The organism is Fluviibacterium sp. S390 (genome assembly GCF_049800695.1).
Taxonomy (GTDB): Bacteria; Pseudomonadota; Alphaproteobacteria; order Rhodobacterales; family Rhodobacteraceae; genus Meridianimarinicoccus.
Window position 1 is genome coordinate 1 of the sequence record NZ_JBNAFN010000028.1, and the last position, 46,996, is coordinate 46,996.

General features: G+C 62.5%; 41 protein-coding genes and 1 tRNA gene. 21 read left to right on the top strand and 21 right to left on the bottom strand.

The annotated features are described in order from the left end of the window. On the top strand, positions 1–429 hold a 429-nt coding region (locus ACP15K_RS17810; RefSeq protein WP_424990092.1), incomplete at its 5' end, for an IS5 family transposase. A gap of 540 nt (positions 430–969) precedes the next feature. On the opposite strand, the gene ACP15K_RS17815 is transcribed toward ACP15K_RS17810, so the two are convergent. The 3 genes from ACP15K_RS17815 to ACP15K_RS17825 all read right to left on the bottom strand — a co-directional run bounded on the left by ACP15K_RS17815 (position 970) and on the right by ACP15K_RS17825 (position 3,848). After that, positions 970–2,253, bottom strand: a complete 1,284-nt coding sequence (locus ACP15K_RS17815; RefSeq protein WP_193142284.1) for a TRAP transporter large permease — start codon at positions 2,251–2,253, stop codon at positions 970–972. A gap of 9 nt (positions 2,254–2,262) precedes the next feature. Continuing rightward, on the bottom strand, positions 2,263–2,799 hold the full coding sequence (locus tag ACP15K_RS17820) for a TRAP transporter small permease (protein ID WP_193142285.1): 537 nt from the start codon (positions 2,797–2,799) through the stop codon (positions 2,263–2,265). Positions 2,800–2,864: 65 nt separating this feature from the next. Beyond that, entirely contained in the window at positions 2,865–3,848 is a 984-nt protein-coding gene (locus ACP15K_RS17825; protein WP_193142286.1) for a TRAP transporter substrate-binding protein, read from the bottom strand. A 290-nt stretch (positions 3,849–4,138) separates the two neighbouring features. Here ACP15K_RS17825 and ACP15K_RS17830 point away from each other — a divergent pair, with 290 nt between their 5' ends. Both ACP15K_RS17830 and manD read left to right on the top strand, forming a co-directional pair. Next, positions 4,139–5,278: a Gfo/Idh/MocA family protein gene (locus tag ACP15K_RS17830; RefSeq protein ID WP_424991168.1), complete on the top strand. Its 1,140-nt coding sequence runs from the start codon at positions 4,139–4,141 to the stop codon at positions 5,276–5,278. Positions 5,279–5,291: 13 nt separating this feature from the next. Next, positions 5,292–6,518: a D-mannonate dehydratase ManD gene (gene manD / locus ACP15K_RS17835; protein ID WP_424991169.1), complete on the top strand. Its 1,227-nt coding sequence runs from the start codon at positions 5,292–5,294 to the stop codon at positions 6,516–6,518. Positions 6,519–6,631: 113 nt separating this feature from the next. Here manD and ACP15K_RS17840 read toward each other — a convergent pair whose 3' ends face one another. Both ACP15K_RS17840 and ACP15K_RS17845 read right to left on the bottom strand, forming a co-directional pair. Then, positions 6,632–8,008, bottom strand: a complete 1,377-nt coding sequence (locus tag ACP15K_RS17840) for an MATE family efflux transporter (protein WP_193142289.1) — start codon at positions 8,006–8,008, stop codon at positions 6,632–6,634. 84 nt (positions 8,009–8,092) lie between these two features. After that, on the bottom strand, positions 8,093–8,785 hold the full coding sequence (locus ACP15K_RS17845; RefSeq protein ID WP_193142290.1) for a GntR family transcriptional regulator: 693 nt from the start codon (positions 8,783–8,785) through the stop codon (positions 8,093–8,095). A 182-nt stretch (positions 8,786–8,967) separates the two neighbouring features. Here ACP15K_RS17845 and ACP15K_RS17850 point away from each other — a divergent pair, with 182 nt between their 5' ends. The 10 genes from ACP15K_RS17850 (at position 8,968) to ACP15K_RS17895 (ending at position 20,194) form a co-directional block, all read left to right on the top strand. Then, complete coding sequence (locus ACP15K_RS17850; RefSeq protein WP_193142291.1) at positions 8,968–10,071, top strand: ABC transporter ATP-binding protein; 1,104 nt, start codon at positions 8,968–8,970, stop codon at positions 10,069–10,071. After that, a complete protein-coding gene (locus ACP15K_RS17855; protein ID WP_193142292.1) occupies positions 10,068–11,063 on the top strand; it encodes an ABC transporter permease in 996 nt (331 codons plus the stop codon). Before ACP15K_RS17850 ends, ACP15K_RS17855 begins: the two co-directional genes overlap by 4 nt. Before the next feature lie 13 nt (positions 11,064–11,076). Continuing rightward, positions 11,077–11,958 carry a carbohydrate ABC transporter permease gene (locus ACP15K_RS17860; RefSeq protein ID WP_193142293.1) on the top strand — a complete coding sequence of 294 codons (882 nt, stop codon included), beginning with the start codon at positions 11,077–11,079 and terminating at the stop codon, positions 11,956–11,958. 30 nt (positions 11,959–11,988) lie between these two features. Then, the gene (locus ACP15K_RS17865; protein WP_424991170.1) at positions 11,989–13,554 is read left to right on the top strand and encodes an extracellular solute-binding protein; all 1,566 of its coding nucleotides are present in this window, start codon (positions 11,989–11,991) and stop codon (positions 13,552–13,554) included. A gap of 88 nt (positions 13,555–13,642) precedes the next feature. Further along, on the top strand, positions 13,643–15,961 hold the full coding sequence (locus tag ACP15K_RS17870) for a DUF4962 domain-containing protein (protein ID WP_424991171.1): 2,319 nt from the start codon (positions 13,643–13,645) through the stop codon (positions 15,959–15,961). Between the two features lie 70 nt (positions 15,962–16,031). Continuing rightward, a complete protein-coding gene (locus tag ACP15K_RS17875; protein WP_193142295.1) occupies positions 16,032–16,364 on the top strand; it encodes a cupin domain-containing protein in 333 nt (110 codons plus the stop codon). A 39-nt stretch (positions 16,365–16,403) separates the two neighbouring features. After that, a complete protein-coding gene (locus ACP15K_RS17880; protein ID WP_193142296.1) occupies positions 16,404–17,285 on the top strand; it encodes an NAD(P)-dependent oxidoreductase in 882 nt (293 codons plus the stop codon). A gap of 66 nt (positions 17,286–17,351) precedes the next feature. Then, positions 17,352–18,095: an SDR family NAD(P)-dependent oxidoreductase gene (locus ACP15K_RS17885; RefSeq protein WP_424991172.1), complete on the top strand. Its 744-nt coding sequence runs from the start codon at positions 17,352–17,354 to the stop codon at positions 18,093–18,095. A 240-nt stretch (positions 18,096–18,335) separates the two neighbouring features. Then, positions 18,336–19,181, top strand: a complete 846-nt coding sequence (locus tag ACP15K_RS17890; RefSeq protein WP_424991173.1) for a peptidyl-prolyl cis-trans isomerase — start codon at positions 18,336–18,338, stop codon at positions 19,179–19,181. Beyond that, positions 19,178–20,194 carry a HupE/UreJ family protein gene (locus tag ACP15K_RS17895; protein WP_424991174.1) on the top strand — a complete coding sequence of 339 codons (1,017 nt, stop codon included), beginning with the start codon at positions 19,178–19,180 and terminating at the stop codon, positions 20,192–20,194. Before ACP15K_RS17890 ends, ACP15K_RS17895 begins: the two co-directional genes overlap by 4 nt. Positions 20,195–20,308: 114 nt before the next feature. On the opposite strand, the gene ACP15K_RS17900 is transcribed toward ACP15K_RS17895, so the two are convergent. The 5 genes from ACP15K_RS17900 to ACP15K_RS17920 all read right to left on the bottom strand — a co-directional run bounded on the left by ACP15K_RS17900 (position 20,309) and on the right by ACP15K_RS17920 (position 24,162). Next, a tRNA-Gln gene (locus tag ACP15K_RS17900) sits at positions 20,309–20,383 on the bottom strand. Positions 20,384–20,519: 136 nt separating this feature from the next. Beyond that, positions 20,520–21,353, bottom strand: coding sequence for a 3-deoxy-8-phosphooctulonate synthase (gene kdsA, locus ACP15K_RS17905; RefSeq protein ID WP_424991175.1), 834 nt, complete (start codon positions 21,351–21,353; stop codon positions 20,520–20,522). 94 nt (positions 21,354–21,447) lie between these two features. Then, the gene (locus tag ACP15K_RS17910) at positions 21,448–22,716 is read right to left on the bottom strand and encodes a Na+/H+ antiporter NhaA (protein ID WP_193142301.1); all 1,269 of its coding nucleotides are present in this window, start codon (positions 22,714–22,716) and stop codon (positions 21,448–21,450) included. A gap of 80 nt (positions 22,717–22,796) precedes the next feature. Next, complete coding sequence (locus tag ACP15K_RS17915; protein ID WP_193142302.1) at positions 22,797–23,831, bottom strand: permease; 1,035 nt, start codon at positions 23,829–23,831, stop codon at positions 22,797–22,799. Next, the gene (locus tag ACP15K_RS17920; protein WP_193142303.1) at positions 23,806–24,162 is read right to left on the bottom strand and encodes an ArsR/SmtB family transcription factor; all 357 of its coding nucleotides are present in this window, start codon (positions 24,160–24,162) and stop codon (positions 23,806–23,808) included. Before ACP15K_RS17920 ends, ACP15K_RS17915 begins: the two co-directional genes overlap by 26 nt. A gap of 76 nt (positions 24,163–24,238) precedes the next feature. On the opposite strand from ACP15K_RS17920, the gene ACP15K_RS17925 reads away from it, so the two are divergent. The 3 genes from ACP15K_RS17925 (at position 24,239) to ACP15K_RS17935 (ending at position 26,205) form a co-directional block, all read left to right on the top strand. Further along, complete coding sequence (locus ACP15K_RS17925; protein WP_424991176.1) at positions 24,239–24,850, top strand: uracil-DNA glycosylase family protein; 612 nt, start codon at positions 24,239–24,241, stop codon at positions 24,848–24,850. Next, a complete protein-coding gene (locus ACP15K_RS17930; protein WP_193142305.1) occupies positions 24,847–25,638 on the top strand; it encodes an SseB family protein in 792 nt (263 codons plus the stop codon). Before ACP15K_RS17925 ends, ACP15K_RS17930 begins: the two co-directional genes overlap by 4 nt. A gap of 123 nt (positions 25,639–25,761) precedes the next feature. Continuing rightward, positions 25,762–26,205 (top strand): RrF2 family transcriptional regulator, encoded by a 444-nt coding sequence (locus ACP15K_RS17935; protein ID WP_193142306.1) that lies wholly within the window; start codon positions 25,762–25,764, stop codon positions 26,203–26,205. 41 nt (positions 26,206–26,246) lie between these two features. Here ACP15K_RS17935 and ACP15K_RS17940 read toward each other — a convergent pair whose 3' ends face one another. From ACP15K_RS17940 to ACP15K_RS17960, 5 genes are all read right to left on the bottom strand, one after another. Next, the gene (locus ACP15K_RS17940; protein WP_424991177.1) at positions 26,247–27,980 is read right to left on the bottom strand and encodes a SulP family inorganic anion transporter; all 1,734 of its coding nucleotides are present in this window, start codon (positions 27,978–27,980) and stop codon (positions 26,247–26,249) included. Between the two features lie 117 nt (positions 27,981–28,097). Continuing rightward, complete coding sequence (locus ACP15K_RS17945; RefSeq protein ID WP_424991178.1) at positions 28,098–29,771, bottom strand: TIGR01244 family sulfur transferase; 1,674 nt, start codon at positions 29,769–29,771, stop codon at positions 28,098–28,100. 84 nt (positions 29,772–29,855) lie between these two features. After that, complete coding sequence (locus ACP15K_RS17950) at positions 29,856–30,740, bottom strand: MBL fold metallo-hydrolase (RefSeq protein ID WP_193142309.1); 885 nt, start codon at positions 30,738–30,740, stop codon at positions 29,856–29,858. Positions 30,741–30,887: 147 nt separating this feature from the next. Further along, the gene (locus ACP15K_RS17955; RefSeq protein ID WP_193142310.1) at positions 30,888–31,088 is read right to left on the bottom strand and encodes a YgaP family membrane protein; all 201 of its coding nucleotides are present in this window, start codon (positions 31,086–31,088) and stop codon (positions 30,888–30,890) included. 113 nt (positions 31,089–31,201) lie between these two features. Next, positions 31,202–31,855: a Crp/Fnr family transcriptional regulator gene (locus ACP15K_RS17960; RefSeq protein ID WP_193142311.1), complete on the bottom strand. Its 654-nt coding sequence runs from the start codon at positions 31,853–31,855 to the stop codon at positions 31,202–31,204. Positions 31,856–32,072: 217 nt separating this feature from the next. Here ACP15K_RS17960 and ACP15K_RS17965 point away from each other — a divergent pair, with 217 nt between their 5' ends. The 3 genes from ACP15K_RS17965 to ACP15K_RS17975 all read left to right on the top strand — a co-directional run bounded on the left by ACP15K_RS17965 (position 32,073) and on the right by ACP15K_RS17975 (position 35,909). Beyond that, entirely contained in the window at positions 32,073–33,656 is a 1,584-nt protein-coding gene (locus ACP15K_RS17965) for a peptide ABC transporter substrate-binding protein (RefSeq protein ID WP_193142312.1), read from the top strand. 58 nt (positions 33,657–33,714) lie between these two features. Then, positions 33,715–34,638 (top strand): oligopeptide ABC transporter permease OppB, encoded by a 924-nt coding sequence (gene oppB, locus ACP15K_RS17970; protein WP_193142313.1) that lies wholly within the window; start codon positions 33,715–33,717, stop codon positions 34,636–34,638. 152 nt (positions 34,639–34,790) lie between these two features. Then, positions 34,791–35,909 carry an ABC transporter permease gene (locus ACP15K_RS17975; RefSeq protein ID WP_424991179.1) on the top strand — a complete coding sequence of 373 codons (1,119 nt, stop codon included), beginning with the start codon at positions 34,791–34,793 and terminating at the stop codon, positions 35,907–35,909. A gap of 86 nt (positions 35,910–35,995) precedes the next feature. Here the strand turns inward: ACP15K_RS17975 and ACP15K_RS17980 are convergent, their stop codons facing one another. Beyond that, a complete protein-coding gene (locus tag ACP15K_RS17980) occupies positions 35,996–37,645 on the bottom strand; it encodes a hypothetical protein (RefSeq protein ID WP_424991180.1) in 1,650 nt (549 codons plus the stop codon). A 437-nt stretch (positions 37,646–38,082) separates the two neighbouring features. Here ACP15K_RS17980 and ACP15K_RS17985 point away from each other — a divergent pair, with 437 nt between their 5' ends. After that, complete coding sequence (locus ACP15K_RS17985; RefSeq protein WP_193142316.1) at positions 38,083–39,708, top strand: ABC transporter ATP-binding protein; 1,626 nt, start codon at positions 38,083–38,085, stop codon at positions 39,706–39,708. 61 nt (positions 39,709–39,769) lie between these two features. Here the strand turns inward: ACP15K_RS17985 and ACP15K_RS17990 are convergent, their stop codons facing one another. After that, a complete protein-coding gene (locus tag ACP15K_RS17990) occupies positions 39,770–39,862 on the bottom strand; it encodes a VPLPA-CTERM sorting domain-containing protein (protein WP_193142317.1) in 93 nt (30 codons plus the stop codon). After that, positions 39,859–40,785 carry a hypothetical protein gene (locus tag ACP15K_RS17995; protein WP_193142318.1) on the bottom strand — a complete coding sequence of 309 codons (927 nt, stop codon included), beginning with the start codon at positions 40,783–40,785 and terminating at the stop codon, positions 39,859–39,861. The genes ACP15K_RS17990 and ACP15K_RS17995 overlap by 4 nt, the downstream gene beginning before the upstream one ends. A 220-nt stretch (positions 40,786–41,005) precedes the next feature. Here ACP15K_RS17995 and ACP15K_RS18000 point away from each other — a divergent pair, with 220 nt between their 5' ends. Beyond that, complete coding sequence (locus ACP15K_RS18000) at positions 41,006–43,450, top strand: hypothetical protein (protein WP_193142319.1); 2,445 nt, start codon at positions 41,006–41,008, stop codon at positions 43,448–43,450. Positions 43,451–43,453: 3 nt separating this feature from the next. Here ACP15K_RS18000 and ACP15K_RS18005 read toward each other — a convergent pair whose 3' ends face one another. The 3 genes from ACP15K_RS18005 to ACP15K_RS18015 all read right to left on the bottom strand — a co-directional run. Further along, positions 43,454–43,756: a hypothetical protein gene (locus ACP15K_RS18005; RefSeq protein WP_193142320.1), complete on the bottom strand. Its 303-nt coding sequence runs from the start codon at positions 43,754–43,756 to the stop codon at positions 43,454–43,456. Positions 43,757–43,977: 221 nt separating this feature from the next. Next, positions 43,978–45,417 carry an NAD(P)(+) transhydrogenase (Re/Si-specific) subunit beta gene (locus ACP15K_RS18010; RefSeq protein WP_424990090.1) on the bottom strand — a complete coding sequence of 480 codons (1,440 nt, stop codon included), beginning with the start codon at positions 45,415–45,417 and terminating at the stop codon, positions 43,978–43,980. 13 nt (positions 45,418–45,430) lie between these two features. Next, the coding region (locus tag ACP15K_RS18015; RefSeq protein WP_193143541.1) for a Re/Si-specific NAD(P)(+) transhydrogenase subunit alpha at positions 45,431–46,996 on the bottom strand (1,566 nt) is incomplete at its 5' end.

Consider the following 46,996-nt stretch of genomic DNA (forward strand, 5'->3'; position numbering starts at 1 on the left):
GGTTTTGGGCGCTCAAGAGGTGGGTTCACGACCAAGATCCACCTCCGCGTCAACGCGGCAGGCCTGCCCATGAGAACCGAAATCACGCCGGGCCAGACGTCCGATTACATGGGCTTTGATCTGGTCATGGCTGACAATCTGTCCGAGCCAAGCGTCCTGTTGGCCGACAAGGGCTATGATGCTGACAGCATTCGCAAAACAATGGGCGCGCGGGATGTTTTAACCCAGATCCCGATGCGCAAATCCCGCAAAATGCGCGTCGGCGTGGATCACTCTCTGTATTCCCTACGCAACCTGGTCGAGCGATGCTTCAACAAGCTCAAGAATGCCCGCCGCGTCGCCACACGCTACGACAAAACGGCTGAGAGCTTCCTCGGTTTCATAGACATCACGTCAATCCGCCTCTGGGTCCGCCTTTTGTCAACATGACCTAGCAATGTCGGCTTTGAACGTCCCCAAGCCGACTTGCACAACACAAAATTCTTGATCGGAACGGCGCAAGCGAACATCAAATTACGTCGTTGCTGAGCGCTTTGACGTTCCGCTTCTACCAAGCTTCAATCCCAAAAAATCTACTCAACCGCCAAACGCCCGATTAAACGCTTTAGAAGGCGATTTCACATTGCACACACAGTGCACAAGGGTTCATTTAACCTATTGATTTTACGGAATAAGCCGTCCAGTCCATCATCGGCGCGACGGACAATCTGGCGTGTTGGCTTAGGTCCATGTCTTGCATCATCTGTCAGCGGGCGGCGACGGCCGCGACGCCATGATGCCTCCTGGTTGGCGCTTCTGCCACGGCTCTTTGCATAAATTTGCCAGATACGAAAGCGGTCTTCCCCGCCTGCACCGGCATACGTTCAGAAGGTTCATGTCGACCCGTGACAACCGAAGAAAAAGTGGCGCGGGTCCGCCGACCCACGCCACAAACTCGTTACATCCACCACGGCAGCGCCGGTTCAGCCCTTACGGGTTCAGCAAGGCCGGCAAGGTCAGGGACACGGCTGGAACGAAAGTAATCAGCATCAGAGCCACGAGGATCGCGATGTAGAACGGCCAGATCGTGCGGACCGCCTGTTCCATCGGCAGCTTGCCGACCGCACAGCCCACGAACAGACATGATCCGACCGGCGGCGTGCACAGCCCAAGCCCGAGGTTGACCAAGAGGATCATGCCGAACTGGTAGGGATCGACGCCCATGCTGACAGCAACCGGCAGGAAGATCGGCGTACAGATCAGGATCAGCGCCGCCATGTCCATGATCATCCCGAGCACCAGAAGTGCGATGTTGATCATCAGCAGGATGAGGATGGGATTGTCCGTCAATGCGGTCAGCAGGTCGATGGTCTTGTCCGGCACCCGGTAGAAGGTCAGCATATAGGCAAAGGCCCCGGCACAGGCGATCAGGATCATCACCATCGAGGTCGTCCGCACCGATTGCGCAACCGCCGTGCGGAAGTTGGTCCACGTGATGCTGCGATAGACCAGAAGCGTGACGAGGAACGCGTAGATGGCGCCGAAGGCACCCGACTCGGTCACGGTGAACACCCCCGACAGCACGCCGCCGACGATGATCACGGCGGTCAACAGGCCCGGAAGCGCCCCGAGGAAGGCCATCATGAGCGCGGCCCAACCGGGGAATTTCTCGGCCTGATAGCCGCGTTTCACGGCAACGATATAGGCCGCCGCCGCCAGGCAGCAGCACATCAGGACTCCGGGAACAACACCGGTGAGGAACAGTTTGGAGATCGAGATGCCGCCGCCCGCTGCAATGGCGTAGATGATCATGTTGTGGCTGGGCGGGATGATGATGCCGGCGATCGACGAGGTCACGGTCACATTGACCGCGTAGTCCGCATCATACCCCTTTTCCTTCATCACCGGCACAAGGATAGACCCAAGCGCCGAGATGTCGGCCACGGCAGAGCCGGAGATGCCGCCGAACAACATCGACGAGAAGACGTTGACGATGCCCAGGCCGCCACGAACCGCACCGACGGCGGCAGAGGCAAACTTCACCAGCCGCATGGCAATGCCGCCGTGGAACATCAGCTCACCGGCGAAAATGAAGAAGGGGATCGCCATCAGCGAGAAAACGTTGATGCCCGAGATGATCCGCTGAAAACCGATCATCAGCGGCAAGCCTTCGAAGGCAAAGGCCGCAAGCGCAGAGATGCCAAGCGCGAAGGCGACCGGAAGGCCGATCACGACGCAAAGGGCGAACAGGCCGAGAAGAAGGAAAAGTCCCATTGCGGTGCCTTATTGTATGGTGTCGGTGCGCGGGTCACGCCCCAGCGCAAGGCGCGCCAGATGTGCCAGAGCAAACAACATGATGAGGCCGCCACCGATGGTCAGCGGAAGCGATCTGAGGCCTTCAGGAAGCTGGATGAGCGGGATCATGGATCCCCATTTGAATGCGGTGAGCTTGGCACCGTAGATCAGCATCAGCAGACCGAAGCCGGCCATGAGCGCATCGGTCAACACAACGAACACGGTGCGCATCCAGCGCGGGACATAGGTACGGAAGGCAACGACCGCCAGGTGCGTGTTTTCATGCACCCCGACGGCTGCGCCCAGAAAGGCGATGACCATCGTCAGCAGCAAGGCGGCCTGTTCGACCCATGTGGGGGTGGCATTCAGCACATAGCGGCCAAAAACCAGCCAGCCGAAGATCACCGTCAGGACCACGAGCGAGGTGCCCGTGATGATCCGGCAAATCAGGGCAATGGTATCGAGCAGTTTCTCAATCGGCCGCAGAAAATCGCCAGCCGACGAATGGGCGTTCGGATCGCTCATGATGTGTCCCCCAAGTGATGACGGCCCCGCGGGTGTCCCGCGGGGCCGCACATGTCAGCGCAGGTTTACTCGGTAGACTGGATCAACTCGACCAGCGGGCGCAGATCGGGATTGTCCGCAAGATAGGCCTCATAGACCGGCACCATGGCTTCCTGGAAGGGGCCCTTGTCGGCGATCTCGTTGGTGACGACACCGGCCTCTTCCACCAACTTGCGGCTGGAGGCTTCGCGTGCGGCCCAAAGCTCCTGCTGCAGAGCCGCCGATTCCATCGCCGCCTCTTTCACCGCGACTTTCATCTCGTCCGACAGGCCGTTGTAGACATCGGCATTCATGCAGACACATTCCGGGATGATCAGGTGCTGGCTGAGCGAGTAGTAGCCCGCCACCTCGTAGTGGCCGGTGGACTCGTAGGACGGCCAGTTGTTTTCGGCCCCGTCCACAACACCGGTCTTGAGCGACTGGTAGACTTCCGCGAAGGCCATCGGCGACGGGTTGCCGCCCAGTTCAGCGATCATGCCGGAATACAGGTCGTTGTTCATGACCCGCACCTTCATGCCCGTCACATCCTCGGGCACATTGATCGGCTTCTGGCCGTTGTAGAACGACCGCGCACCGGCGTCGTACCACGCCAGCGGCACAAGACCCTTGGCGGCCATGCCCTCGGCAATGGCCTGCCCGCCTTCCCCGTTCAGAACGCGGAACATGTGCGGTACGTCCTTGAAGATAAACGGCAAGGACACGACATTTGCCTCGGCCGCGATCGGTCCGATGGGGCCGAGGTTGAAGTTGGCAACCTCCAGCGCACCCAGGCGCACCTGCTCGATGGCGTCGGACTGGCTGCCCAGTGTGCCACCGTGGAACATCTGCAGGGTGATTTCGCCATCGGTCTTCTCGGCAAGAAGTTCGGCGAACTTGTCCATTGCAACGGTGTTCGGGTATCCATCAACGTGGATATTCCAGCCGCGCCAGTTGTCTGCCATCGCGGCAGAGCCCAGCAAGGTTACAGCGGCAACCGCCCCGACGATTGATGCGCCAAGTTTTTGATACATGAGATCCTCCCTTTTTTTAACCAATGACGTTTGACCTGAACGAACAAATGCGCTGACACTAAGTCAGTTCGACACTCCCCCGCGCCAAGCCATCGTCAGCACGTCCTCCAACGTGCGGATGCCCTATAGGCTACTAGCATATCAGTTCTGTCAAGTGGAAATCTTTCGGACGGTGAGAAAGCCAGTAAGGGTCAGCTTTCCTGCTGTTTGAAGACCGTTCCGGGATTGCCCTCGACTGCGGGTGATTCTAGTATACTAGTCGTCCTTATGTCAATTCGGGAGATCCACGCATGAACGAAGCACTGAAAGTTCTGGTTCATGGGACCGGATTCGCGGGTGCGGGTCATGCCGAGGCCTTCCGCGCCGCGGGTGCCAAAATTGTCGGTATCGTCGGACGCACGCAAACCGTCGTCGAGGACGTCGCCCGCAAACTGGACATCCCCTATGCCGGTACCGATTGGGAAGCCGCATTGGAAGAGTGCACCCCCGATATCGTGTCCATCGCCACGCCGGGCGGCGCGCACTATGACCCCATCAAGCAAGCCATCGCGCAGGGTTGTCACGTGTTCTGCGACAAGCCGATGACCACCACGGGCGCCACAGCGCAGGAGCTTCATGAGCTCGCGCAAGCCAGGGGCGTCAAGACGGCCTTTGCCGCAAGTTTCCGTTACACCGCCAGCGTGCAACACGCCAAACGCCTTGTCGCCGAAGGCGCGATCGGCGAGCCAACCGAGGTCGAGTGCATCTCGCATTTCAATCTGGAACGCGAGATTCCCTTCGGCTGGTCGCACCGTGCCGAAGATGGCGGCGGACGCCTGAACAACAACTTTACCCACACGCTATCCATCGTTACGGCGGTGGTCGGCGACAAGATCACCCGCATTGCCGGGGACGTGCGCGACGACCTGATCCGCGCGCCGATTGTCGACGGCGTGCATAATTTCGCCACCCGCCGCGACTTCATCCCGAAGGATCTGGACGACCCCAAGCTGCAATGGGGCGAAAGCAACGTCGAATGGTCTTACACCGTCATGGCCAGGATCGACAGCGGCCTGGCGGAACGCCCCGTGTCGGTTCTGTTCAAGCACGGGGGATTGGTGCCCCGGTTTCACAAGGATCACATCGTGTTCTATGGCACCAGGGGCGCGATCTATCTGGAAGGCCATTACGGCAGCGGGCAGCTTCATTTCTATAGCGAAGACAAGATTTGGACCGCCCTGCCCCTGCCCGCCGATATTGCCGATGCCGTGCCCGATGTGGCCGGCGAAACCGAACAATGCTGGCATGTCCTGGCCCGCGATTTCGTTGGTGACATTCGGGGCGACGTGGTCGACCCCTACCCCACCTTTGCCGAGGGCAGCCAGTATCAGCAGATCATTGATCTGATCAGCACCAGCGACACCTGGATCGATGCGCCCGATCTGACCTGAAAAGGACAAACCTGTGAAAATCACCGATGCAAAGGTCTTTGTTGGCGGACCGAGGAAGAACTATGTCACCTTGAAGATCATGACCGATCAGGGGGTCTACGGGTTAGGCGATGCCACGCTGAACAACCGCGAAACGCTGCCCGCGAAGTACCTGAAAGACTACCTGATCCCGAACCTGATCGGGATGGATCCGCGCAACAGCGAGGACATCTGGCAATTCCTCTATCGCGGGGCCTATTTCCGGGGCGGCCCGATCGCGATGGCCGCTTTTGGGGCCATCGACATGGCGCTGTGGGACATCAAAGGGAAGTTGGCGAACATGCCACTGTACCAGCTTTTCGGCGGGAAAAGCCGTGACGGCGCGATGGTCTATGCCCATGCCACCGGCGCCGATCTGGAAGACCTGATGGACTCCATCGCCCAGTATGTCGAAGAGGGCTACAAGGCGATCCGCGTCCAATGCGGCATCCCCGGCATGCCCACGGCCAGCTATGCGGTGCCGGAAAAAAAGGGCGACACGAAGAACTATATCACCGACTACACTGGCATCCGACCCAAGGTCGAGATCTGGGACACCGACAAATACATGCGCTACATGCCCGGCGCGCTGGCCGAGATTCGCGACCGTTTCGGGCCGGACATCCATATCCTGCACGACGTTCATCACCGGCTGCTGCCGCGTGAGGCCGCGGAATTCGCCAAGGCCGTGGAGCCCGTGCGCCTGTTCTGGATGGAAGATCCGACCCCGGCCGAGAATCAGGACGCGCTGCGGCTGATCCGTCAGCATTCGACCACGCCCATCGCCATCGGCGAGGTGTTCAACTCGATCTGGGACTGCAACAAGCTGATCGAGAACGAGTTGATCGATTACATCCGCCTGGCCGCGACCTATGTCGGCGGCATCACGCCGCTGAAGCGAATCGTCGATCTGGCGGGCCTGCACAACGTGCGCACCGGGTTTCACGGCGCGCCCAGCCACTCGCCCATTTCCATGGCCGCCCAGCATCACCTGAATGCCTGGGCCCCGAATTTCGGCGTGCAGGAATACCTGGTGCTGGGCACCCCCGAATGCGACGCGCTGTTCCCGTCAGAGCATCGGATGGAGAACGGCATGGTGTATGTCAGCGACGCGCCGGGCTTGGGCGTGGATTTCGACGAGGCCGAGGCCGCGCGCTACACCTACACGCCGGGCAGTCACCCGGTCGTGCGGCTGGAAGACGGGACCATGTGGAACTATTGAAACCGGTAGACTGCTGCCGAAGTCGTCGGCCTCAGGACGCCTGCGACGGCGCGCGATGCCCATGGCACAGATGAGGCCGTGATCATTTCGGCCTCACCCTGACCGGCCCCAAATCACGCCGCCAGTTCCGCCCGTTTCCAGTCCCCTTTCAGCAGCCGCCTGTGGAACGCCGGGAACTTGACCAGTTCCTCCAACAACAGGATCGACAGCACCCAGAAGACAGGCACCTGAAAATACAGGACCGCGATCGCCGTGGCCGGGACGCGGAACAGCCATTGTGACCAGATGAAAACATGCATGACATAGATCGTGTCGCCACTGGCCCGCAGCGTGTTGCCGCAAATGGCGTTCGAACATTTGGGAAACGGCAGGATCACCAGGATCGGCAGGAAGCTCAGCAAATAGGCGCGGGTCTCGACGCTCAGATCTGCATAGATCACGCCCGCCGACAGACACACGCCACTGTAGACCAGTGCAACGCAGGCCGCCGCCACGAAGGCGCCGCGCCAGGCGCTGCCAAGGAACCGGTCCAGCACCGCCTCGGGCTGCCGTTGACCCAGAAGCTGGGCCACGATGATGCCCGACGCCTGCGCCCATTGCATCCCGATGGTGCCCGCAACCATGATCCACGGCGCGATGATCGTCATGGCCGCGAATTCGTTCAGGCTCATCCTGGCGTAGATCAGGGTGCAGAACTGGGCGGCGAAAGTCGCGCTGAAGAAGGTCGCGGCGATGGGCAGGGAAAAGGCAAGGTGTCGTTTGATTGTTGCGTTGAGTGTTCCATTGCGCCAACCGACGACGTGGCGCAGCGGACCATCAAGGCGGACCAGCCGCCAGACCAGGAACCCGACCTGCACGCACACCGCGATGGCGCTGCCCATCGCCGCCCCAGTCACGCCGAACGCCGGCAGGCCGAAAAGGCCGTGGATCAGCACGATGCTGGCCGCCACATTGATGGGAAGAGACAGGCAGAAGCTGTAGAGTGGCAGCTTGGTCCGGCCACAGCCATTGAAGAAGCTCGACAGGCACTGCCCCACCGCCTCCCCCAGGATGACCAGCGAGAAGACCGCGAGATAGTTGATCGCCAACCCGGCCACCTCGGCCGTGGGGGCCATTGCGTCAAGGAGCCTGCCCCCGAACAGCGAGATCACCAGCAAGCCAATGCTGCCGACCGCAAGGCTGATCGCCATGCCCGCAACCAGCACCGATTTCAGGAATACGGGATCATTGGTGCCATAGGCCTGAGCCGTGCGGATCTGCATCGCGTTCGAAAACGCCAGGATCCCGCCCAGCACGAACCCCGCGATTGCGGCGGCCAGCCCCATGGCGGCCAGTGCGGTTTCGCCAAGGGACGACACCAGATAGGCGTCGATCACCACCGTCCCGTGCAGGATGATGGCTTTCAGCGTCATCGGCCAGGCCAGATGGAAGACATTGCGCGCCCCAAAGCCCGGGATCGTCGACGTGTCATGCGTGGATTTGGGTGTCATGAATGTCCATCACTGGCAGGCCCGTTGGGGAACTCCCCCACGGACGCCTTGCCGAGTTCGCGGCCCACTGGGGCCGACGCGTGATTACTCGTCCACAGGTTCGAAGTAGTTGGCGTTGGTTTCGGTGATCCGGCGGATGGTGTCATCCAGCCGCGACAGGTGCAGTACCCCTGCCTCGATCGCCCGCGCGGCGTCATGGGCTTTGACGGCCTCGGCAATGGCGCGATGGTCCGCCACCAGTTCGGGCATGCGATCCTCTTTCGACAGGCTCAACATGCAAAGACGGTCGACTTTGGCCTTCTCTAGAAGGATCACGTCGAACACGAAATCTGCCTTGGCGATGTTGCACAGCTTGCGGTGAAACTCGTAGTCGAGCGCACCGAAGCTTTCGACGTCGCGCTTCTCGATGGCGACCTCCTGTTCGGCCAGCGCTGCGTCCAGTTCGGCCGCGTTGATGGCATTGCAATACTCCGACGCGCGCCGCAGCACCTCCTTCTCGACCGAGGCCCTGACGAAGCGGGATTTTTCGATCTCGCGCATGGAAAAACGCTTCACTTCGGTGGCGCGCTGCGGACGGATCAGCAACAGATCAAGGTTCGCCAGACGACTGAAGGCATCGCGCACGGGCTGCCGCGAGACACCGAATTGTGCCGCGATATCCGCCTCGGAAATCTTGTCGCCGGGCCGCAGCTGCAACGACAGGATCTCGTCGTGCAGATAGTCGAAAATATCGTCGACGCTGGTCCGCCGAACGCCAAGCTGGGTTGCCTGAGCCATGGTGTCCACCTTCCTGAAACTCGTCTCTCTGCCACGGTTCATTCGCGGCTTTCTGAATGATCTACAGCAATTCGAACTAGTATACCAGCATAATTACTAGTATACCAGTTTTCACCGAGCGCCGAATCAAGCGCGTGACCGCGTTGTGTCACGGGAGAAGGCGCAGATAGTGGGGAGGGAACATGTCCGGCGTCAGTCTCAAGGGCATCATAAAGGCCTACGGTGCGGTTCAGGTGGTCCACGGGATCGACCTGGAAGTTCAGGAAAAGGAATTCGTCGTCCTTGTCGGCCCATCGGGCTGCGGCAAGTCGACAACGCTGCGCATGATCGCAGGGCTGGAAGAGATCTCGGACGGGGAACTGACAATCGACGGTCGCTTCGTGAACCGGGTTGCCCCCAAGGATCGCGACGTGGCGATGGTGTTCCAGAACTACGCGCTTTATCCCCATCTGAACGTGGCGGACAACATCGCCTTCGGTCTGCGCATCCGCAAGGAAAGCAAGGAAACCATCGCCTCTTCGGTGGACGAGGTCGGGGAAATCCTTGGCCTGACCCCCTATCTGGATCGCCGCCCGGCCGACCTGTCCGGCGGCCAGCGACAGCGTGTTGCCATGGGGCGTGCCATCGTCCGGCGGCCCAAGGTCTTCCTGTTCGACGAGCCGCTGTCCAACCTTGATGCCAAGCTGCGCACCCAGATGCGCGCCGAAATCAAGCGGCTGCACAAGCGTCTGGGCGTGACTTCGATCTATGTGACCCACGATCAGGTCGAAGCCATGACACTCGCCGACCGGATCGTTGTCATGCATGACGGGCGCATCGAACAGGTCGGCACGCCGATGGACCTGTTCCTGAATCCGGCCAACACCTTCGTCGCCTCCTTCCTTGGCTCGCCGCCGATGAACATGGTCAAGGCCACGATTGTGGCCGGGGATCAGGGGCCCGTCGCCGAGTTCGACGGCCAAAGCCTGCCGCTGGCGCAAATTCCCGCGCTTCAGAATTCGGTGGGCAAGGCCGTGACCCTGGGCATTCGCCCCGAGTTCGTGACCGTCGCAGCATCCGGCACGCCCGGCTGCGTCAATGTCGATGTGGACCTGGTAGAGACCCTCGGCTCGGAGGCGCTGATTCACGCCAGCCTGCAGGGCGACCCCTTTGTCATCCGGACCGAGACCCTGGGCCACCTGGGCATGCTGGGCGACATTTCCGGCTTCACCATCGAACCGGACCTGATCCGCGTCTTTGACGCCGAAAGTGGCGCGGCGCTGCCTGGTCAGGGGACGAAGACATGAGCAGCGATCCGAATTTCACCGGCCCGCGCACCGAGGGTCTCGTCACCGAGGCCAAAGAGGCGCTGCGCCGCCGTAAGCCCGGCCGCATCGAACGCGTGGGCGATCATCTGAAGCGGGAATGGCAGCTCTACCTGTTGCTGATCCCGACAATCCTGTGGCTGCTGGTCTTCCTTTACAAGCCGATGTACGGGCTGCAGATCGCCTTCAAGGACTACAGCGTCTTCCGCGGCCTCGCAGCCAGCCCCTGGGTCGGCTTCGAACACTTCCAGACCCTTTTCGGGAACGACCAGTTCCTGCGGGCCCTGCGCAACACCATCTACATCAGCATGCTGAGCCTGATCTTCGGCTTTCCCATGCCGATCATCCTGGCGGTGATGTTCAACGAAATCCTGCACCAGACCTTCAAGAAGACGGCGCAGACCATCGTCTACCTGCCGCACTTCATCAGTTCGGTGATCATCGCGGGCATCGTCATCACGGCCTTCTCACCCTCGGCAGGGATCGTGAACACGGTGATGGGATGGTTCGGGCTGGAACCGATCTACTTCCTGACCAAATCCGAATGGTTCCGTCCGATCTTTGTCGGCACCTCGATCTGGCAAGAAGCCGGGTTCCAATCCATCGTCTACCTTGCCGCGATCGCGGGCATCTCTCCCACACTGTATGAATCCGCAGTCGTGGACGGCGCCAGCCGCTGGCAAATGGTCTGGAAGATCACCGTGCCATCGATCCTGCCGACCATCATCATCATGCTGATCATCCGCATCGGCAACATGCTGGAAGTCAGCTTCGAGATGATCATCCTGCTCTACCAGCCTGCGACCTACGAGACGGCGGATGTGGTGAACACCTTCATCTACCGGCAGGGCATCCAGGGAGGACAATACGATCTGGCCGGTGCCGCAGGACTGTTCAACGCCGTGGTCGCCTTCGTTCTGGTGATGACTGCAAACACCATTTCCAAGCGCTATTCGCGCACGTCGCTGTGGTGAGGAGGCCAGACCAATGCTGAACATGAACCTCTATTCGCGTGGCGACAAACTGTTCGTCGTCACCAACATGGTCCTGATCGGACTGTTCACGATCTCGACGCTCTATCCGTTCATCTACATCGCGTCACTGTCGATGAGCACAGGCTTCGAAGCCCGCGCCGGCAATGTGACCCTGACCCCGGTCGGGTTCACGCTGGAAGCCTACAAGCAGGTGCTGAGCGAGCCGTTGTTCTGGAGTTCGTACAAGAACACCTTCATCTACACCATCGGCGGCACCCTGATGAGCCTCGCGTTCATCATCCCCGGCGCCTATGCCCTGTCGCGGCCGCAACTGTACGGTCGGCGGTTCTGGAACCTGATGGTGGCCTTCACCATGTGGTTCCACGCCGGGATGATCCCCTTCTTCCTGAACATGCGCGACCTGGGTCTGCTGGACAGCTACTTCGGGATCATCATTGGCTTCGCGGTCAACGGCTTCAACATCATCCTGCTGCGCAACTTCTTCGAAGGCATCCCGCAGAGCTTTGAAGAAGCCGCCCGGATGGATGGCGCCAACGAATTCCAGGTGCTGTGGAAGGTCTATGTGCCGCTGTCGAAACCGGCCATCGCAACCGTAGCGCTGTTCTGCATCGTGTCGCGCTGGAACGGCTTCTTCTGGGCCATGGTGCTGCTGCAGGATGAAGAGAAAATTCCGCTGCAGGTCTATCTGCGCAAGGTCATCGCCGAACTGTCCGATGACGAGGAATTCGCAACATCGCTGCTGTCTGCCGCCTATTCGTTCGAAACGGTCAGCGCCGCGATCATCGTCTGCTCGATCATCCCGATCCTGCTGATCTACCCCTTCCTTCAGAAGTACTTCAGCAAGGGCATCCTGCTGGGTGGGGTGAAGGAATAACCAGAAAACATCGCATTAAGGGAGGACTCCATGCGAACGTTCAAACTGTCACTCGCCATCCTTGGCACCACCGCCTTGACGGCACCGGTCTTCGCCGATGATCAATTGCCCATCGTCGACAAACCGCTGGAACTGACGATCCACATGCACTGGCCGCGTGCCCAGGGCTATGGGCCCGGTGGCGACACCAACACGCTCTACCCGGTCGAAGTGGTTGCGCGCGAGCGGACCAACATCCACCTCGTTGACGAAACCTCTGGCCGCAACACGACCGACAACAACGAGGCGATGAACCTGCTTCTGGCCAAAGGCGACCTGCCCGACATCGTTGGCGGCAACCTGATCCGGCAGCCGGTCAACCAGTACGGCCCCGAAGGCGCCTTCCTGCCGCTGAACGAGCTGGTGGATGAGCATGCGCCCAACATCAAGAAGTTCTGGGAAGAGCATCCGGGCCTGAAGGAAGCGATCTCGGCCTATGACGGCAACTACTACTACATCCCCTACCTGCCGGATGGCAAATACGGTCGCGCTTGGTTCATCCGTCAAGACTGGCTAGATGCGCTTGGCCTTCAGCAACCGCAGAATGTCGATGAACTCTACGACGTCATGGTGGCCTTCCGCGATCAGGACCCGAACGGCAACGGTGAAAAGGACGAAGTTCCGTATTTTGCCCGCGACTGGGAAGAAGTGAACCGTCTGCTGACGCTGTGGGATGCCCGTTCGTCCGGGTCGGACATATACCATGACTTTTACGTCACCGATGACGGCCAGATCGCGCACCCCTATGCGCAGGACGCTTATCGCGAGGGGATTGCGAACATCGCGAAATGGTACGAAGAAGGCCTGATCGACGCCGAGATATTCACTCGCGGATCGTCCTCACGCGACTTCCTGCTGGGCGAGAACCTGGGCGGCGTGACCCATGACTGGTTCGCATCGACCAGCGGCTACAACGCAGCACTGGCCGACAAGATCGAAGGCTTCAACTTCATCCCGTTCCTGCCGCCGGCATCGGTGGGTGGGGTGCGGATGGAAGAGCACCGCCGTATTCCGATCAAGCCGGACGGCTGGGCAATTTCCTACACCAACGAGCACCCGGTCGAGACCATCAAGTATTTCGACTTCTGGTTCTCCGAGGAAGGCGCGCTGCTGGCCAACTTCGGTGTCGAAGGCAAGACCTGGGACATGGTGGATGGCGAGCCGATCTACAAACCCGAAGTGCTGAACTCCGCCACGCCGGTGAACAGCCAGATGTATCTGGAAGGGGCGCAGGTCTATCGCGGCTACCCGCAGGACTACCGCTATGAATGGCAGTGGACCTCGCCGGCGGCCCGCGAAGGCATCGAGCTTTACGATACCGAAGACCTGCTGGTCGACCAGTTCCTGGGCGTTGCCTTCAACAAGGATGAACAGGCGGTCTACGACAAGTACTGGCCGTCGATCCGGACTTACATGCTGGAGCGCAACCAGGCGTGGATCCTTGGCAGCGGCGACGTCAATGCGGATTGGGATGCCTACATCTCGACCCTCGAAAAGATGGGCTACCAGAAGGTTCTGGACGTCATGAACTCGGCCTATGCACGCCAGTACGGCTGATCTGTCCACCTGACATCGACGCGTGGCCGGATTTGGCTGGCCACGCGCACCCCCTCATTCAATCCTCTGACACGCAAGGACCTCTTCCATGCTCGCCACCACGCATCCCAAGCTCGACGAACCCAAGGCGGGCCGGTTGACGATCCAATACGCCCCGACGTCGGACACAGACGTTGCGGAAAATCCGCCGCGCTTTACATGGCTGCCGGTGATCGAGGACGAGGCGCACTACGTGCTGCGCATTTCGCAGGACGCAAAATTCCCCGCCAAGGAAACCCGGGTCTTTGCCAATATCCCGGTGAACTTCTTCACCCCCGATGTCGCCTTTGCGCCGGGAGAGTATCATTGGTCCTATGCGGTCTGCGACGCGGCCGGAAAGCCCGTCACCGGCTGGAGCACCACCCGCAGCTTCACGCTTGCCGAAGGCCTGCCCGAAACACCCCTGCCCGCGCGGGCCACGCGATTTGCGGCCTCCACCACCGCGCATCCGCGGCTCTGGATGACGCCGGAACGCCTGGTCGAGTTCCGCAAGGCCGTCGAGGCCGATCCGAACCATTGCACCTGGTCCACCTTCTATGAGGGGTCCGTCCTGCCGTGGATGGATCGCGAGGTGATGAAAGAGCCTGCGGGCTATCCCAACCACACGCGGACGGCCCCGGTCTGGCGCCAGACCTATATCGACCTTCAGGAACTGTGGTACGCCATCCGGCACCTGGCCATCGGCGGAACGGTCACCAATGATGCCGCGATGCTGGACCGCGCCAAGGCATGGCTGCTGGAGGCCGCAAGCTGGGATCCCATGGGGGTCACCTCGCGCGCCTATACCGACGAATGGGCCTACCGCGTGAACAACGCGCTCGCCTGGGGCTATGACTGGCTTTACGACCACATGGACGAAGACGAGCGCAAGATCGTACGCGCCGCCCTGCTGGAACGGACCCGCGACATTGCCGAACACGCGATCTTGAACGCCAAGATCCACCTGTTCCCCTATGACAGCCACGCGGTGCGCTCGGTCTCGCTGACGCTGGTGCCGGCCTGTATTGCGCTTCTGGGAGATGACGAGGATAACGAGGCCCGCGCGTGGCTGGATTACTGCGTCGAGTTTCTGTTCACCGTCTACACCCCGTGGGGCGACAAGGATGGCGGCTGGGCCGAAGGCACGAACTACTGGATGATGGGCATCGCCTATCTGATCGATGCCGCCAACCGTCTGAAATCCTTTTCCGGGATCGACATCTACAAGCGGCCCTTCTTCCAGAAGACCGGGGATTTCCCGCTGTTCTGCAAGGCCCCGAACACGCGCCGCGCCACCTTTGGCGACGACAGCACGCAAGGCGACCTGCCCGCCATCAAGACCGGGCTGAACATGCGCCAGTTTGCAGGCGTCACGGGCAACGGCGCCTACCAATGGTATTGCGACGAGAACCTGCGCCTGAACCCGGGCACCGAGATGGCCTTCTATAACTGGGGCTGGTGGGACACGCGCTTTGACGAGATGGTTTACCGCACGGATTTCCCCTTTGTCGAAGCCACCCCCCCCGAAAGCGGCATGCGCCATTTCGAAGGCATCGGCTGGGTCGGGATTCAGCACGCGATGGACGATCCCGACCAGCATGTGCAGTTCGTGTTCAAGTCCAGCAAGTTCGGCTCGATCAGTCACAGCCACGGCGATCAGAACGCATTCTGCATGGCTGCCTATGGCGAGGATCTGGCGATCCAGTCTGGTTATTACGTGGCCTTCAACTCGTCCATGCATCGCACCTGGCGGCGCCAGACGCGGTCCAAGAATGCCATCCTGATCAATGGCAAGGGCCAATACGCTGACAAGGACAAGGCCATGGCGATGGCCGCGACCGGCCGGATCATCACCGCCGAGGAACGCGACGATCATAACTATATCAAGGGCGACGCGACCCCGGCCTATCGCACCCTGTCGCCCGAGGTGACGCTGGCCGAGCGCGAGGTCTATTTCGTCCGCAACTCGTACTTCGTCATCGTCGACAGCGTCGATGCGGAGACGCCGGTCTCGGTCGACTGGCTGCTGCACGCCAACGCCCCCTACGATCTGGGCAAGACCTCGTTCCGCTACACCGGCGAACGCGCGGGCTTTTACGGCCAGGTCATCTGGTCCGAGGCTGGCAAGCCGCAACTGACGCAGGAAACCGGCTTTCCGGGCGTCAATCCGGCGGATTACGAAGGGCTGCCGGTCAGCACCTGCCTGCATGCGCAGTACCCCGAAGCCACCCGGCACCGCATCGCAACCTTGCTGGTGCCCTACAAGCTGAGCGCGCCGAAGCGGATCTTCCACTTCCTCGACGATCAGGGCTACGACGCCGACCTCTACTTCAGCGACCCGGAAGAAAACACCTTCCGCGTCGTGATGAAGAAATTCGCCAAGACCTGACGCACCCCGAAACAGGGGCGCGCGGGCCACCACCCCCGCCCCACCGCAATGCACGACACGGAGACCGACAATGACCGTAAAGAACCTGTTTCCCGGCGCTGAAAACAAGCTGTTCGACGCCGGAGGCGGGCTGACACGAAAGGTCGCCGCCTTCAACGACAACCTGATGATCGTCGAGGTGCACTTCGAGACCGGCACGGTAGCAGCGCGTCACAGCCATCCGCACGAACAGATCACCTATGTCATTTCGGGCAAGTTCGAGTTCACCGTCGGCGATGAGACCTATGTCATTTCCGCCGGCGACTCCCTGTACAAGCAACCCGATATCGTCCACGGGGCGACCTGTCTTGAAGCGGGCACACTGCTCGATGTCTTCACGCCGCATCGCGAAGATTTTCTCTGAACCAACAATCACAAAGAACAGACTTAGGGAGTACACGGCATGACCAAACCCGTCATCGGCTTCATTGGCCTCGGCCTCATGGGCGGCAATATGGTGGAGAACCTTCAGAACAGGGGGTTCGAACTGGTCGTGATGGACCTCAACAAGGATGCCGTGGCAACGGTTCTGGCCCGTGGCAACGCCACCGAGGCCGCCTCGCCCCGGGAATTGGCCGCGGCCAGCGATATCGTGATGCTCTGCCTGACCACATCCGAGGTCGTCGAGAAGATCGTCTACGGGGACAACGGCATTCTGGCGGGCATCAAGGACGGCGCCGTACTGATCGATTTCGGCACCTCCATCCCCGCCTCGACCCGCAAGATCGGGGCCGATCTGGCCGCGAAAGGCGCGGGCATGGTTGACGCCCCGCTGGGCCGCACCCCGGCACATGCCAAGGACGGCTTGCTGAACATCATGGCTGCCGGCGACAAGGAGACCTTCGAGAAGGTCAAGCCGGTGCTCGACCAGCAAGGCGAAAACGTCTTCTACCTGGGCGCGCTCGGCGCGGGTCATGTGACCAAACTGATCAACAACTTCATGGGCATGACCACCGTCTGCACCATGAGCCAGGCCTTCGCCGTGGCCGACCGGGCCGGGGTCGATCGCCAGCAGCTTTTCGACATCATGTCGACCGGCCCGTCGAACTCGCCATTCATGGCGTTCTGCAAGAACTATGCGGTCGATGGCGTCAGCGATCTTGGCTTCTCGATCAACAACGCCAACAAGGATCTGGGCTATTTCCTGAAGATGGCCGAGGACATGGGCACGCGCGCCGAGATTGCCGAAGGTACCTCGAACAACCTTCAGGCCGCCGTCGCCGCCGGCATGGGGGATGGGAACGTTCCGGAAATCTTCGACTATTTCCTGAAGCTGGAAAGATAGGTCGAAGGTCGGTTAAAAACCACGACACGGCCGTGCGGTCATCCATTCAAGATAGGACAAGAAACCATGAAACTGCAGGGTAAAACCGCAATCGTCACCGGCGGCGGTCGTGACATCGGGAGGGCGTGTGCCATCAAGCTCGCCTCGGAAGGCGCGAACGTGGCGATCAACTATTTCGCCAGCAGCGCCGGGGCCGAGGAAACCGTGGCAGAGATTGAAAACAACGGCGGCAAGGCCATCGCGCTTCAGGGTGACCTGTGCAAGGCCGCAGATGTGCAGGCGCTGGTGGCGAAGACGGTCGAAACCTTCGGCGACGTCGATGTCCTGGTCAACAACGCGGGCGGCCTGATCGCGCGCAAGACCATTTCCGAAATGTCACTTGAGCATTGGCAGGCGGTGATGGACCTGAACGTGACCAGCACCTTCCTGATGATCAAAGCCTGCCTGCCGCACCTGAAAGCGGGCGCCATCGTCAACATTGCCAGCCAGGCAGGCCGCGATGGCGGCGGCAACGGCGCAGTGGCCTATGGCACCTCCAAGGGTGCGATCATGACCATGACCCGCGGACTTGCAAAGGAACTGGGGCCGGACATCCGCGTCAACGCGCTGTGCCCGGGCATGATCGACACCGATTTCCATAACATCCACACCCCTGATGCGGGCCGCCGTGGATTGGAAGCCGCAGCACCGCTCAAGCGACAGGGCGTGCCCGAGGACGTGGCCAACCTGGTGCTGTTCCTTGCCAGCGACGACGCCGGGTATCTCACCGGAACCAACGTCGACATCAACGGCGGGATGCTGTTCTCGTAACCAATACGGTCGGCGACCATGGCAGCGCCCGGTCATTCCGCGCGCTGTCCCGCCGGCCGATCCCATGCCTTGACCAGAGGGGACTGGATGTCGCGACGGCCAGGGTCTGGGGTCGGACGGCTTCCGGCTATTCTTCATGGATTGCACAGGCTTGCCGCCACCATCGGTGAGACAAGATATGACCTTGCAATCCCCGTCCAGCGAAAGTCACATGTGGCATCCCTAACGCTGGTGACGCCCTTGGCACGCATTCTTCGCGAACCCCTCCTGCACTTTGCCGTCTTTGCGGTGATCCTGTTTGTCGTCTACGCAATCCGCAACGACGACGCGCCGCCGCCCCCCTCACAAGACGCCATCTTGATTTCCCAGGACGACGCGCGTGCCTTGGCCCAGCAGTTTGCCGGTGTCTGGAACCGCCAGCCCGTGCAAGAGGAACTCGACACCCTGATTGCCTCATATGTCGACGAGGAGGTTCTGGTGCGCGAAGCCTTGAAGCTGGGGCTTGATCGCAATGATCCGGTCATCCGCAATCGGTTGCGCCAGAAAATGATGTTTCTCGCGGAATCCGAGTCCCAGACGCTGGTGCCCGACGACACGGTTCTGGAACAGTATTTGCAGGCCAATCCCGAACGGTTTTCCAACCCGGGCCAGATAACATTCCTGCAGGTGTATCTGGGCGAGACACCGTCCCAGGAAGCCGTCCGGCGAAGCCGCGCTCTGTTGGCCGACGGTCAGGATCCCGCACAGGTCGGTGCCAACACGCTTCTGCCCGTGGCGATGGAGGCGGCCCTGCCCCAGCAGGTGGATCGCCTGTTCGGCACGGGCTTCTTTGAAGGTATGGCGCAGGTGGCGGACACCGAATGGGCCGGCCCCATCCGCTCGGGCTACGGCCTGCACCTTGTGCGGATTACGGATCGCGTTGCCCCGCTCCAACCCTCACTTTCCGAAGTGCGCGACGACGTGCTGGCGGACTGGCGTCGGGAGCAGTCCCAGATCCTTGCCGACGCCTATCTGGCCGCGCTGCGAGACACCTATGACATCGCCCTGCCCGATACGACCCAATTGCAGGACATCGTGACGCAATGAGATGGCTGGCCGCAATGGGGTTCCTGGTGGTGATGCTGGTCGCGGCGATGCCCAATGCCACGCGCGCCCATGCCCTTGATCCCGGTTACCTGAGCCTCGAGCAATTGTCCGGTCAAAGCTGGCGCGTGTTCTGGCGCAAGCCGGATGTCAGTGGCAGACCCATGCGCATCGATGCCCGTTTGCCCGCGTTCTGCACGCCCACAACCGGGCCGGTTCCCTATTCCGATGGCAAGGCCTGGGTGTCTCAGTGGCAAGCGACCTGTAGCGAGACATTGCAGGGGGCGACAATCGTCATCGAAGGTCTGGAAAACACCCGAACGGATGTTCTTGCGCGCCTTCAGACTGCGGACGGAACGGTGATCACCTCGCGTCTGACCGCCGATGCCCCCAGCCTTGTGGTGCCCGAACAACTCTCTGGTCTGGCGGTGTTCTGGCAGTACCTCGTGCTGGGTTGGGAGCATATCCTGGAAGGGCTGGATCATCTGCTGTTCGTCTTTGCGCTTCTGGTGCTGGTGCAATCGCCGGGGCGCTTGCTGGGGGCCATTACGGCCTTCACGGTGGCACATAGCATCACGCTGGCAGCGGCATCGCTGGGGCTGCTGTCGGTACCCTCGCCGCCGGTCGAGGCCGCTATTGCCCTGTCTATCGTGCTGTTGGCGGTAGAGATCCTGAAACAAGGCGACGGCAAACCGTATCTGACCGCCAACGCGCCATGGATTGTCGCCTTCCTGTTCGGGCTTCTGCATGGCCTTGGATTTGCAGGTGCGCTGTCTGAAATCGGCCTGCCCGCCGGGGACATCCCGCTGGCCCTTCTGGCCTTCAATCTGGGGGTCGAGGCGGGGCAACTGACCTTCGTCGCCGGAGTGCTCGCGGTGTTCCTGGTGGTGCGGTGGATGGCTCCCGTGCTGGCCAGGGCGTTCCATGCCCCCGGCGCACCCGGCACGAAAGTCCTTGGCTACGCCATCGGGGGGGTGTCGGTGATCTGGCTGACAGAGCGGGTGGCCGGCTTCTGACCAGGGCGCTGGCCGGCGCGACTCGCATCGACACCATCCAGCGCGGGCCCAGGACTCACGATCACGCGCGCGTCCTTCGCACAGTCGTACAGATCTAAACCTTTAGAAGGAAAGTGGCTGGGGTGGTAGGATTCGAACCTACGATACACAGTACCAAAAACTGCTGCCTTACCACTTGGCTACACCCCAACGTGGGGGCGTATCTACGGTTTTGGTTCGGGCAGCGCAAGACGTTTATCGAAGTTTTTTGCACCGCCCGAAGGCATTTTTTTGCCTGCCCTCGCGACAGGTTCGCGAGACCGGCGCGACCCGGTCCGTGCGCACCTCAGACGCGCAGCGGATCGGCCTTGGCCAGCGCGTCGAACTGCATCAACGACGCCACCAGCGCCGGCATCTGGTCCAGCGGGATCATGTTCGGTCCATCCGACGGGGCGGTGTCCGGGGCCTCGTGGGTTTCGATGAAAACGGCCCCGATTCCCAGCGACACGGCACAGCGGGCCATGACCGGCGCAAACTCCCGCTGACCGCCCGAGGAACCGCCCTGCCCGCCCGGTTGCTGCACTGAATGGGTGGCGTCCATCACCACCGGATAGCCGGTCTTGGCCATGGTTGGCAGCCCGCGCATATCGGCCACGAGGGTGTTGTAGCCGAAGCTGGTGCCGCGCTCGGTCAGCAGAATGCGGTCGTTGCCGGTGCTTTCCACTTTCTTGACGACATTCACCATATCCCAGGGTGCCAGGAACTGGCCTTTCTTGATGTTGATGACCGCGCCGGTGTTGCCCGCCGCCACCAGCAGGTCGGTCTGGCGACACAGGAAGGCGGGGATCTGCAGGATGTCCACGGCCTCGGCCACCGGGGCGCATTGGGCTTCGGAATGGATGTCGGTCAGGGTCGGCACATCGAATTCGCGCCGGATTTTCGCCAGAACCTCCAGGCCGGCGTCCATCCCCAGCCCGCGCTTGCCCGAGACCGAGGTCCGGTTGGCCTTGTCATAGGACGCCTTGAAGACATAGCCGGCGCCGGCGGCGGCGCAGGCCTTCTTCATCGCCTCGGCAATCATCGCCGCGTGGTCATAGCTTTCCAGCTGGCAAGGCCCGGCGATGACGGTCAGCGGGCTGTCATTGCCGATGGTCAGATCGCGGATGGTGACGGTTTTCATCGTAAGGCTCTCCTGCCTGCGCATGTCGGTTGGCTTTCAGATAACACCCCCTGCCCGAGATACCAGTGGGCAGGGGACGGGGCTGGGCGGCGGGTCAGCCCGGCAACTCGCGCTTCTGCACGCCGGTCAGCTTGCCCGCCACGATCGAGATGATGGCGGCGGCGAAACTGAACAGCGCGCCCATCTTCGCGGCCTCCTGCACGGCACCGCCATCGAAGGCCACGGTGGCGATGAACAGCGAAACGGTAAAGCCGATGGCGGCCACGCAACCGATCACGAACAGGTCGATGGTCCGCATTCCCTCGGCCAGACCCAGCCGCAAGGGTCCGGCGGCAAACCAGCCAAAGGCCAGGATGCCGATGGGTTTGCCCACCAGCAACCCGGCCAGCACCAGGATCGTGGGCGCGCCGATGGAGGAAAACTCGACGCCCGCGTTCATCAGGCCGAAGAAGAACAGCACCATTTCGACGGGGTACTTCAGCCCGTGTTCGATCTTGTTCAGCAAGTCGTGCAGATGCGCCTCGGCGGCCGAGAAGATGCCGAAGGCGCGATCCGCATGGGGAATCGCGGGTACGACCGGCAGCAAGCCCAAGGCCGGGTGCAGGCCGCTTTCCTGAAAGCCGTACCAGCTGAGCGCACCGGCCACCGCATAGGGCCAGAAGCCCAGCGTCTTGCGCACCCAGGTCGAATTGCGGCGCAACTGGTCACCACGGTCCAGACGGCGCGGCAGGTAGTTGAACAGCAGGAACACGCCCAGTGACGCGCCCAGCGACAGCAGCAGCCATTCAGGTGCCAGTTCGCCACTGGGATAAAAGATCGCCAGAATGATCAGCCCCGCCGCATCGTCGGCAATCGCCAGCAGCAGCAGGAACCGCACCGCGGGGTGGCCCGCGCCAAAGACGATGCGCCCCACCAGGTAGGAAAAGGCGATATCGGTGGCCGTGGGGATTGCCCAGCCGCGCGACACCGCGTCGTAGACATCGCTGCCCAGAAAGGCTGCCAGCCCCAGATAGACGGCGACCGGCCCGACCATGCCCCCGGCGGTGGCAAACAGCGGGGTGGCCGCCTTCTTGCCGCGCAACGAGCCGTTTTCAAGGATGATCGCTTCCCAGACTTCCTTGGCCGCGATGGCAAAGAAGAAGGCCATCAGCACGTCGTTCACAAGGTAATGCAGGGTCAGGGTGCGATGCACATGGCCATGTTCGTCCAGATGGGCGTGGCCGATGAAGAAGTCGTCCACCAGAACGAACTCGACAAAATCATGATAGCTGTGGGGGTTGAGATTGGCCCAGACCAGCGCCAGCACGGCACCGGCAATCAGCAGCAGGGAGTAGTTGGTGACGAAATTCCAGACCCGGTACATGTGCCCCCCGTTACGTACATGTGACTAGGGCGAGCCTAACCGATGGCTCGCCCTTGGCAACAGAAGGATGGCTCAGCAGGTCAGGCGATGGCCGCCCAGGCAAAGCCCGCCGCGACAGCGCCGGACAGCCCCAGCACGGCATAGGCGGCAAAGACCCGCGGCTTGACCAGCGCCCAGACCGCCACCGCCGCCGGGATGCAACTGACCCCGCCCGCAACCACAAAGGACATGGCGGCACCGGGGCTCATGCCCTGTTCCAGCAGACCGCCCACCAGTGGCACGGCGGCATAGCCGTTCAGATAGGCCGGAGCCCCCACCAGCGCGCCCAGAAGGATCGGGCCAGCGCCCTGCCCGCCCAGCACCTGCGCAATCAGATCGGCGGGCACATAGCGCAGCATCAGGGATTCCAGCAGATAGGCCAGCGCCAGCCACTTCAGCAGGAAAATGGAATTGTCACGCACGGTGGTGCCAAAGGTCGCGCGGCGGGCCGGATCGCCCCAGAATTTCCAGACCGGCTTGTCATCCACGGGCGCGTGGCTGGAGCAACAGCCGGTCCGCGCCGGACGGGTCCGCAGCGGATCGACAAAGACCGGCGACCTGGCAAAGACCATCACCGTCAGCCCGCCAAGGATCCCCAGCGACACCGCGACCACGGTCTTTGCAATTGCGAAGTCCAGCCCGATCGCACCTGCGGTGATGGCAAACATCGCTGGATCCATCAGCGGAGAGGCCAGCCAAAGCGCCATGACCGCCGACAGCGGGGCCCCAAGCGCCAGAAGCCCGGCGATGAAGGGAATGATCTCGCACGAACAGAACGGCGACAGCCCGCCCATCAGCGCGGCCAGAAAGATCATCCGCAATTCGCGCCCGTGGAAGGCGGCGGCCACCAGATGCTCGGCCCCAGTGGCTTTCAGATAAGCCACGGCCAGCACCGCAAAAGCGATATAGGGTGCGGTATGCGCCAGCGAGGATACGGTGGATGCCGCGATCCCGCCCAGGGCGGCGGCGTCCAGCACCGCCACTGCCGCGAACACGACCGCAAAGGCCAGAAGCACCTTGTCCAGACGCCGCCACAGGGCGGGCAGCGGTCTAGGCGCGGTTGAGAGATCGGTCATGATCATGATCCTTGTGAGGCGCCTTGGCATCGGCGCAGCAATTGGTCAGCAAAAAGGTCGAGAGGTTCTTGACCTCGTCATAGGCGGCCGCGGCGCACACCGTGGCACGGCCAATCTTGGTCTGGGAGATGAGCCCCGCCTGCGCGAGGATCTTCAGGTGATGCGTCAGGGTCGAGCCGCGCACGCCGCAGCGTTGCCCCAGCTCGCCGATCACCAGCCCTTCGGGTCCGGCCCGAACCAGCGTGGCAAGCACTGCAAGGCGCTGCTCGGATCCGAGGGCGGCAAAGGCCGAGGCGGCCTTGATGAGGTCGAGTTCAGATATTGGTTCCATATTTCTATATTTATCGAAATGTCGAAACAATGCAATGAGTCGTTGTCGCGCCCTTCATCCTGCCTAACATCGATGCATGAGCCAGAAAGACTTCACCGCGCTGTGTGACGAGATCCGGGACTGCCGCCTGTGCGCTGACCGGTTTGCCGCCACCGCCACGGCGCATGCGCCCCGCCCCGTGGTCTGGCTGCGGCGCTCGGCCCGGATCGTGGTGGCCGGACAGGCGCCCGGCGCGCAGGTGCACGACAGCGGCGTGCCCTTCGACGATCGCTCTGGCGACCGGCTGCGCGACTGGATGGGGCTGTCGCGCACAGACTTCTATGATCGCTACCGGGTGGCAATCCTGCCCATGGCCTTCTGCTTTCCCGGCTACAATGCCAAGGGTGCAGACCTGCCGCCGCCGCCGCTGTGCGCCCGCACCTGGCACGCCCGCGTGATGCCGCAGCTGCCGCATCGGCGGCTGCTGTTGGTGGTGGGCGGCTACGCGCAGAAATGGCATCTGGGCGCGGCAGCCAAGGGCGGGGTCACGGCCACGGTACAGGACTGGCGCAGCTTCCTGCCGCAGGCCCTGCCCTTGCCTCATCCGTCGTGGCGCAATACCGCATGGCTGAAACGCCACCCGTGGTTCGAAACCGACCTGTTGCCCGACCTGCGCCAGCGCGTCCGCGCCATACTGGAGATGCCATGACCCCGCTCACGCCGCTCGACCATGCCCATGCCGCCATGGCGGCTGCCCCCGACGACGACGCCCTGCGGCTGCGCTTCTTCGAACGTCTGGCCGATGCCGAGCTGTTCTTGCTGCTGGAACGGGAAGCCCGTGACGAGACCGTCGATCCGCAAATCTTCGAAACCGACGATGGCAAGTTCCTGCTGGCCTTCGATCTTGAAGAACGGCTTGCCGGGTTTGCCGAAGGCACCATGCCCTACCTCGCCCTGTCGGGCCGCACCCTGATCGCCATGATCGCACAACAGGGCGTCGGGCTGGGGCTGAACCTGGGCACTGCGCCGTCGGAAACCCTGTTGCCGCCCGAGGCGGTGGATTGGCTGGCCGAGACGCTGGCGCATGCCCCCGAAGAGGCCGAAGACCGCCCGCGCGAACTGGCGCCCCCCAAGGGGTTGCCCGAAAGCCTGCTGACCGCGCTGGACGGCAAGCTTGCGCTGATGACCGGGCGGGCGCGGCTCGCCTATCTCTGTGCGGTGACCTACGAAAGCGGTCGGCGCAGTCATCTGCTGGCCTTCGTCGACACCACCGAAGGCGCCGAAACCGCGCTGGCCCGCGCGGTGAACGAGGCCCTGGCCTTTTCCGGGCTGGAAGCCGGTGCGCTGGACGTTGCGTTTTTCGCCGCCAGCGATGCGATTGCCGCCCGATTGGCCCGCACCGGGTTGCGCTTCGATCTGCCCCAGCCCGACCCGCAGGACCCGTCCAGGCGTCCGGCGCCGGGTTCTGACCCCACAGCACCGCCGATCCTGCGCTGACCCGGTGCGCCAGCCGGTTCGGGGCAAAAGGCACATTATCAACGCGTCAATTGACCAATGTCAAAGTTTGCGCCGTCGGAAGATGTAGTCTCTTGGGATAAACTTCCTGAGGGAGATCCAGCGATGCGCCTGACTACACGCACCAACCTTGCGATGCGGGCCTTGATGTTCTGCGCCGTCAATCCGGGAAGGATCGTCCGGAAAGCCGAGATTGCCGAGGCTTGCAATGCCTCGCTCAACCATCTGGGCCTGGTCATCAATCTTCTCGGGCAAGCCGGGTTTATCGCCACCACCCGTGGCCGCAACGGCGGCGTGCAACTTGCGCGTTCGCCCGAAAGCATCACGGTGGGCGAAATCTGCCGACTTCTGGAAAGCGACGTGCCCTTCGCCGAATGCTTCGCCGGGGCCGACAACAACTGCCCGCTGGCCGGTTGCTGCCGCTTGCGCGGGGCCTTCTGCCGGGCGTTGAATGCCTTTTATGCGACGCTCGACAAGGTCACATTGGCCGAACTGACCGAAGACAATACCGAGTTGTGCAATCTCTTGGCCATCGGGTCGGCGGCCTAACGCGACCGCCCCCCTGATCTGAGAAAGTCCGCGGCCCCCGTCTATTGGGCCGCGGTGGCCTTCGGATCCTCTGGCGGTGTGTCGCACAGGGCGACCACCTCCTCCACCGCGCCGTGTTGCGACAGGAAGACCTTGCCGGTCAGTTCCTCAAGGAAGTCGCTGCGTTGCAGGCGATCCATGACCGGGCCCTTGACCTCGGACAGGTGCAGGCGAATGCCCATGCTGTCGAGCCGATGGTTGATCGCTTCAAGGCTTTCCAGCGCACTCATGTCGATCTCGTTCACCGCCGAGCACATGATGATGACATGGCGCAGCGCGCTGTCGCCGACCACGCGATCCAGCACATAGTCCTCAAGATAGCGCGCGTTGGCGAAATAGAGGCTCTCGTCGATGCGGATGGTCAACACACGCGGATCGGTCAGAACCTTGTGGCGCAGGATGTTGCGGAAATGCTCGGTGCCGGGCACCAGTCCGACCTCGGCGATATGCGGGCGCGATGTCTTGTAGAGATGCAGCGCGATGGACAGGATCACCCCGGCCAGCACCCCGATCTCGACCCCGAAACCCAGCGTCAGCACGATGGTCGCCGCCACGGCGGTGAAGTCGGCCCGCGAATAGATCCATGTGCGTTTCAGGATCGACAGATCCACCAGCGACAATACCGCCACCACGATGGTCGCGGCCAGCGTCGCCTTGGGCAGAAAGAAGATCAGCGGCGTCAGGAACAGCGCCGCCACCGCGATACCAATGGCCGTGTAGGCCCCCGCCGCCGGGGTTTCCGCTCCGGCGTCGAAGTTCACCACCGACCGGGAAAACCCGCCGGTCACCGGATAGCCGCCCGAGATGGCCGAGGCGACGTTCGATGCGCCCAACCCGATCAATTCCTGATCCGGCACGATGCGCTGACGGCGCTTGGCCGCCAGTGTCTGCGCCACCGAGACGGATTCGACGAAGCCGATGACCGAGATCAGCAGGGCCGAGACGAACAGGCTGCTCCAGACGTCGGCATCGAATTGCGGCACCGTCAGCGGCGGCAGGCCGCTGGGCACCTCGCCGACGATGGCCACGCCGGCCTCGTTCAGACCGAACAGCGCCACGACCAGCGTCGTCACCGCAACAGCTGCGACCGGCCCGGCCTTGGCAAGGATTTCAGCCAGACGCGGCGGTAGGCCCAGCGACAGCAGCGCCGGCTTCAGCCCCTTGCGCACCCAGAACAGGAAGGCCATGGAACTGCCGCCGATCAGCAGGGTCCAGAGGCTGGCATTGGGGATCTGGATGACCAGCGCGTGCAGGATCTCGACCAGATTGTGACCCGAGGCCTGCACCCCAAGGATGTGTTTCATCTGGCTGGCCGCGATCAGGATGCCGCTGGCGGTGATGAAGCCGGCAATCACCGGGTGGCTGAGGAAGTTGGCCAGAAACCCCAGCCGCAGCACGCCCATGGCCAGCAGGATCAGCCCCGACAGGAAGGCCAGCACGATGGCCGCCGCGATGTATTCCGCCGTCCCCTGCAGCGCCAGGTTGCCCACCGCCGCCGCCGTCATCAACGAGGCCACCGCCACCGGCCCCACCGACAGCGCCCGCGAGGTGCCGAAGATGGCATAGGCGATCAGCGGCAGGATCGACGCATAGAGCCCCATCTCGGGCGGCAACCCCGCCAGCAGCGCATAGGCCAGCGACTGCGGGATCAGCATGATCGTGACGATCACCGCCGCCACCATGTCGCTGGTCAGCGTGTCACGGGTATAGCTGCGGCCCCAATCCAGGATCGGCATGGCGCCACCAAGACGAGACAGGAGCGAAGGGCGCTGGGACATGGGAGGTTACCACTTACGGAAAAGGGGTGCGGAGGCCCCTTTCGGGGTCTCCGCCGGAGGACGAAAGTGTGCCGGTCAGCGGACGGTGACGGCCTCGGGCTTGGCCATCCATTCCTTGCCGCGCAGCATCGCCAGCCAGTAGACTGGCGGCAGGATCTGCTCTTTCAACAGCCAGGCGGTACGGGTCGGCTTGGTGCCATCCACCAGCCATTTGGGAAAGCTGGGTTTCAGGGTGCCGCCATAGCCGAATTCGGCCAGCACGATCTTGCCTCGCTCGACCGTCAGCGGGCAAGAGCCATAGCCGTCGTATTGCGCCACCGGGCTTTTGCCCAGGATATCGGCCACGATATTCTCGGCGACCACGGGGGCCTGCTTGCGCGCGGCGGCGGCGGTCTTGGCGTTGGGGGCGTTCATCACGTCGCCCATCGACCAGATGTTTTCAAAGGTCTTGTGGCGCAGGGTCGCCTGATCCACATCGACCCAACCGGCGGCATCGGCCAGCGGCGAGACCCGGATGAAATCGGGCGCGGTCTGCGGCGGGCAGACATGCAGCATGTCGAAGTCCACTTCGACCCGTTCCACCGGAGTGTCGGGTTGGGCCACATCGAACCAGGCTTTCTTCGCGTGGCCATCGACCGCCACCAGATTGTTGAAGAAGTTCAACCGGGCATCGTATTTCTCGACATACTCCATCAGCGCCGGAACATAGTCCTTGACCCCGAACAGCACGCCACCGGCGTTGTGGAACCCGATCTCGATGTCCTTCAGCACACCGGATCTGAACCAATGGTCAGCCGACAGATACATGGCCTTTTGCGGCGCGCCTGCACATTTGATCGGCATCGGCGGCTGGGTAAACAGCGCCCGGCCCGATTTCAACTCCTGCACCAGTTTCCAGGTGTAGGGCGCAAGGTCATAGCGATAGTTCGACGTGACGCCGTTCTTGCCCAGCGTATCCACCAGCCCCTCGATCTTGTGCCAATCCAGCTTGATGCCGGGGCAGACCACGAGACGGCCATATTTCACCACCCGGCAGCCATCGAGGATGACGGCATTGTGCTGCGGCTCGAAGGCGGCCACGGCGGCCTTGATCCAGTGCACGCCCTTGGGGATCAGCGACCCCATGGTGCGCGCCGTGGTCTTGGCATCGAAGATGCCGCCGCCGACCATGGTCCAGCCGGGCTGGTAATAGTGAATGTCGGCGGGATCGATGATGGCGATCTCGGCATTGGTCTGGCGCGCCTGAAGGCTGGCCGCCACCGAGATGCCCGCGGCCCCGCCGCCGATGATGACGATGTCAAAGCTGGCGTCACCCTGATCCAGCGGGGTCGTGCCGCCGTTGACGATGCGCCGCACCACCCCGCCCATGTCATAGCCCGCGGCCTTGGTCGCGGCCAGAATGTCCGAGGTCGGCTTGGTCTTGGCGACGCTGAGCGACCACAGGGTCGCCGACCGCGTGCCCGAGCGGCAATAGGCCAGCGTCGGCCCCGGCAGCCAGGTCAGCAGCTTGCCGAATTCGGCCGCGTCCTCATCCGTCACCTTGCCCTGTTCGATGGGCAGGTAGCGCGCCTCGATCCCGGCCGCTTTCGCGGCGGCTTCGATTTCTTCGAAGGTCGGCTGATCCATGCCCTCGCCGTCGGGGCGGTTGCAGATGATCGACCGGAAGCCCTGTTCGGCAAGCGCCGGAACGTCGGCAGCGGTGATCTGCGGGCTGACGGACAGCTCGGGCGAGATGGATTTGGGATCCATGGAAAGGCGTCTCCTGTAGGGGGGGTGGCCCGGTCGCTGCGCGCCGGGCCAGAGGGTCGGAGGCGAGGCTCCGCGAAGGCCGGATCAGAGGCCGTTGACCGGCACTTTCAGCATCGGACGGCCGTCCTTGTCCTCGGGGATCTCACCGGCCCGCATGTTGACCTGCAACGACGGGATGATGAGTTTCGGCATGGCCAGTTGCGCGTCACGCTCGGTGCGGAACTTGACGAACTCGTCCTTGGACTTACCGCCACCGACGTGGATGTTGTGCGCCTTCTCCTCGGCCACCGTGGTTTCCCACTGGATATCGCGACCGTTGGGGCCGTAGTCGTGGCACATGAACAGCCGGGTTTCATCGGGCAGCGCCAGCACCTTCTGGATCGAGTCGTACAACTCGCCCGCGTCGCCGCCGGGGAAGTCCGCCCGTGCCGAACCGCCATCGGGCATGAACAGCGTATCGCCGACAAAGGCCGCATCACCGATCACATGCACCATGCAGGCGGGCGTGTGGCCCGGGGTGTGCATGGTAAAGCCGGTCATGCCACCGATCTTGTAGGTGTCGCCATCGGTGAACAGCGCATCGAACTGCGAGCCGTCGCGCTGGAACTCGGTGCCTTCGTTGAAGACCTTGCCGAAGGTGTCCTGCACCACGGTGATCTTCTCGCCGATGCCGATCTTGCCGCCCAGCTTTTCCTGGATGTAAGGCGCCGCCGACAGATGGTCGGCGTGCACATGGGTTTCCAGCAACCATTCCAGTTTCAGCCCGTTGTCCTGCACATAGGCAATGACCGCATCGGCGTTGTCATAGGTAATCCGCCCGGCGGCATAGTCGATGTCCATCACGGAATCGACAATGGCACAGCTGTTCGAACCGGGGTCCTTCACGACATAGGTGATGGTGTTGGTGGCTTCGTCGAAAAAGCCTTTCACCTGCGGCGAGACGGATGAATCTACGGGATAGTTTGCCATGTGTCCTCCTGACTGCGGGTGCTTGCGCGGCCGGATCAGGGGGGAACCGGACCGCGCAAGCACCACGGCATTCGTATACAGTTTTATATATGTGTTTGCAGCCGCCGCGAAAGCCCTGCGACATTGCGCCGGATGCAGACAGGATGGTCACATATTGCAGGTATTCTTGCCCAGCAGTCGATAGGCGGGGCAGAATTTCATGGCCGAGGTGGCCAGCATCACGGCCCCCACCACAAGGACCAGCCAGAACAGGCCGCCCGAAACGGTGCCGGACAGGGCCACGAACAGCAGGATCACGCCAATCACGGCGCGCAGGATTCGGTCGATTTTTCCAACATTGGCAGTCATGACAGTCTCTCCAGAGTGCGATTTGGCCTGAAGATACGGCACGGGGGCGGCGCGGTCTGTGACCTTGTCACCAAAGTCTGCGAATATTTGCAGACAATCGGGGGTGCCGGGTTTCAGGCCTCTGCCAGTGCCCGGATGGCAGCCACGTTGGACAAGGCAATCTCGCCCCGTGACAGGGTGATCCAGTCGCGGCGGCGAAACTCCTGCAACTGCCGCGAGACCACTTCGCGCGCGGTCCCCAATTCGCCGGCCAGTTGCTGATGGGTGGCGCGCACAAGGTCACCCTGCCCCGCCAGATCCAGCAGTTTCTGCGCCAGCCGGATGTCGATCCGCTGGAAGGCCACTTCCTCGATCACAAGGAACAGGTCAGCGATGCGCCGGGAATAGGCTTCGAACACGAAGCTGCGGAAATCGGGCGAGCGCGCCACCAGATCGTCGAACGTGGCGCGCGGGATGGCCACGGCCTCGATCTCGGATTCGGTGATGCCCTCGGCGGAATAGGCATCATGGGCCATCAGGCAGGCGGTGGTCATGACACAACTCTCGCCGGCGTTGATGCGATACAGGACGATCTGGCGGCCGCTGTCGGACAGGTGCTGCACCCGCACCGTCCCCGAGATCAGCAGCAGCAGGTTGTCAGCGGTGCTGCCGGGGCCAAAGATGACCTTCCCCTCGGGCACCTTCAGAACCTTGCCGTCGCGATCCAGCCGGCGGCGAAGATCGGGATCCAGCCGCGAGAGGCCGGGAAACTTTTCAACCCAGGACATGGGACACCTCTTTCAGCATTGGCTTTCGACCTAGCCCCCCCGTCAGGGCGTTGGCAAGCGCCGCACCCGACCCGTTCCGCGAATATTTGCCCGATGAGAGCGGGTGACGCTAAGGTAGGCCCACACTATCATTGACCGCGCCACCGAAATCTCACTCAATTGCGGCACAGCGGCACAGACCGCGAGTCAACGACACGCAACAGGAAGGAAAGATCCCATGACTCTCCACAGCCTCCGTGCGGGCCTTCTGGCCACCACATTGCTGGCCACAAGCCTTGGTGCTGCCCAGGCCGCCACCTACATGCGCGGCAACAGCGGCGATCCCGAGACACTGGATCAGCACAAGACTTCGACCACCGTCGAGGCGCATATCATGCGCGATCTCTACGAGGGGCTGGTGATCTACGACAACAAGGCCAAGGTCGTGCCCGGCGTTGCCGAAAGCTGGGAGGTCAATGAGGACGGCACCGTCTATACCTTCAAGCTGCGCAACGATGCGAAATGGTCGAACGGCGATCCGGTGACCGCGGGCGATTTCGTGTTCTCGCTGAACCGCATCATGGATCCCGCCACCGGCGCGAAATACGCCAACATCCTCTATCCGATCGCCGGGGCCGAGGCGATCAACAAGGGCGAAGGCGGTGAGTTGGGCGTCAAGGCGCTGGACGATCACACGCTGGAAATCACCCTGGCGCAGGCGACGCCCTATTTTCTGGAACTGCTGACTCACCAGACCGGCCTGCCGCTGCATCCCGGCACGGTCGAGGCGCATGGCAAGGACTTCGTGCAGCCCGGCATCATGGTGTCCAACGGCGCCTTCACGCTGGAAAGCTTCACCCCGAACGACAAGATTGTCCTGACCAAGAACCCCAACTTCCACGATGCCGCCAACGTGGCGCTGGAAGCGGTGCACTATCTGCCGTTCGAAGATCGCGCCAACTGTGCGCGCCGCTTCGAAGCCGCCGAAGTGCAATCCTGCGATGACATTGCCACCGAGCAACTGCCCGACCTGACCTCGCGACTGGGCGACCAGGTGGTGGTGACGCCTTATCTGGGCACCTATTACTACGGTCTGAACACCGCCCGCGATCCGATCAGCGATGTACGCGTGCGCCAGGCCCTGAGCATGGTCATCGACCGCGAGTTCCTGGCCGAGGAAATCTGGGGCGGCGCGATGCTGCCGGCCTACAGCCTGGTGCCGCCGGGCATCTCGAACTACGTCGACGAGCCGCCGATGCTGGATTACGCCGATCTGCCGATGCTGGATCGCGAAGACGCCGCCATCGCGCTGCTGGCCGAAGCGGGCTATGGCCCCGACAATCCCATCGAGATCGAGATCAGCTACAACGCCTCGGAAAACCACAAGAACACGGCGACCGCCATCGCCTCCATGTGGGAACCGCTGGGGGTCTCCGTGGCCTATAACGTGCGCGACATCTCGGCCCACTACGCCATGCTGCGCGACGAGAAAAGCCATGACGTCGCCCGCGCGGGCTGGATCGGCGACTATTCCGATCCGCAGAACTTCCTGTTCCTGAACCGTGCCGACAACCCCGGCTTCAACTACGGCAACTACAACAACCCGGACTACGACGCGCTGCTGGACAAGGCTGCGGGCACCGTCGATCTGGCTGAACGCGCCGCGATCCTGGCCGAAGCCGAGGAACTGTTCCTGCGCGACCTGCCGCAGATGCCGCTGCTCTACTACTCCTCGATGAACCTGGTCTCCGACAAGCTGCAAGGCTGGGAGCCGAACATCCAGGACGTGCACGGCTCGCGCTTCATCTCGATTTCCGAGTAATCCCTGAAACCCTCCCGGCCGGAGATGTTCCGGCCGGGGTCCGACGGGAAGCGATTTCATGTTCAGATATGTCCTGCGCCGGCTGCTGGGGGCGATCCCGACCCTGCTGCTGATCATCACCGGGTCTTTCTTCCTGATGCGCGTGGCGCCGGGCGGCCCCTTCGACCGGGAGCGCACGCTGGAGCCGACGGTGATGGAAAACCTCAACCGGGTCTTTCACCTCGACAAGCCGCTTTATGAACAGTTCTTCTACTATCTTGGCAACCTGATGCGCGGGGACATGGGGCCGTCGTTCATCTATCGCGACTTCACCGTCGCCGAGCTTCTGGCCGCCGGTCTGCCGGTGTCCATGAAACTGGGGGCGCTGGCGCTGCTGCTGGCCCTGGTCATGGGCGGCGTTCTGGGCTGCATTGCGGCGCTGCGCCAGAACACCTGGATCGACTATGCGGTGATCGCCACCGCCACCTTCGGCATCACGGTGCCCAACTTCGTGCTGGCCCCCCTGCTGGCGCTGATCTTCGGTGTCTGGCTCAGCTGGCTGCCGGCGGGCGGCTGGAACAACGGAGCGGCCCCGAACCTCGTCCTGCCCGTGATCGCCCTGGCACTGCCACAAGTGGCGGTGGTCGCACGCCTGATCCGCGGCGCGATGATCGAGGCCTTGCGATCGGACCACGTGCGCACCGCGCGCGCCTATGGCCTGCCCACAAGGATGATTGTCATCACCCACGCCCTGCGCGCCGCCTGCCTGCCCGCGGTCAGCTATCTGGGTCCGGCGGCGGCGGCCCTGCTGACCGGCTCCATCGTGATCGAACAGATATTTGGTCTGCCAGGAATCGGCCGGTATTTCGTTACCGGCGCGCTGAACCGTGATTACACGCTGGTGATGGGCACGGTCATCATCGTGGCGGTCTTCGTGGTGCTCTTCAACCTGATCGTGGACATTCTCTATGCCGCTCTTGACCCGCGAGTCCGTTATGATTGATCGCACGCCTGTGGCCCGCCCTTCGCCGCCTCCGGCGGGAGTATTTCAGCCAAGAAGAAAGCATGTCTGGGTACATTGTCCGGTGTTTCTTCTTGGCAAAAATACTCAATCCCGACACCGCCGCACCGGCCACGGCATGACTGGAGGCCCGCATGGCTGACACCACCATGGATATCTCCGCCCCCAGCCGCTCGCTTTGGGCGACGGCCTGGCTGCGGCTGCGCAAGAACCATGCCGCCATGGCTTCGATCTGGATACTGGTCTTTCTGCTGCTGGCCGGGATCTTTGGGCCGATGGTGGCGCCGCATGACTATTCCAAGGTCTACCCGGAATTCGTCAAGGTACCGGCCAGCCTGAAGGCCTATCCGCGCGTCGATACCGTGATCCCGGCGGCCGAAAAGGTTCTGACCCGCGCCCGCCTGGCGCCGGAGGAGATTTCGGTCGAGGGCAACACGCTGCGTGTCACCGCCACGTCGCGCCGTGAGATCGATCCGCGCGTGACGCGCTATGTGGATCGCTCCAACCTGTTTTCCAACGCGCGGGTGGTCGAGATGTCGCCCGACGGCACCTCGGCGGTGATCGAGGCGGATGTGGCGCGCTATCACTTCTTCTTCGGCACCGATGCCAATGGCCGGGATCTGCTGTCGCGGGTTCTGATCTCGGTGCGGATTTCCATGTTCATCGGGGCGCTGGCCACCGGGGTGTCGCTGCTGGTCGGTGTTGCCTACGGTGCGGCGGCGGGCTATCTGGGCGGGCGGATTGATGCGATGATGATGCGGGTGGTGGATATCCTGTATTCCCTGCCCTTCATCTTCTTCGTGATCCTGCTGGTGGTGTTCTTCGGGCGCAACGTGATCCTGATGTTCATTGCCGTGGGCCTGGTGGAATGGCTGGACATGGCGCGGATCGTGCGCGGGCAGACCATCTCGCTGCGACAACGCGAATTCGTGCAGGCGGCGGATGCCCTGGGCGTCGGGTCTGCCGGCATCCTGCGTCGGCACATCATTCCCAACACGCTGGGTCCGGTGATCATCTACATGACGCTTCTGGTGCCCAAGGTGATCCTGCTGGAAAGCTTCCTGTCGTTCCTGGGGCTGGGGGTGCAAGAGCCGCTGACCTCGCTGGGCGTGCTGATCTCGGAGGGCGCCAAGGACATGCGCGGTGCGCCCTACATGCTGCTGTGGCCGTCGCTGACCCTGACCGTGCTGCTGTTTGCCCTGAACTTCCTGGGGGACGGGTTGCGCGATGCGCTGGATCCCAAGGATCGCTGACCCCGTGTGAACTCTGCCGCGCCGGTCAGGGGCGCCGCGCAGGAAAAGGCCCGCCAAGCTGATGCTTGGCGGGCCTTGTCACATTGTCAGGCCTTGCGGCGCCTGAGCAGGCGCAAGGCTCCCAGCCCGCCCAACAGCAACAAGGCCGCCGGGGGCAGCGGCACGGGCGCCGTGGGCGGCGTACCCGGAGGTGCGGTGCCGGGGAAGCTGGCCGCGATGGAGAACGGCGCTCCCACGATGGAGTTGAAGCCACCCAGCGAGAAGATCTGGTTGAACAGATCCACGCGCGCCCAGTCGGGCTGGATCGGGAAGTTGAAGTCCAGAAGTGGCCCGAAGCTTGCCGCCAGCGGACCCACATTGATGCCCCCCAACCCGATCAGGGCCTCAAGCTCGATCCCGAACTGCAGGGCCAGTTTGCTCATCAGTTGCGCGGTGATCGAGAACGTCGGTGTGACCGTGACGTCCGAAAAGAGCGCGATACTCGGAAGGTTGTTCCAGGACCCGGTCCAGCTGCTGATCGCTTTCACTATCGGGATGGTCGTTGTGCAGTATTTGGGTTTTGGGCTGGTGATCGGTCCGGTGAACCCACATATGTACGGAATGGTCTGCACATCCTGGGCAAGAACCGACTTGTCGAATTGCAGGGTCACGTCCAGTCCGGCCATCAGGTCAAAATCCTGTACCAGGTCGATCGTCGGCCCAGCGTTGACGTCAAAGGCCTCCAGCGTCGCCGCAGCGTTCAGGGCCGCAGGTCCGAAGGTCACGGACGCCCCCCCGGGCGGCACGGTCGGATTGATCAGATTGGTGATCCCGTCAAGATCGAGGTTGATGTCCAGCAGGGTTCCCGTTCCACTGGCCGAGATCTTGTTGTTGGCCAGGGACCCTGTGAAATCCAGATTGGGAAACCCCACCACGCCATTGGCCAGTTCGATCAGCGGTGGCGCCGGCGTTTGCGGCGACCCTATTACCGGGGCAATCTGAATGCCATTGACCGTAACGATGGCCGGAGAGCTTTGCGGCGTCACCGGAATGCCCTTGAACAACTGGGTGTTGGCACTGGCCACTGGAAACGCAAGTTTCAGGGTGCCGGTCGGATCGATACGGCTGAGGACCCCGTCGATGAATTTCACCTCGGTGTTGTCGACCGACAGAAGTTCGATGGTTTCATCCACATCGACCAGCGTTGTGCTGCCGGACGTGCAGTTTCCGGTCAGGCAGGCTTCGCCGCTGGCATCCACCTTGACATCCAGAATGCCGTTGATCGCGGCCGAGATGCCGGGGGACACCGCATTGATCTCGCCCCCCACAAGGGCCGAGGTCGAACTGCCAAGCTGAAAGAAGGTGCCGGCCGTCACCTGATCGGGAATAACGGCACTGGCGGTGAAATCGACATTGGGAGTCACAGATCCGGCCGTGGCCGCATAGCTGAATTCAACCCCGACCTTGCCGTCCACATCCACGGTTCCGGTCGTTCCGGTCTTGCCGACGGTTATGGTTGGAGATGACGTGGGCGGTGTAGGCGCCGTTGGGGCGGGCGGCTCCGATGGCGAACCAAGTTGGCATAAAGGACCCAAGGTATCGCGGCAGGTATCGTAAGCGACTTTTGCAGCGTCATAGGCCGGCAGCGTAACGTTGTTGTGGGTCCACAGCAGACCCAGATAGACGCCATAGGCCGTGTCGTAAGCCGCCTTTTCTGTAACATACAACGGGTTGGGAATATCGGTTGGCGGGGTCATGAAGCCCAGGGTTGCGGTTTCGTCAAACGAATGACTGAAGACCTGCTTTCCGCTCAACTGTTGCGCAGGGCCAGTGCCCCACGCGCTTTGTGCGCCGGATGTACTGAACTGCAAGACACCGGGACTGTAGGTTGCGGCAGACAAGGGACTTGCCAAGATTGCCACAAAAGTCGTGCAAACAAGCAAATGTTTCATGAATTTACGCCTCCAAGCAAAAAAATTGCCGTCACGTTAACCATAAAATATGCATATTTTCAATACTGGTTTTTTGCCTGAGGAGAATTCCTCAACCTGAAGGACACCGATTCGACGTTCCGCGGAAGACGCGTTTGGCCTGCGGTCACGGGTTTCCTTGATGTCGTGCTTGACCTGAACATCCGCCTGCTTCAGCGTTTCGAAGAGAGAAATCAGGGAAACTGACTCAAGCGGAGGCCCGCGTGTCCCAACAGCCAATTCTGGAAATCGACGATATCCACGTCAGCTTTGATACGCCGGACGGAATGGTCGAAGCCGTGCGCGGCGTGTCCATGACCATCGACCCGGGTGAAACCGTGGCGGTGGTGGGCGAAAGCGGTTCGGGCAAAAGCCAGGTGATGATGGCGGCCATGGGGCTTCTGGCCTCGAACGGCCATGCGACAGGGGCTGCGCGCTATCATGGTGAAAACCTGCTGGGCAAAAGCAAACGGCAGTTGAACAAGATCCGGGGCAAGCATGTCACCATGATCTTTCAGGAGCCGATGACCTCGCTCGATCCGCTCTATACCATCGAGCGTCAGATCAGCGAACCGTTGACGGTGCATGGCGGCCTGTCGCGACGGGCGGCCTCGGCCCGCGCACTGGAGTTGCTGGAACTGGTGCAGATCCCGCGTGCGAAGGAACGGCTGAAGGCCTATCCGCATGAATTGTCCGGCGGCCAGCGGCAGCGGGTGATGATCGCCATGGCGCTGGCCAACAACCCCGACCTGCTGATCGCGGACGAACCGACCACCGCGCTGGATGTGACCATTCAGGCAGAAATCCTGGGCCTTTTGGCAGAGCTACAGGAAAAGATGGGCATGGCGATCCTGTTCATCACCCATGATCTGGGCATTGTCGAGGCGTTTGCCGACCGGGTCTATGTGATGCGGGCCGGTCAGGTGGTGGAACACGGCCCAGCCGCTCAGATCTTCTCGGCCCCGCGCGAGGATTACACGCGGATGCTTCTGGCCGCCGAACCCGAGGGCCGCAAGGCGCCGGTGGACGACAGTGCCGAAACCATCCTGTCGGCCGAAGACGTGGGCATCACCTTTGGCGGCAACCGCAATTGGCTGGGCAAGGCCAGCCCCGGCGTCGCCGCCGTCAAGGGCGTCTCGCTCAGCCTGCGCACGGGGGAAACCCTGGGCATCGTCGGGGAAAGCGGATCGGGCAAATCCACCCTTGGCCGCTGCCTGTTGCAACTGCTGCCCGGCGAAGGCCGCGTGGTGTTCATGGGCGATGACATTTCCGGTCTCGACCGGGCGCAGATGCGCCCCTATCGCAAGACCCTGCAGATGGTGTTTCAGGATCCCTATGGCTCGCTCAGCCCGCGCATGACCGTGGGCGAGATCATCACCGAGGGGCTGCTGGTGCACGCCCCGTCGATCTCGGCCAAGGAACGGGATGCGCGTGCCAAACAGGCGCTGACCGAGGTCGAACTGGACCCGTCGGTGCGCAACCGTTTCCCGCATGAATTCTCGGGCGGCCAGCGCCAACGTATCGCCATCGCCCGCGCGCTGGTGCTGCATCCGACCCTGATCGTGCTGGACGAGCCGACCTCGGCGCTGGACCGTTCGGTCCAGAAGTCGATCATCGCCCTGCTGCGCGACCTGCAAGCGCGCTATGGCATGAGCTACATCTTCATCAGCCATGATCTGTCAGTCGTGCAGGCGTTGTCGGATCGGGTGATGGTGATGAAGGACGGTGATGTGGTCGAGGCCGGCCCGACCGCGCAGATCTTTGACGCCCCGCAGACCGACTATACCCGCCGCCTGATGCGCGCGGCCTTCGATCTGAAGGCGGTACTGGCGGAACGCGCGCGGGCCTGAATCCGGCCAAAGAAAAAGCCGCCCCCCCTGGGGGCGACCTTGCCGTGTCGGGACAAGCGGATCAATCAGCGCGGGCGCGCCGTCCGGCAACCCCCAGTCCGACCAGGCCCGCCAGCAACAGGGGCAGGCTTGCAGGAAGTGGGACCGGCGTCATGCCATCGGGGCCGAGCCCGTCCACCGTGTAGAACCTGACCCAGCCGGCGGCATAAGGCCATCAACATAGCCTACTGGGTGACTTGCAATGAGTGTGTCGCCATCCAGCCTGGCCAGCGAGGCGATCACGACCGGCCGTGTCCCGTACGTAGGGGCGTCCGTTGAATACAGTGTACCGTCTTTCAACACACTGTCTTCGAAGTAGACTGTTGTTTCTTCTTGGTATGGGCGGCCGCCGGAGATGTCGCGCGTTTCCAGAAGATTGCCTGCCGCATCGTAGACGTAGGACGCACTGTTGGATCCGATGACGATCTTGTCACCGACAACATCCATGTACACGCCAAAGCTGTTTGATGCCGTTGGAGTCGGCTCGAACAGCGTCTTCAGTAGATTTCCGTCGGTGTCGTACAGATAGACGGCTCCGCCGCCCGTGGTGGCCGCCTTGTCGTTGGGGGCCCCGACGAACCAGCTGTCCCCGACTAGCCCCATGGTTTCACCGAAGTTCGGCAGTTTCTTGAGGGTCGGCGCATGGACCGTGGCGGCAACGCTGCCATCGAAGTTATAGAGAAAGGCGATTCCGGATTTGTTCCGTCCATCGTTCTTGAAGTTGACGCTGGCCAAGGCGGCATGGCTTGTGCCCAATGCGATGGTCTCGGCACGCAAATTGTTAAGATCCAGCGGCACAAGAAAGGACTGCAGTTGGCTGCCTGCGTAATCGTACAGGAAGGCTGAACCGTTGTCGTGATTGTGGCGACTGGCCCCGATCAACGCCAAACCGTCCAGCATTTCTATGGTATAGCCCAAACGATCGCCGTGACTTGGAGGCTCCAGTGTCGCCTCGTTGACCAAAGTCAGGGATGCCGACTGTGCGCCGCCTGCCAGTGAAGCAAGGCATGCGGAAAAAACGAAAGGAAGAATCCTCATTCCTGTCTCCAATAAGTTTGTCATTCTATTATCAAGTGAGGGAAAACAACTTCAGGCTGTTTGGCAAAGCGAAGACCGGTCCTGTCCCCAGTTTTTTGGGTACCCTGAATCCGCGCTGTTTTTTCAGGCATTTGCCCCGGACCGACCCGGTGGGTTTCCAGACCCTGACGCAATGTTAAATCGCTCGACAGGGCGGCGTTAACCATGTCACCCTCGCGCCATGTGGCGTAAACTTCTGATCCTGCCGGGGGTACTGGCCTACACCCTCCTGCTCTACTGGATGTTCACCCTGGCGTTTCCCTTCCTCGTGGACGGGATCGAGCGTGTCCGCTCCACGATCAATGATGCGCGCGGCAAGTCCGGGCTGATCTTCGTGGAAAGCCCCGAGGTCTATACCCGGCAACGGCTGGTCAACGACCGCTACCGGCAGGACGCCTGGTTGCGCGGCAAGCTGGATGAAATCGATGCCGATGGCAGCAGCTTCATCGACCAGCGCGTCAGCCGGATTCTGGAAACCAACGCAAACATCAATCTCAGTGCGGCACCCGGTGGGAAAGCGGCAGCACCCGACGCCGCCGCCACGCCCAATCAGGTCACCATCAACATCCCCGAAACGGAAGAGATCCCCTTCCGCGCCAGGTTTGAACTGCAATCGGCGGCGCGCGACAAGATCCGGCAGTTGATCCTGGAAAACTCGCTGGATGATCGGCACGACCTGTCGGGCAACACCGTCTTCGGGCTGAAGTTCGACACCGCGGTTCTGCCCGGCACCAAGGCCACGCTCAGCCCCACGGTGATCGTGCGCATGTCGTCGAACCCGCTGGAATTCCTCACCCGGTCGCCGGCGGAACTGGCCCAGCATTTCGGACGCGTCTACGATCCCGAGAAAGAGGCCCGACTGGCCCAGCAGGATCGCGCCGACCTGGAAATTCTTGATCGTCTCGACACCCATTTCGACGCCTGGCGCGACAGCGTCGAACAGCGTTTGAACGAGCACAAGGGCGACGAGGCCGTCCTGTGCCAACGCCCCCGCGAGGAGATCGCGATCGAACTCAACCGCCCGCTGTGCAATCAGAACGGCACGCTGTCGGCGGCGGGAAGGTGGGGATTGCGGCAGGCCTTCGGCGAAACCGCTGCGGTCGATGACTCGCTCTACTTCGTGCTGCGGATGCCGCGCCGCGAAATCACCCTGGGCGACAGCTATCTCGGCCTGATGGAGGATGAAGCCTCGGGCTTTTGCCTGCTGCAGACTGCCGAGGGCAAGGATCCCAGTGTCGCTGAATTTCTGGAAAGCCGGATCGGATTTGCGAACCGGTTTCAACTGCCCGACCCCTGGGGACGGATGTTCGAAGTGCGCGTCACTACGCGCCCCGATACCGGGCCCGAGATTTGCGGCGCGTCGGTGGACCTGACGCTGGACGGGCTGGAAGTGCCGCTTGTCTTTGTCGATCAGGCGCTGGCGCCCGAGGATGAGCAGATCTTCCTTGGATCGGGCTGGCGGCCTGTGGATTGCCAGACGGATCGCTGCCTGTCGGGAACATCATCTGTCTGGGCGCAGTTCCGCGAGGAATCCCGCGAGGCGCGCGACGCGGTGGGCGCAGCCCTGGACACACCGACCTTGAACGCGCTGACGGATATGGCGACCAATGTTGCCGACACCGAAGACTCTCCGTCCCAATTGTGCTTTCTCAATATCGCCGAGAACGAGCCGTGGTTCTTTATCGGCAGCAGCGCGCCCCCTGAGATGAAAAGCCGCTGCTTTTCCGGCGAGGCCCTGTATTTTCGGCTGGGGGCCTTCAGCTTCCTCAAACGCATGACGCAGGTCGAAAGCTACACCTATGCCGCCTTCCCGCGCGGCGATGTCAGCGGCGTGGTCAGCGAAACCGGCGAACGGCAGGCACTGACCGGCGGATTGAGCGGCCTGCCCAACCTGGGTGCCGCCCTGTCCTTCGGCCTGCAAGAGCAGGAGCGCAGCGTCGAGGCCCGCCCCAGCCTGATCAATTTCGCTTCGGGCGAAGGACGGCGTGGCGATGTGGATGACGCTTCCAAGATCTTCGACTTCGGCTGGTCCATCGTCAAGGAGGGCATCAAGAAGCCGATGATCGCCTCGCAACTGGTGCTGGTGTCTGTGCCTGCCTATCTGGACCAGCTCGAGCTGGAAATCTGGAAGGGATTCCTCGACATCGACCGGGTGCCGCTGAACCGCGAAGCGTACAACACCGCGACCCTTGATGAACGCATCTCGGCACTGATGCCCAGCTTTGAAAAACGCACCGTGACCCTGAAGCTGCCGCCCGATTACCCGGCCCTGGACGGCGTGGTGTTTTCGACCAGCCTTGTCAGCGGACCGCGGATCAAGACGTCCCGGCTGCAGATCTGCTACGGGGTGCGGGAAAGCGGCGATCTGACCATCGCCATCTCGGGCGAACGGCTGTGGCGCTCCACTGTGGTCACGCTGGACGGGATCAAGGCCAACCGGATCGAGGTGATGCCCGACATGCGCGGGATCCTGGCCCATTTCGAAGGGCTGCCCGTGGCGACCGGAGACGATCCGGCACGGGTCAAACGCCTTCTGGAAGTCTGGACCAGCGAGGGGCGCGACAAGCAGTCGGTGCGGATCGCGCACAATCCGCGTGTCGATGCCTGCGTGCTGGAAGACGACTGACGTCTAGCGAATGATCTTGCCCGGCGCGCCATTGCAGGTGCAAAAGCCATTGATCGGCTTCGGCGAGACCGTGCATTCGCCGCGGGGCGTTTCACACACGGTGCCATAGGATTGCGACAACCGGTCCGTCGAATACCCGTCGCGGGTTGGGGTTGCGGGGGCGGCCTGCGGCACAAGACCGGCGGTCGAGGCGGTTTCCATGGCAAGTGGTGCCACGCTGCTGCCGACACGATCCTCGCTGACGAGGGTGAAGGTGCCGACGGCAAGGACGACAAGGCCGGCCAGGGCCAAAATGGGGCGGGACATGAGTTTCTGCTCCAGAATCTATGGTCCGGGGTTCTCCCGATACGCTGCTCTTGACCCAATATAGGCGATCGTCAAGCAATTGTCCGCCCCTTGCGGAATGAACCCTAACGCCGGGCAAGGAAACGCCCCGACTGTTGCCGGGGCGCTTTGCTGCCCCCCCCTTCGGGGGTTGGGTTTCTGCCATCAGGCCCCGGGTTTTGTCCGGGGCCTGGGGTGTGTTGTCAGTCGATGCGGGTAAGCAAGTCGTCGAGGCTTTTCTTGGCGTCGCCGTAGAACATCCGCGTGTTGTCCTTGAAGAACAGCGGGTTCTCGATGCCCGAATAGCCGGTGCCCTGGCCGCGTTTGGACACGAACACCTGTTTCGCCTTCCAGCATTCCAGCACCGGCATCCCGGCGATGGGGCTGTTGGGGTCGTCTTGTGCGGCCGGGTTCACGATGTCGTTCGAGCCGATCACGATCGCCACGTCGGTCTTGGGGAAATCTTCATTGATTTCGTCCATTTCCATAACGATGTCGTAGGGCACCCGCGCTTCGGCCAGCAGAACGTTCATGTGACCAGGGAGGCGTCCGGCAACCGGATGGATCGCAAACCGCACAGTCTTGCCCTTGGCGCGCAGGCGCTTGGTCAGCTCGCTCACCGATTGCTGGGCCTGGGCCACCGCCATCCCGTAGCCGGGGATGATGATGATCTCGTCGGCATCGTTCAGGGCCGCGGCGACGCTGTCGGCATCGGTGGCGATCATCTCGCCCTCGACCGCCATCTGCGGCCCCGAGGTGCCGCCAAAGCCGCCCAGGATCACCGACACGAAGGCCCGGTTCATCGCCTTGCACATGATGTAGCTCAGGATCGCCCCCGAAGAGCCCACCAGCGCGCCAGTCACGATCAGCAGATCGTTGCCCAGCGTGAAGCCGATGGCGGCCGCGGCCCACCCCGAGTAGCTGTTCAGCATCGACACCACCACCGGCATGTCGGCGCCGCCGATGCCCATGATCAGATGGTAGCCGATGAAGCCCGCGATCAGCGTCACCAGCACCATGGTCCAGATGCCCGCGCCGGCGATATACATGATCCCCAGCAGAACGCACAGCGCCAGCGACGCCGCGTTCAGCATATGCCCGCCGGGCAGCTGTTTGGGCTTGCCGTCGACCTTGCCCGCCAGCTTGCCGAAGGCCACGACCGACCCGGTGAAGGTCACCGCCCCGATGAAGATGCCAAGGAACACCTCGGTCTTCAGGATGCCGATCTCGACGCTGGTCTTCTTGGCCAGGGTGGCCGCGAAGCCCGCCAGCGCGCTCAGGTCGCCGCCGGCCTCCTTCAGCGCGGTCACCGCGCCCAGTTCCAGGTCGGCGTTGAGCCCGATGAAGACCGCCGCAAGACCGACGAAACTGTGCAGCGCCGCCACCAGTTGCGGCATCTCGGTCATCTCGACCCGCTTGGCCACGATGGTGCCGGCGATGGCGCCAAGCGCCACCATCAGGATCACGATGAAATAGTTGCCCATGCCTGGCCCGAAGATCGTCGCGACCACGGCAAAGGCCATGCCCACGATCCCGTACCAGATCGCGCGCTTGGCGCTCTCCTGGCCCGAGAGCCCCCCGAGGCTCAGGATGAACAGAACGGCGGCAGCGATATAGGCCGCCGAAACAAGTCCGATACTCATGTCACTGAACTCCTCAGGATTTCTGGAACATTGCCAGCATCCGGCGTGTCACCAGGAAGCCGCCGACGATGTTGATCGTGGCAATCAGGATCGAGATCGACGCCAGCAGAACCACCAGCCAGTTGCCGGACCCGACCTGCAGAAGGGCGCCCAGGATCACGATGCCCGAGATTGCATTGGTCACCGCCATCAAGGGCGTGTGCAGGCTGTGGCTGACGTTCCAGATCACCTGGAAGCCCACGAAACAGGCCAGAACGAAGACGATGAAATGCGCCATGAAACTGGCCGGGGCAAAGGCGCCCACGATCAGCATCAAGGCCGCGCCCACCCCCAGCAGGGTCACCTGCTGTTTGGTGGCGGCCTTGAAGGCGGCCACTTCCCGGGCCTTCTTCTCTTCCGGCGTCAGTTCCTTGGGCTTTTCCTTGGGCTTCTGCGCCGCGATTGCCGCGATCTTCGGCGGCGGCGGCGGGAAGGTGATCTCGCCCGCGTGGGTCACCGTGGCGCCGCGGATCACGTCATCTTCCATGTTGACCACCGGCTGACCGTCCTTGCCGGGCGTCAGATCGGTCATCATGTGGCGGATGTTGGTGGCATAAAGCGTCGAGCTTTGCGCCGCCATCCGGCTGGGGAAATCGGTGTAGCCGACCACGGTCACGCCATTGTCGGTCACGATCTTCTCGTCCGGAACCGTCAGGTCGCAGTTGCCGCCACGCTCGGCCGCCAGATCAACGATCACCGAGCCCGGCTTCATCAGCCCGACCATGTCCTCGGTCCACAGCTTCGGCGCCGGCCGGTTCGGGATCAGCGCCGTGGTGATGACGATGTCCACCTCCGGGGCCAGCTCGCGGAACTTGGCCAGCTGCGCCTCGCGGAACTCGGGGCTCGAGGGCGCCGCATAGCCGCCCGTCGCCGCGCCGTCGGTCTGTTCCTCGTCGAACTCGAGGTAGACGAACTCCGCCCCCATCGATTCGATCTGCTCGGCCACCTCGGGCCGCACGTCGAAGGCCAGGGTGATCGCGCCCAGCGAGGTCGACGCCCCGATCGCCGCCAGCCCGGCCACGCCGGCCCCCACCACCAGAACCTTCGCGGGGGGCACCTTGCCCGCCGCCGTCACCTGGCCGGTGAAGAAGCGGCCGAAGTTGGCGCCCGCCTCGATCACCGCGCGGTAGCCCGCGATATTGGCCATCGAGCTCAGCGCGTCCATCTTCTGGGCCCGGCTGATCCGCGGCACCATGTCCATGGCGATCACCGTGGCGCCGCGATCCTTCGCGCGCGCCATCAGCGCCTCGTTCGCCGCCGGCCAGAAGAACGAGATCAGGATCTGCCCCTCGCGCAGCAGATCCACCTCGGATTCTTCCGGAGGCCGCACCTTGGCCACGATGTCGGCGCCCGCATACAGCGCCGCCGCATCCGCCACGACCTCGACCCCGGCCGCGGCATAGGCCGCATCCGAAATCCCCGCCGCAGCCCCGGCCCCGGACTCAACCAGACACGCATAGCCCAGCTTGCCCAACTGACCCGCAGACTGCGGCGTCAAGGCAACCCGACACTCGCCAGGATATAACTCCTTGGGTACTCC

Coding starts and splice junctions, on each gene's coding strand:
- ACP15K_RS17840 (WP_193142289.1), bottom strand. CDS start 8,008: ATGACACCCAAATCCACGCATGACACGTCGACGATCCCGGGCTTTGGG.
- kdsA (WP_424991175.1), bottom strand. CDS start 21,353: ATGAAAACCGTCACCATCCGCGATCTGACCATCGGCAATGACAGCCCG.
- ACP15K_RS17950 (WP_193142309.1), bottom strand. CDS start 30,740: ATGGCAAACTATCCCGTAGATTCATCCGTCTCGCCGCAGGTGAAAGGC.
- ACP15K_RS17915 (WP_193142302.1), bottom strand. CDS start 23,831: ATGACCGATCTCTCAACCGCGCCTAGACCGCTGCCCGCCCTGTGGCGG.
- ACP15K_RS17875 (WP_193142295.1), top strand. CDS start 16,032: ATGACCGTAAAGAACCTGTTTCCCGGCGCTGAAAACAAGCTGTTCGAC.
- ACP15K_RS17975 (WP_424991179.1), top strand. CDS start 34,791: ATGGCTGACACCACCATGGATATCTCCGCCCCCAGCCGCTCGCTTTGG.
- ACP15K_RS18005 (WP_193142320.1), bottom strand. CDS start 43,756: ATGTCCCGCCCCATTTTGGCCCTGGCCGGCCTTGTCGTCCTTGCCGTC.
- ACP15K_RS17990 (WP_193142317.1), bottom strand. CDS start 39,862: ATGACGCCGGTCCCACTTCCTGCAAGCCTGCCCCTGTTGCTGGCGGGC.
- ACP15K_RS17965 (WP_193142312.1), top strand. CDS start 32,073: ATGACTCTCCACAGCCTCCGTGCGGGCCTTCTGGCCACCACATTGCTG.
- ACP15K_RS18010 (WP_424990090.1), bottom strand. CDS start 45,417: ATGAGTATCGGACTTGTTTCGGCGGCCTATATCGCTGCCGCCGTTCTG.
- ACP15K_RS17820 (WP_193142285.1), bottom strand. CDS start 2,799: ATGAGCGATCCGAACGCCCATTCGTCGGCTGGCGATTTTCTGCGGCCG.
- ACP15K_RS17995 (WP_193142318.1), bottom strand. CDS start 40,785: ATGAGGATTCTTCCTTTCGTTTTTTCCGCATGCCTTGCTTCACTGGCA.
- ACP15K_RS17850 (WP_193142291.1), top strand. CDS start 8,968: ATGTCCGGCGTCAGTCTCAAGGGCATCATAAAGGCCTACGGTGCGGTT.
- ACP15K_RS17830 (WP_424991168.1), top strand. CDS start 4,139: ATGAACGAAGCACTGAAAGTTCTGGTTCATGGGACCGGATTCGCGGGT.
- ACP15K_RS17880 (WP_193142296.1), top strand. CDS start 16,404: ATGACCAAACCCGTCATCGGCTTCATTGGCCTCGGCCTCATGGGCGGC.
- ACP15K_RS17885 (WP_424991172.1), top strand. CDS start 17,352: ATGAAACTGCAGGGTAAAACCGCAATCGTCACCGGCGGCGGTCGTGAC.
- ACP15K_RS17865 (WP_424991170.1), top strand. CDS start 11,989: ATGCGAACGTTCAAACTGTCACTCGCCATCCTTGGCACCACCGCCTTG.
- ACP15K_RS17940 (WP_424991177.1), bottom strand. CDS start 27,980: ATGCCGATCCTGGATTGGGGCCGCAGCTATACCCGTGACACGCTGACC.
- ACP15K_RS17980 (WP_424991180.1), bottom strand. CDS start 37,645: ATGACCCCGCCAACCGATATTCCCAACCCGTTGTATGTTACAGAAAAG.
- ACP15K_RS17895 (WP_424991174.1), top strand. CDS start 19,178: ATGAGATGGCTGGCCGCAATGGGGTTCCTGGTGGTGATGCTGGTCGCG.
- ACP15K_RS17930 (WP_193142305.1), top strand. CDS start 24,847: ATGACCCCGCTCACGCCGCTCGACCATGCCCATGCCGCCATGGCGGCT.
- ACP15K_RS17845 (WP_193142290.1), bottom strand. CDS start 8,785: ATGGCTCAGGCAACCCAGCTTGGCGTTCGGCGGACCAGCGTCGACGAT.
- ACP15K_RS17855 (WP_193142292.1), top strand. CDS start 10,068: ATGAGCAGCGATCCGAATTTCACCGGCCCGCGCACCGAGGGTCTCGTC.
- ACP15K_RS17870 (WP_424991171.1), top strand. CDS start 13,643: ATGCTCGCCACCACGCATCCCAAGCTCGACGAACCCAAGGCGGGCCGG.
- ACP15K_RS18000 (WP_193142319.1), top strand. CDS start 41,006: ATGTGGCGTAAACTTCTGATCCTGCCGGGGGTACTGGCCTACACCCTC.
- ACP15K_RS17860 (WP_193142293.1), top strand. CDS start 11,077: ATGCTGAACATGAACCTCTATTCGCGTGGCGACAAACTGTTCGTCGTC.
- ACP15K_RS17815 (WP_193142284.1), bottom strand. CDS start 2,253: ATGGGACTTTTCCTTCTTCTCGGCCTGTTCGCCCTTTGCGTCGTGATC.
- ACP15K_RS17910 (WP_193142301.1), bottom strand. CDS start 22,716: ATGTACCGGGTCTGGAATTTCGTCACCAACTACTCCCTGCTGCTGATT.
- oppB (WP_193142313.1), top strand. CDS start 33,715: ATGTTCAGATATGTCCTGCGCCGGCTGCTGGGGGCGATCCCGACCCTG.
- ACP15K_RS17925 (WP_424991176.1), top strand. CDS start 24,239: ATGAGCCAGAAAGACTTCACCGCGCTGTGTGACGAGATCCGGGACTGC.
- ACP15K_RS17945 (WP_424991178.1), bottom strand. CDS start 29,771: ATGGATCCCAAATCCATCTCGCCCGAGCTGTCCGTCAGCCCGCAGATC.
- ACP15K_RS17935 (WP_193142306.1), top strand. CDS start 25,762: ATGCGCCTGACTACACGCACCAACCTTGCGATGCGGGCCTTGATGTTC.
- ACP15K_RS17960 (WP_193142311.1), bottom strand. CDS start 31,855: ATGTCCTGGGTTGAAAAGTTTCCCGGCCTCTCGCGGCTGGATCCCGAT.
- ACP15K_RS17920 (WP_193142303.1), bottom strand. CDS start 24,162: ATGGAACCAATATCTGAACTCGACCTCATCAAGGCCGCCTCGGCCTTT.
- ACP15K_RS17955 (WP_193142310.1), bottom strand. CDS start 31,088: ATGACTGCCAATGTTGGAAAAATCGACCGAATCCTGCGCGCCGTGATT.
- ACP15K_RS17825 (WP_193142286.1), bottom strand. CDS start 3,848: ATGTATCAAAAACTTGGCGCATCAATCGTCGGGGCGGTTGCCGCTGTA.